At 38.9% G+C, this 57,671-nt stretch carries 52 protein-coding genes and 1 tRNA gene (2 of these 53 cut by a window edge); 23 read left to right on the forward strand and 30 right to left on the reverse strand.

All coding sequences use genetic code 11. The annotated features are described in order from the left end of the window. Together HQN86_RS23810 and HQN86_RS23815 are read right to left on the reverse strand one after the other, a co-directional pair. On the reverse strand, positions 1 to 523 hold the 5' portion of the coding sequence (locus tag HQN86_RS23810; protein WP_172663351.1) for a Crp/Fnr family transcriptional regulator. Its footprint begins 59 nt before the window's first position; only the first 523 of its 582 coding nucleotides appear in the window; it begins with the start codon at positions 521 to 523; the stop codon falls past the left edge of the window. A 27-nt stretch (positions 524 to 550) separates the two neighbouring features. Then, positions 551 to 1,537, reverse strand: a complete 987-nt coding sequence (locus tag HQN86_RS23815; protein ID WP_172663352.1) for a D-alanine--D-alanine ligase — start codon at positions 1,535 to 1,537, stop codon at positions 551 to 553. A gap of 234 nt (positions 1,538 to 1,771) precedes the next feature. On the opposite strand from HQN86_RS23815, the gene HQN86_RS23820 reads away from it, so the two are divergent. From HQN86_RS23820 to HQN86_RS23860, 9 genes are all read left to right on the forward strand, one after another. Next, positions 1,772 to 2,542: a PASTA domain-containing protein gene (locus tag HQN86_RS23820; RefSeq protein ID WP_172663353.1), complete on the forward strand. Its 771-nt coding sequence runs from the start codon at positions 1,772 to 1,774 to the stop codon at positions 2,540 to 2,542. Between the two features lie 18 nt (positions 2,543 to 2,560). Beyond that, complete coding sequence (mltG, locus tag HQN86_RS23825; RefSeq protein ID WP_172663354.1) at positions 2,561 to 3,619, forward strand: endolytic transglycosylase MltG; 1,059 nt, start codon at positions 2,561 to 2,563, stop codon at positions 3,617 to 3,619. Next, positions 3,619 to 4,026 (forward strand): acyl-CoA thioesterase, encoded by a 408-nt coding sequence (locus tag HQN86_RS23830; protein WP_172663355.1) that lies wholly within the window; start codon positions 3,619 to 3,621, stop codon positions 4,024 to 4,026. The genes mltG and HQN86_RS23830 overlap by 1 nt, the downstream gene beginning before the upstream one ends. A gap of 9 nt (positions 4,027 to 4,035) precedes the next feature. Then, positions 4,036 to 5,028, forward strand: a complete 993-nt coding sequence (locus HQN86_RS23835) for a YihY/virulence factor BrkB family protein (protein WP_172663356.1) — start codon at positions 4,036 to 4,038, stop codon at positions 5,026 to 5,028. A gap of 94 nt (positions 5,029 to 5,122) precedes the next feature. Beyond that, a tRNA-Ser gene (locus HQN86_RS23840) sits at positions 5,123 to 5,212 on the forward strand. Between the two features lie 182 nt (positions 5,213 to 5,394). Beyond that, positions 5,395 to 5,760, forward strand: coding sequence for an ISAon1 family transposase N-terminal region protein (locus HQN86_RS23845; protein ID WP_172663357.1), 366 nt, complete (start codon positions 5,395 to 5,397; stop codon positions 5,758 to 5,760). A 10-nt stretch (positions 5,761 to 5,770) separates the two neighbouring features. Further along, positions 5,771 to 6,511: an ISAon1 family transposase gene (locus tag HQN86_RS23850; RefSeq protein WP_449580849.1), complete on the forward strand. Its 741-nt coding sequence runs from the start codon at positions 5,771 to 5,773 to the stop codon at positions 6,509 to 6,511. A gap of 504 nt (positions 6,512 to 7,015) precedes the next feature. After that, entirely contained in the window at positions 7,016 to 7,840 is an 825-nt protein-coding gene (locus HQN86_RS23855) for a DNA adenine methylase (RefSeq protein WP_216854496.1), read from the forward strand. Next, the gene (locus tag HQN86_RS23860; protein ID WP_172663359.1) at positions 7,837 to 10,119 is read left to right on the forward strand and encodes a DGQHR domain-containing protein; all 2,283 of its coding nucleotides are present in this window, start codon (positions 7,837 to 7,839) and stop codon (positions 10,117 to 10,119) included. The genes HQN86_RS23855 and HQN86_RS23860 overlap by 4 nt, the downstream gene beginning before the upstream one ends. 225 nt (positions 10,120 to 10,344) lie before the next feature. On the opposite strand, the gene HQN86_RS23865 is transcribed toward HQN86_RS23860, so the two are convergent. From HQN86_RS23865 to HQN86_RS23895, 7 genes are all read right to left on the reverse strand, one after another. Next, a complete protein-coding gene (locus HQN86_RS23865; protein WP_317171751.1) occupies positions 10,345 to 11,322 on the reverse strand; it encodes an IS3 family transposase in 978 nt (325 codons plus the stop codon). Then, complete coding sequence (locus HQN86_RS23870) at positions 11,319 to 11,684, reverse strand: transposase (RefSeq protein WP_172663361.1); 366 nt, start codon at positions 11,682 to 11,684, stop codon at positions 11,319 to 11,321. The genes HQN86_RS23865 and HQN86_RS23870 overlap by 4 nt, the downstream gene beginning before the upstream one ends. Before the next feature lie 353 nt (positions 11,685 to 12,037). Further along, positions 12,038 to 13,234 (reverse strand): hypothetical protein, encoded by a 1,197-nt coding sequence (locus HQN86_RS23875; RefSeq protein ID WP_172663362.1) that lies wholly within the window; start codon positions 13,232 to 13,234, stop codon positions 12,038 to 12,040. A 441-nt stretch (positions 13,235 to 13,675) separates the two neighbouring features. Further along, on the reverse strand, positions 13,676 to 14,071 hold the full coding sequence (locus HQN86_RS23880; protein ID WP_172663363.1) for a hypothetical protein: 396 nt from the start codon (positions 14,069 to 14,071) through the stop codon (positions 13,676 to 13,678). After that, positions 14,062 to 14,553: a hypothetical protein gene (locus HQN86_RS23885; protein ID WP_172663364.1), complete on the reverse strand. Its 492-nt coding sequence runs from the start codon at positions 14,551 to 14,553 to the stop codon at positions 14,062 to 14,064. The genes HQN86_RS23880 and HQN86_RS23885 overlap by 10 nt, the downstream gene beginning before the upstream one ends. Beyond that, on the reverse strand, positions 14,540 to 15,406 hold the full coding sequence (locus HQN86_RS23890) for an HAD family hydrolase (protein WP_172663365.1): 867 nt from the start codon (positions 15,404 to 15,406) through the stop codon (positions 14,540 to 14,542). The genes HQN86_RS23885 and HQN86_RS23890 overlap by 14 nt, the downstream gene beginning before the upstream one ends. 195 nt (positions 15,407 to 15,601) lie before the next feature. After that, a complete protein-coding gene (locus tag HQN86_RS23895; protein ID WP_172663366.1) occupies positions 15,602 to 15,772 on the reverse strand; it encodes a hypothetical protein in 171 nt (56 codons plus the stop codon). 115 nt (positions 15,773 to 15,887) lie between these two features. Between HQN86_RS23895 and HQN86_RS23900 the strand changes: the two genes are divergently transcribed. Then, positions 15,888 to 16,670, forward strand: a complete 783-nt coding sequence (locus HQN86_RS23900) for a DUF2971 domain-containing protein (RefSeq protein ID WP_172663367.1) — start codon at positions 15,888 to 15,890, stop codon at positions 16,668 to 16,670. 67 nt (positions 16,671 to 16,737) lie between these two features. On the opposite strand, the gene HQN86_RS23905 is transcribed toward HQN86_RS23900, so the two are convergent. The 12 genes from HQN86_RS23905 to HQN86_RS23960 form a co-directional block, all read right to left on the reverse strand. Beyond that, positions 16,738 to 18,540: a DUF4365 domain-containing protein gene (locus HQN86_RS23905; RefSeq protein ID WP_172663368.1), complete on the reverse strand. Its 1,803-nt coding sequence runs from the start codon at positions 18,538 to 18,540 to the stop codon at positions 16,738 to 16,740. A gap of 1,318 nt (positions 18,541 to 19,858) precedes the next feature. Further along, positions 19,859 to 22,708: an outer membrane beta-barrel protein gene (locus HQN86_RS23910; protein WP_216854497.1), complete on the reverse strand. Its 2,850-nt coding sequence runs from the start codon at positions 22,706 to 22,708 to the stop codon at positions 19,859 to 19,861. Between the two features lie 4 nt (positions 22,709 to 22,712). Continuing rightward, a complete protein-coding gene (locus HQN86_RS23915) occupies positions 22,713 to 23,969 on the reverse strand; it encodes a 6-bladed beta-propeller (protein WP_172663370.1) in 1,257 nt (418 codons plus the stop codon). Positions 23,970 to 23,995: 26 nt separating this feature from the next. Continuing rightward, entirely contained in the window at positions 23,996 to 24,649 is a 654-nt protein-coding gene (locus HQN86_RS23920; protein WP_172663371.1) for a hypothetical protein, read from the reverse strand. A gap of 1,111 nt (positions 24,650 to 25,760) precedes the next feature. Beyond that, positions 25,761 to 26,264 (reverse strand): hypothetical protein, encoded by a 504-nt coding sequence (locus tag HQN86_RS26930; protein WP_246269727.1) that lies wholly within the window; start codon positions 26,262 to 26,264, stop codon positions 25,761 to 25,763. A gap of 143 nt (positions 26,265 to 26,407) precedes the next feature. Further along, positions 26,408 to 26,644: a nuclear transport factor 2 family protein gene (locus HQN86_RS23930; RefSeq protein ID WP_172663372.1), complete on the reverse strand. Its 237-nt coding sequence runs from the start codon at positions 26,642 to 26,644 to the stop codon at positions 26,408 to 26,410. 96 nt (positions 26,645 to 26,740) lie between these two features. Next, positions 26,741 to 27,286 (reverse strand): biliverdin-producing heme oxygenase, encoded by a 546-nt coding sequence (locus HQN86_RS23935; RefSeq protein ID WP_172663373.1) that lies wholly within the window; start codon positions 27,284 to 27,286, stop codon positions 26,741 to 26,743. A 51-nt stretch (positions 27,287 to 27,337) separates the two neighbouring features. Next, positions 27,338 to 28,759, reverse strand: coding sequence for a TolC family protein (locus tag HQN86_RS23940; protein WP_246269728.1), 1,422 nt, complete (start codon positions 28,757 to 28,759; stop codon positions 27,338 to 27,340). Between the two features lie 14 nt (positions 28,760 to 28,773). Then, positions 28,774 to 31,950, reverse strand: a complete 3,177-nt coding sequence (locus HQN86_RS23945) for an efflux RND transporter permease subunit (protein WP_172663374.1) — start codon at positions 31,948 to 31,950, stop codon at positions 28,774 to 28,776. A gap of 17 nt (positions 31,951 to 31,967) precedes the next feature. Beyond that, a complete protein-coding gene (locus HQN86_RS23950) occupies positions 31,968 to 33,200 on the reverse strand; it encodes an efflux RND transporter periplasmic adaptor subunit (protein ID WP_246269729.1) in 1,233 nt (410 codons plus the stop codon). A 2-nt stretch (positions 33,201 to 33,202) separates the two neighbouring features. Next, on the reverse strand, positions 33,203 to 33,730 hold the full coding sequence (locus HQN86_RS23955) for a DUF420 domain-containing protein (RefSeq protein WP_172663375.1): 528 nt from the start codon (positions 33,728 to 33,730) through the stop codon (positions 33,203 to 33,205). Between the two features lie 211 nt (positions 33,731 to 33,941). Beyond that, entirely contained in the window at positions 33,942 to 34,529 is a 588-nt protein-coding gene (locus tag HQN86_RS23960; protein WP_172663376.1) for a TetR/AcrR family transcriptional regulator, read from the reverse strand. A gap of 377 nt (positions 34,530 to 34,906) precedes the next feature. On the opposite strand from HQN86_RS23960, the gene HQN86_RS23965 reads away from it, so the two are divergent. The 4 genes from HQN86_RS23965 (at position 34,907) to HQN86_RS23980 (ending at position 37,328) form a co-directional block, all read left to right on the forward strand. Beyond that, positions 34,907 to 35,287: a rhodanese-like domain-containing protein gene (locus tag HQN86_RS23965; protein WP_172663377.1), complete on the forward strand. Its 381-nt coding sequence runs from the start codon at positions 34,907 to 34,909 to the stop codon at positions 35,285 to 35,287. A 55-nt stretch (positions 35,288 to 35,342) separates the two neighbouring features. Then, a complete protein-coding gene (locus HQN86_RS23970; RefSeq protein WP_172663378.1) occupies positions 35,343 to 35,804 on the forward strand; it encodes a hypothetical protein in 462 nt (153 codons plus the stop codon). 38 nt (positions 35,805 to 35,842) lie between these two features. Beyond that, a complete protein-coding gene (locus HQN86_RS23975) occupies positions 35,843 to 36,205 on the forward strand; it encodes a DUF3817 domain-containing protein (RefSeq protein ID WP_216854498.1) in 363 nt (120 codons plus the stop codon). A 61-nt stretch (positions 36,206 to 36,266) separates the two neighbouring features. Beyond that, positions 36,267 to 37,328: a cytochrome-c peroxidase gene (locus HQN86_RS23980; RefSeq protein ID WP_172663379.1), complete on the forward strand. Its 1,062-nt coding sequence runs from the start codon at positions 36,267 to 36,269 to the stop codon at positions 37,326 to 37,328. Between the two features lie 149 nt (positions 37,329 to 37,477). Here HQN86_RS23980 and HQN86_RS23985 read toward each other — a convergent pair whose 3' ends face one another. Further along, positions 37,478 to 37,639: a hypothetical protein gene (locus HQN86_RS23985; protein ID WP_172663380.1), complete on the reverse strand. Its 162-nt coding sequence runs from the start codon at positions 37,637 to 37,639 to the stop codon at positions 37,478 to 37,480. 53 nt (positions 37,640 to 37,692) lie between these two features. Next, positions 37,693 to 38,148: a hypothetical protein gene (locus HQN86_RS23990; protein WP_172663381.1), complete on the reverse strand. Its 456-nt coding sequence runs from the start codon at positions 38,146 to 38,148 to the stop codon at positions 37,693 to 37,695. 316 nt (positions 38,149 to 38,464) lie between these two features. On the opposite strand from HQN86_RS23990, the gene HQN86_RS23995 reads away from it, so the two are divergent. The 3 genes from HQN86_RS23995 to HQN86_RS24005 all read left to right on the forward strand — a co-directional run bounded on the left by HQN86_RS23995 (position 38,465) and on the right by HQN86_RS24005 (position 41,619). Further along, positions 38,465 to 39,367, forward strand: coding sequence for a DUF6263 family protein (locus HQN86_RS23995; RefSeq protein ID WP_172663382.1), 903 nt, complete (start codon positions 38,465 to 38,467; stop codon positions 39,365 to 39,367). Between the two features lie 427 nt (positions 39,368 to 39,794). Continuing rightward, complete coding sequence (locus HQN86_RS24000) at positions 39,795 to 40,574, forward strand: DUF2490 domain-containing protein (protein WP_172663383.1); 780 nt, start codon at positions 39,795 to 39,797, stop codon at positions 40,572 to 40,574. A 214-nt stretch (positions 40,575 to 40,788) separates the two neighbouring features. After that, complete coding sequence (locus HQN86_RS24005; protein ID WP_172663384.1) at positions 40,789 to 41,619, forward strand: hypothetical protein; 831 nt, start codon at positions 40,789 to 40,791, stop codon at positions 41,617 to 41,619. Positions 41,620 to 41,998: 379 nt separating this feature from the next. Here the strand turns inward: HQN86_RS24005 and HQN86_RS24010 are convergent, their stop codons facing one another. The 6 genes from HQN86_RS24010 to HQN86_RS24035 all read right to left on the reverse strand — a co-directional run bounded on the left by HQN86_RS24010 (position 41,999) and on the right by HQN86_RS24035 (position 50,804). Next, positions 41,999 to 43,129 carry a TlpA disulfide reductase family protein gene (locus HQN86_RS24010; RefSeq protein ID WP_172663385.1) on the reverse strand — a complete coding sequence of 377 codons (1,131 nt, stop codon included), beginning with the start codon at positions 43,127 to 43,129 and terminating at the stop codon, positions 41,999 to 42,001. 44 nt (positions 43,130 to 43,173) lie between these two features. Next, a complete protein-coding gene (locus HQN86_RS24015; RefSeq protein WP_172663386.1) occupies positions 43,174 to 44,769 on the reverse strand; it encodes a RagB/SusD family nutrient uptake outer membrane protein in 1,596 nt (531 codons plus the stop codon). Between the two features lie 11 nt (positions 44,770 to 44,780). After that, complete coding sequence (locus HQN86_RS24020) at positions 44,781 to 48,284, reverse strand: TonB-dependent receptor (protein WP_172663387.1); 3,504 nt, start codon at positions 48,282 to 48,284, stop codon at positions 44,781 to 44,783. 184 nt (positions 48,285 to 48,468) lie between these two features. Next, a complete protein-coding gene (locus HQN86_RS24025) occupies positions 48,469 to 49,506 on the reverse strand; it encodes a FecR family protein (protein ID WP_172663388.1) in 1,038 nt (345 codons plus the stop codon). 87 nt (positions 49,507 to 49,593) lie between these two features. Then, a complete protein-coding gene (locus HQN86_RS24030; RefSeq protein ID WP_172663389.1) occupies positions 49,594 to 50,196 on the reverse strand; it encodes an RNA polymerase sigma-70 factor in 603 nt (200 codons plus the stop codon). A 149-nt stretch (positions 50,197 to 50,345) separates the two neighbouring features. Then, positions 50,346 to 50,804, reverse strand: a complete 459-nt coding sequence (locus HQN86_RS24035) for an Lrp/AsnC family transcriptional regulator (protein WP_172663390.1) — start codon at positions 50,802 to 50,804, stop codon at positions 50,346 to 50,348. A 173-nt stretch (positions 50,805 to 50,977) separates the two neighbouring features. On the opposite strand from HQN86_RS24035, the gene HQN86_RS24040 reads away from it, so the two are divergent. From HQN86_RS24040 to HQN86_RS24060, 5 genes are all read left to right on the forward strand, one after another. Continuing rightward, a complete protein-coding gene (locus HQN86_RS24040) occupies positions 50,978 to 52,027 on the forward strand; it encodes a PLP-dependent cysteine synthase family protein (protein ID WP_172663391.1) in 1,050 nt (349 codons plus the stop codon). A gap of 36 nt (positions 52,028 to 52,063) precedes the next feature. Then, a complete protein-coding gene (locus HQN86_RS24045; RefSeq protein ID WP_172663392.1) occupies positions 52,064 to 52,510 on the forward strand; it encodes a protein-disulfide reductase DsbD domain-containing protein in 447 nt (148 codons plus the stop codon). A 5-nt stretch (positions 52,511 to 52,515) separates the two neighbouring features. Then, a complete protein-coding gene (locus HQN86_RS24050) occupies positions 52,516 to 54,210 on the forward strand; it encodes a protein-disulfide reductase DsbD family protein (protein WP_172663393.1) in 1,695 nt (564 codons plus the stop codon). 91 nt (positions 54,211 to 54,301) lie between these two features. Continuing rightward, positions 54,302 to 55,612 carry a M16 family metallopeptidase gene (locus tag HQN86_RS24055; RefSeq protein ID WP_172663394.1) on the forward strand — a complete coding sequence of 437 codons (1,311 nt, stop codon included), beginning with the start codon at positions 54,302 to 54,304 and terminating at the stop codon, positions 55,610 to 55,612. Between the two features lies 1 nt (position 55,613). Continuing rightward, a complete protein-coding gene (locus HQN86_RS24060) occupies positions 55,614 to 57,029 on the forward strand; it encodes a M16 family metallopeptidase (protein WP_172663395.1) in 1,416 nt (471 codons plus the stop codon). Positions 57,030 to 57,327: 298 nt separating this feature from the next. Here the strand turns inward: HQN86_RS24060 and HQN86_RS27190 are convergent, their stop codons facing one another. Then, on the reverse strand, positions 57,328 to 57,480 hold the full coding sequence (locus HQN86_RS27190; RefSeq protein ID WP_172663926.1) for a helix-turn-helix domain-containing protein: 153 nt from the start codon (positions 57,478 to 57,480) through the stop codon (positions 57,328 to 57,330). A gap of 167 nt (positions 57,481 to 57,647) precedes the next feature. Between HQN86_RS27190 and HQN86_RS24070 the strand changes: the two genes are divergently transcribed. Further along, on the forward strand, positions 57,648 to 57,671 hold the 5' portion of the coding sequence (locus tag HQN86_RS24070; RefSeq protein WP_172663396.1) for a TylF/MycF/NovP-related O-methyltransferase. It continues 702 nt past the right edge of the window; the window shows 24 of its 726 coding nt (coding positions 1–24); its start codon is at positions 57,648 to 57,650; its stop codon lies off the right edge, out of view.

Genomic DNA, 57,671 nt, shown 5'->3' on the forward strand with positions numbered 1-57,671 from the left:
TGATGATACGGATTACCGTTTCCACTCGTAGCCCGCTCATGTCTGCAAGTTGCTGCCGGGTTACCTTTAGCTCCTGACTATGTTCTACATCTTTAAACAGGTAAGCAATAAGCGTTCTTATTCTGTGTTCTGCATGTTCATTTGCCAGTTCTTCGAGCATCATTGACTTATAAAACAAACGATGGCTCAGGGTCTGAATAAGCTTCATACTAAAATCAGGATGTTCCTTTAGCATTTTAAGAAAGTCCTCTCCTTTTACGACTATAATTTCTGAATCCTGAGTGGCAATTGTGTAGGCCAGATAGGATTTATTAACTAATAATGCAGGTTCTCCGAAATATTCATTGGCTTTAAAGATGCCTTGTATAAATTCTTTGCCATCATCATTTACGGTTACCATTCTCACCTTGCCACTCTTTATAAAATATACTGCCCTGGGATAAGCTCCAGGCTCATAAATTACATCTCCCTTTTTATAAAGAGATGGTTTAAAATTATTATCCAGCAAATATTTAATTGTCATGATGAAAATGCATTTTCATTTTAAATGCTACCCTATCGTTTCCTTAATGAGCTTAGTATAAAAATCATTTAACTTCATTCCCATTGCTGCAACTTGTTGAGGAATAAAGCTGGTTGAAGTTTGTCCGGGAATGGTATTTATCTCAATGAAGTAAAAATCACCTTCATCTTCTGTAAGTATAAAATCTATACGTACTACCCCCCTGCAATTCAACTTCACATAAACAGCTTCTGCTATTTTTGCCACTCTGTCTCTTGTTGCCGGTTTAACCGCTGCAGGGGTTGTTTCTGTGGCTACTCCAGGAGTATATTTAGCTTCAAAATCAAAAAACTCTTTTGCCGTTTCTACCTCTGTAATAGGCAACACCTTTATTTTGCCATCAAGTTTTACTACACCAACGGTAAACTCTCTGCCTGATATAAACTCTTCTATCAAAATTTGGTTATCCTCATGAAAAGCTTTCTCAAGAGCTGCTTCCAAATCATTGCCATGGCTAACCTTACTCATGCCGATGCTACTGCCGCCGTTATTTGGTTTAACAAAGTATGGTAATTTAAGGTCTTTTTTTAGTTGAATTAAATCGTAAGGTACATTCTTAAAGATCTGAGCAGATTTAGCAACATTCAATTGATCTATATTTTGTACAACGGCCTTTGTATAACCTTTGTTCATGGTAATGGCCGATGTAAGCGCATCACATGTTGTATACGGAATATTAAGCATATCAAAATACCCTTGTAGCTTGCCATCTTCGCCCGGGGAGCCGTGTATAGCTATAAATACCCCTTCGAACATTATTTTTCTTCCTTTTATGGTAAGAGAAAAATCGTTACGGTCAACCTCTATTTTCACAGAATCTGCAGGCTCATAAAACCAGCCTTGCTGGGTAAGCATAATTTTATAAACATCGAATTTACTGGTATCTAAATTCTGTGCTATTGTTGCGGCACTTTTAACGGAGACTACCCATTCGCCAGTGGTACCTCCGGTTAGCAATGCTATTGTTTTCTTCATCTGTATAATTTTTTAAATTCTAATATATCTATTATATGTATACGCGTTATGAGTTATAATGTATACATAACTTACTATCGTTGGTCAACAACTGTCCGAGCGATCTAACTAAGCAAAGTGATCAGGTCAGCTAAGGCACAAATATAAATTAGTTGGTGCAGATGTCATTTTAATTCCAATAAAATATTATTTTAATCTAAATTTGGACGCTATACCTTCAGAAGAGAAAAACGCATGGGCAAATTCATATCTTATTTAAAAACAAATTCATTTAGGAACAATCTTATTGCTGCTATAATTACTGTTGCAGTAATCTTATTTACCGCATTCTTTAGTTTAAGGTATTACACCAAACATGGCCAGGGTTTAAATGTACCATCAGTTAAAGGACTATCATTTACACAAGCGGTTAGTAAGCTTGAACAGTTGGGTTTACGTTATGAGGTCGATTCTGTTTATATTATGGATACCCCTCCGGGAACAGTAATAGATCAGGATCCAAACCCTAATACTTTTGTAAAAGACAACAGAACAATTTACCTGACTGTGAGCATGAATAAGGCTCCAAATGTTAAATTTCCGGATGTCGTATATAAATCATTAAGACAAGCCCAGGCAATAATTGAAAGTTTTGGTCTGAAACTTGGGGACACTACTTATAAACCGGATGTGAGCAGAGATGTTGTTTTAGAAGTTTCTTTTGGAAATCAGCCCATTAAAGTTGGGGAAATGGTACCGAAAGGGTCAAGAATTGACTTTTTATTGGGCGACGGAAAAGGAAATGAAGAAGTAGACATTCCAACTCTTATCGGCTTAACTAAAGATGAGGCATTGTTTGCATTGAGAAATGGCGCGATGTTAAACCTTGGAACAGTTACATATGAGGGGGTTGTGACGGATTCTGCCAATGCTGTAATCATAAAACAGGACCCACTTGCAACAGATTCGGTAACTAAAGTAAAAATTGGAACACCGGTAAACATTACATTATCTAATAAAAATTAATCACACTATCATTTATATATGTCAAACGAAGAAAATAAAACAGGTCTTAAAAAGAATACCAAAATAATATTAGGCTTACTATTGCTTGTTTTAATTGCCGGGGGCTTTTATGGACTTAAATTATATAAAGTATACTTTGCACCAAATGTTACGGGCAACGAAAAATACCTGTATATAAGAACAGGTTACAATATCGACGACCTGTATAAAGAGATTAAACTAAAAGATATGCTAACCGATATAGGTTCTTTTAGTGAAGCTTCCGGAAAAATGCAGCTTGCACGTTCTTTAAAACCAGGGCGCTATAAACTGGCAAAAGGTATGAATAACCGCAGCATTATTAATATGCTGAAGTCGGGCAATCAGGATCCTGTAAAACTTAAGTTTCAAAACTTAAGGCAAAAAGAAAACTTTGCCGGCTATCTCTCAAGAAACCTTGAACCAGATTCTTTAACTTTTATAAATCTGCTCGACTCTGCGTCTTTGCTCGAAAAGTATGGTTTTAATAAAGATAACAGCTATGTGATGTTCATTCCTAACACTTACGAAATGTATTGGAATGTTACTGCTTCGGAGTTCTTTGACAGAATGCATGCTGAATATGATAAATTCTGGAATGCTGATCGCAAACAAAAAGCAGCATCGTTAAACCTAACTCCTATTCAGGTTTCTATATTAGCTTCCATCGTTGATGCCGAAGCTTTATACGACAAAGAAATGCCTATTATTGCAGGTCTGTATTTAAACCGCTTAAATAAAGGTATATTGCTTCAGGCAGATCCAACCGTTATTTTTGCCAATAACGACTTTACAGTTAAACGTGTTACCAATTCGCTTTTAAGTATACAATCAAAATACAATACTTATAAATATGCCGGTTTACCTCCAGGGCCCATCATGATGCCTAGTATTAATGCTATTGACGCTGTATTAAACCGTGATAATAACAATTATATTTACATGTGTGCCAAGGAAGATTTTTCCGGCTATCATAACTTTGCGGTAACAGTTCAGGAGCACGAAAGGAACGCTAAAAAATATAGAGATGCCTTAAACCAACGCAATATTTTTAAATAATGTATACTCATACTACCAAAATAAGGGTTAGATACGGCGAAACGGACCAAATGGGATATGTTTATTACGGAAATTATGCTGAGTACTACGAAGTTGCGCGTGTAGAGATGCTAAGAAGTTTGGGCATGGATTATGTCGGAATGGAAAGTGCGGGTGTAATGATGCCTGTTTTAGAGCTTAACTGTAAATATATAAAGCCAGCTTTATATGATCAGGAAATCACAATTAAAACTACGATCCACGACCTTCCGGGTGTGAGGATCCATTTTAAATATGAATTATCTAATCCGGCTGGTGAACTTATTAACATTGGAACAACTACGCTGGTGTTTGTGGATATGGCAAAAAACAAACCTTGCTCTCCTCCAGAAAATTTTATGGAGAAGTTAAGGGTATTTTTTAATTAAATTTGATAGATGGAGTGGGTTCATAAGCAACTTTTAAAAATCAGGCTTTATTCTATGTTTATTAGCTGGACAAAAGTTTGTGTTTTACCTGGTTTTAGTCCGCTACCAATTTATACTGTTGCCACATTCTTTTTTAAAGAGATTGGCAAAGACTCTCTAGTGAATAAGGCTTCTTCACTGGCATATAATTTTATGCTGGCCATTTTCCCTGCCATCATCTTCTTATTTACACTGATCCCCTTTATACCCAAGAAAATCGGTTTTCAAGATCAACTAATGAACCTGATTATTTTGGTTTTGCCAGAAGATGCTTATAAAGCTTTTAGCACTACGCTTGATGAAATTGTACATAAGCAGAACAGTGGTTTGCTGTCGTTCGGATTTATTTTATCGTTATTTTTTGCAACTAATGGGGTGCATAATCTAATGATGGCTTTTAATAAATCATCGTTGATCATTGAAACACGTAGCTGGGTAAAACAACGCTTAATTGCCGTTTTACTAACCCTTGTGATTGCTTTTTCTGTAATTACTTGTATTATAGCAATGGCAATTGGTGAAATTGCATTAAACCGTATTGAAACCACACTTAACATTAAGGCGAGTTTTACAACATTTGCTATCCAGCTTACCAGATGGGCACTGTTAGGAATATTGTATTTTGTAACAATTTCTATCCTTTACAGATACGGACCGGCTCATGCCAAGAAATGGAAATTTTTCAGTGCCGGTTCGTGGCTGGCTACTATACTCGCCTTTATCTCTGTTTGGGGCTTCTCTTTTTACATTAATAACTTCAGTTCATACAATAAAGTTTATGGTTCTATCGGTACACTTATCGTTATTATGATCTGGCTTTATTTAAATTCTCTGATACTTTTGGTAGGATTTGAGCTAAATGCAAGCGTAGATCTGTCGAAAAGGAGTGTAAAAATCATCAGACCTAACTTCAATTTATTCAAAAAAGCGGCTCCAATAGAGGATAAACTAGGGAAAAGATAAATTTTTCTCACTCATTTTTAGCACGTTATCACTTTTAACCAGAATTATCTAAATCTGAATTTGCAAAATCAAGTCGTATTTGTACTTTTGTCGCGGAGAGTTGGCAGAGTGGTCGATTGCGGCAGTCTTGAAAACTGTTGACTTGTCAAAGGGTCCGCGGGTTCGAATCCCCCACTCTCCGCCAAAAAGGTGTCAAAACCAACAAAAAGCCTGCAAATCGTATGATTAGCAGGCTTTTTGCTTTTTAGGACAAACCAAAATATGCATAAATTCTCAACTCATAAGTGAGTGATTCGGGATCAATTCCAAAACTTGTGGAGCAGAGGTTAAAAATATAGCTTTGCATTTTTATACCATTTTATATTTATGTCATCAGCTGCTGCATCGTTGCTCAGATTATTTCTGCCAGATTTTATACTAGAGAATTTTGAATTCAAAGGGGTTATTGAGGATAGTGAAACCTTCCATATTGAACTTGAAGAACTGAATACCCCGCCTTCGGAATGGGATGGTATTAAAGTTTTGTCCAAAGGCTTTTTCCCTCAGATTGTGATTCAGGATTTCCCTATCCGCGGGCATAAAGTATTTTACCATATCCGAAGACGCAGATGGCTTAATACAGAGACTTCGAAGGTGGTTTATCGAAATTGGACTTTAGTAGAAAAAGGAACGCGAATGACAGGAGATTTCGCGGCTTTTTTAAAAGAAATCAATCGATACAGCCCCCAGTAGCGTTGATACGATCAGTTCATTCTATGGTGTAAAGACTAAAAACCTACTTCGGCAATATCGTGACTACCTTAGTGATTTTAAGAGCTGGGACCAGAAATTACATGCAAAACAATGGCTGTTATATCCAGAAAACCTCGGTGAACGGCTTTCTATAGACGAAACCAGCCTGTCCCATGGCGAACTTTACACGATCCTTACCAACAAATCAGCAAAAGGTCGCAAAGGAGCCATTGTTGCCATTGTAGCAGGCACCAAAGCGGAAACCGTCATTTCAGTACTGAAAAAGATTTCAGAAAGAGCAAGAAAAAAAGTAACTGAAGTTACCCTGGATATGGCAGGTAATATGGAGTTGATCTGCAAACGTTGTTTTCCCCAGGCAACCAGAGTTACAGATCGTTTTCATGTACAGAAACTGGCTACTGAGGCCTTGCAGGAAATGCGGATCAAGCACAGGTGGGAAGCTATCGATGCAGAAAATGAAGCCATAGAGCGCTCAAAAAAGACCGGCACTCCATTTCAACCAGAAGTCCTGTACAACGGGGATACGATCAAACAATTGCTGGCCCGTAGCAGGTATGTGCTGTACAAAAAGCCGTCTGATTGGACAAATAGCCAAAAAGATCGTGCAGAACTTTTATTCGAGAGGTTCCCAAATCTTAAAACAGCTTATGGGCTCAGTTTTGGCCTGAGTCAGATCTTTGAAAACACAACCGACAAAATCTTCGCTCAGCGCATATGGGCCACAAAGTAGGGCTCTGCCCAACTTCCGCTTGCTCCTTTGACACGTCCTGAAATGCGTTTACGATTGTAAACTAAAAAGCGGACAAGACCAACTGTCAACCTATAGGCGGATGAGACCGTCAGCCAAATCTCTAATTTGCCATAATTCCAGATACTTCAGATTAGGAAGATTCTTTAAGGCATCAAAGTTTTTGATACCACCGAGTTTAATCTCGACCGACCAAAGTTTCTTAAGGTCACTTAAAACGTCCAGGTTTGGGATAGATCAAGCTTGTTTTTTTCAAACCAAGTCTCCTTGGGCTTTGTCAATTGCTATTATCGTCATATGAAAATCATTCATAGTCTGTCTACTATTTTTTTGTGTCGCACGGTCTCATGCGCCTATAGATTGACCGTTGTAAAAAAAAAATCTATTTCAAGCGCTGTTTGCAAAACATTTGTTTTCGTTGAAAGCACATGTTTACAAAAATTATCTTATTATTGTAATAAACCAACGCTCAGCATCTTAATGTCAATGACAGAACTTATTTCCCCTCCAAAGCCATTTTTAAGATGGGCCGGAGGTAAGACCTGGCTTCTAAAGGAGTTAGAAAACTACTTGCCAGAAAATGGATTCAACAAATATATTGAACCATTCCTAGGTGGTGGAGCCGTGTTCTTCCATCTTCAATCAGAAGTATCTTTCCTATCCGATTTAAATAAGCAACTTACTGATACATATATTTCTTTAAAAGATAATGTTGAAGAAATAATTAGTGAATTACAACATTACAACAATACTCAAGAATTTTATTACGGCATAAGGCAACAGAATCCTACCACTGAGATAGAAAAAGCAGCAAGATTCATTTACCTGAACCAAACCTCATTCAATGGAATTTATAGAGAAAATTTGAGAGGTCAATATAATGTTCCATTTGGTTATCGGAAAAAGGACTTTCTTAATCCAGAACAACTAAGAGCTGCAAGTGCCGCCCTTAAGAATGCAACTATTGTTCAAAGAGACTTTATGGATTCACTAGTGGATGTTGCTCCTAATGATTTAGTATTTATTGACCCCCCTTATACTGTCACACATAATAATAATGGATTCATTAAATATAATGCAAAATTATTTGATTTACAAGCTCAACATAGACTCTCTGAATTTATTGATGAAATAAAAGCAAGAAGAGCTTATTATATTCTTACAAATGCTGCTCATGCAGAAATAAAAACAATTTTTGAGAAAGATCATGACAGGATGATAAAAGTATCAAGAGCGAGCCTAATTGGTGGTAAAAATGCAAAAAGAGGTCAATATGAGGAATATATCTTTACTAATGTAGAACCACGATGAATGACGCACAAAAGGAGACTTTGTTGTCTAAATTAATTTCAGATTTGGAGTTAAAATCGGAACTAGCCATCCGAAAAAATGCTTATGAAATTTCTAGTGTAATCAAAACTCAGAAAGAGCAGTATTTAGAAAATGGTTGGATAATAGATAAAGAATTCAAGACAAAAGTAAGATTAAAAAGATTTAAACCTGTAGACGTTCGATTTGAAGATAAAGTTTGGACACTCTTAGCTAATTTGGGCTTTGGTCTACTAAATGATAATAGAAAATTTAACATTCCTTGCGACAATGAGGGAAACGTACAAGAATTAGATGTCATTGCAATAGATGAAGAAGCTATATTGCTTGTAAAATGTGAAGCTTCAGAGGCAAATAAAAAAGGTGACTTCAGAAAGGATCTCGAAGACATTAAACAAAAAATGGGGGGAATTCGAAAATCCATTCAAAAATTATTCCCTGAGTCCAAACGAAAGGTAAAATTACTATTTGTTACGCAAAATTACTATGTTGGTGAAGTTGATAAAGAACTCCTTTCTAATATTGGTGCCTTGCACCTAGATGAAGAAGCAATCAATTATTTTGGAGACCTGTTTACTGAATTAGGATTGGCTGCAAGATATCAACTGCTTGGTAATTTATTTGAAAATCAGGAGATCCCTGAGATTGACAACAAAATTCCTGCAATTCAAGGCAAAATGGGTGGGCATACTTATTATTCATTTTCTATTGAACCTGAAAAACTATTGAAGATTGCATATGTCCTTCATCGCAATAAGGCAAATAGGAAAATGATGCCTACCTATCAAAGGATCATTAAAAAAGCCAGATTACAGTCAGTTCATGAATTTATTGATAATGAAAAAGGATACTTCCCAAATTCAATAATAATTAGTTTGGATTCAGGTTCCAAGCCATTGCAATTTGATATGGCCAATACTCAGATAAAATCTGCAATCTCTAATATTGGAATTTTACATCTTCCAAAAAAATATAGATCTGCATACGTAATTGATGGTCAACATCGCTTATATGGATATGCCAACTCTGAATATAAGAATAAAAATGCCATACCTGTGGTTGCTTTTGTAGATTTACAAAGAGAGGAGCAGGTAAAGCTTTTTATGCAAATCAACGAAAATCAAAAGGCGGTCCCTAAAAACTTAAAAAACATTCTCAACATTGATCTTTTATGGACTTCCGATAACATTTCAGGTAGATTGAGTGCTCTTAAATCTAGGATGTCAGTTGAACTAGGTGAAAACAGGGAATCTGCATTATTTGACAGAATTATCATAGATGAGAATACAAAATCAAACTTGCGATGCATAACTACCGACACAATTATAAGAGCATTAGGAAGAACAAACTTCTTGGGTAAAGTAACGAAAACAAAAATTGAAACACCAGGGACGTTCTTCAATGGAGATTTGGATGATTGTTTCGATAGGCTTTCTGACTATATCGTAAAATGTTATAATCATGTAAATGATGCTTTAAATGAGGAACAGAGGATTGGTGAACAAGGATTCATATACATAAATAAAGGTGTATATGCATTCCTAATGTTGCTTGGAGATATTGTCGATTATCTAATAGATCGTGGTATATCAACCTCCAATACTAAAATCGAAATATTATTTAACGAATCAAAAAAATTTTTAGATCCAATAATTGATTTTTATAATAAGATCAAACCTGCAGAAGTAGAGGATTTAAAATCAAAGCATGGTTCAGGAGGCGATACTAAATACTGGAGAACACTTCAGATTGCTGTACGAGAAAGTCATTCGGACTTTATACCAACTGGTCTTGAAGAATATTTAAAAAAAGAGGCCAGAGAATATAACACTGAAGCTTTTGAATACATTCGGGATATTGAAACATTCTTCAAAAAAGATTTTAAAGAAAAGCTTGAAAGTCACTTTGGAGCCAGTTGGTTCAAAAAAGGTGTGCCGCCAGAAACTGCTAAGAAAGCAAATGAGCTTGCTTTCGATAAAAACATGAAAATTGAGAATGAAGAGCTCGAAGTTGATGAATGGGATTGCTTAACCATAATCGCCTACCGTGCAATCGCATTGAAAAATTGGAGAGATATTTTTGAAAAAGATTATACCAGGCCAGAAGAAATTAAATTGCAAGGAGGCAAAGAAGCAAAAACAGCATGGATGGTTCGACTGGAAAGACTTAGGAATGAAAACGTACATAATTATTCTGTAACACAAGAGGAGTTCGACTTTTTACAATCATTACATGAATGGCTTATTTCTAGAAGTCAATAATGGTTTACATTCAGTGAGAAGAATCTAAATATTTATACAAATGACCAATCTTAAAACTCTTTTTAAAAGATTTTTCACTTTAGTGGATTATGTGTGTATTACGCAGATAATAGACATTCCATTTCGGCCCAAACTGTGCACCCGAACTTCTGCCTTTAATTTCAGGAGGCATCTTAGTGTCCCGTCCTGCATTTACTTGTCGTTTGGTCTAATACGGGGAATGCTTTACAGTTGGTCTAATACGGGGAATGCTTTACAGTTTTGCGGAGGGTTATATTTATAAAATATATAGTTTTCTTGCATCTTTTTATATTTTTTTCTGCAGTTTTTCCAGCGTTTAATTAATGGCTTTTCTGAAGTATGTGCTACTACTGGAGTAAGGTAATCGCAACTCATGTGCGGTCTAAGATAATTGTAGGATTCTATACTCTTGGTGACCTCCAACAATGCCTCACTTCTTGAAGAAAAAACACGTTTTAGCTTGAACTCGGTTTTAAGAATGCCATTGACTCTTTCTGCAATTGGGTTCTCATAGGCTTCTCCATTCTCGGTCATACTGATTTTAATACCAGCTTTTTTTAATCGTAGAATATATTCAAAACAACAATACTGTACCCCACGGTCTGAATGGTGGATTAAGGAATCTTCAGCAGACCTTTCCTTAAGTGCCATTTTTAGTGCATTTACAACACCCTGTGCCGTTAAATAAGGATGAAGGCAATATCCCATAATTTTCCTTGAATAGGCATCTGTGATCAATGAAAGGTAATTAAAGTCATAACCCACTGAGATATAGGTGATGTCCGAAACCCACAATTGATTACTGCGCTCAGGCTTTAGTTCTTTTGTTAAATCTGGATATTTCAAGTAGGAATGATTGGACTGAGTGGTGCCTGGACTTCTTTTCTTTTTTCTATCAATCAGCAGCTTATGTCTGCGCAAAAGCGTATATAGTTTATCCCTGCCCATAGTAATGCCATTGCTGCGAAATGGGGCGTAAAGGCATCTATAAAGTTTATGTCCGCCCAACCCTGGGAGTTCCCTCCGGACCAGCCGTACCATCTCCAAGGCAAGATCATCCTGGGAGCTCTTATCGCAGAGATGCCAGATGTGATCATAATAAGCCTGCCGGGTCTTACCAAACAACTTACAAAGTGGTCCGACGCCCATCCTTGTAATGCGTTTCTCTTTGATCAGCTTTATTGTTTGGTACCACCCTTTTTTCGGATCGGGACTTTACTTTCCTTTTCAGCATGGTCAATCATCGCATTAAGGCCGTAAATCAGCACATTGGCTTTCTCCAATGCTTTTTCCAGATCCTTGATCCGCTTCTTCAATAAAACACTGTCTTTGGTCTTTGGCTTTTCCATAGGAACTAAAGTTACGGCTCCTTTTTCTAATTTGCTCTTGTAATTGTTGATCCAATTGATCAAAATATGAATGTTGGGCAAGTCGTATTTCTTAGCGACTTGTGCGGCTGATACGTTCTTGTAAACTACCAACTCTACCAGTTTTTCTTTAAATTCCTCGGGGAACTCAAATCTTGATAATGACTGTTCTTTCATCTTCCTTTAAGTTTTTCCAGAAAACTGTAAAGTTATAGGCGTATAAGACCTTTTGTCCGCTTAAATTTGGAAATGTATTTAGGTCTCAAAAGTATAAACAGCGATTGACTAAATGGACGAGGGCGCTTCGCTTATAGCTGGCCCTCTATGGTCTCAAAATTAACCTAATCTCTGCGATCTTATCTCTCAACGGCCACTAGTTTAATCCTCAAAGTGAAAGGAATACGATAGTTGTTAAAGCTATGTTCCTGACCTGTATGGGCGTCAACGCACTGACATGGTCCTCTTTCTTTTTTCGCATGGATGATCTTAGTTTGTTAGTTAAATGTAGCAGCAATTTAAGAAATGGATGATTAGCTTTTTTTCAGATTATAGATTATGGAATAATCACTTTGAGAAATTGCTTTTTTATTTTCTTGGGCTGTCGAAATTGATTTCGACAACACATTCGATAAAACTGCAAGTGAGGTCGCTGCGGTAATAAAGGGCTGATCACTATATGCCGATATGATAAAGCCACCAAGACTAATCCAGGATTTTTGATCTGCAAAAATCTTATCCCTGACACTTTGAAAGGTTTTTCCATCCAATTTTAAAAGTGCCTGTATGTCGCTTTCCACATATACCGAAATATATTTTGAAATATTGGCCACAAGGGCGTTCAGATTTTTCTCCCCTTTGAAATCTTCTGCAAGCTTCCAGCACTTGTTTTTGAGTTTTGTCACTTTATCTTTGTGGTTTACGATGAGATCTGCTGTCATCGAAACGCGTGTTTCTTTGTCAATGGTATCCAAATAAGGAGAAAGGATCTGACGGAATATCTCCCAGGCAACCATGTCAGTGCTATCATTATGCGAAATGCCAACTGCTTTAGTTTCGTCAGTATGGAGATCAGCCGTCGCGCTTAGTATCGGGATTAGGCCCTCATTAGATAATAAAACTGTGTCCAGTTTGCCCTGGGTATTATAAAACCGAAAAAAATAACAGTTCACCAATGCCTCCTCTATGGTATATTTATTAAAAAAAGTGCCACAGTAATCATAAAGTGCTTTGAAATCAACTTTACGCGCGGAACGGTCTTTAATATCTTCGCGGCTGCCATAGAGTTCTAGAAACATCTCATAAAATAAATGGGACATCAGTTCCTGGAATGCCTGATCCAGGTCAATCATTTTAAACAGGTTATCGTAACTGAGCCCTATACTTTTAATGAATTCTTTTGTATTTTCAAGGGTTGCTTCTGTTCTAGAATACGATAAATGGATAATCTTAAGCAACCCGATATCTTTAAACGGCATTAAAGACTGTGAGGTTTCGTGAAATCGGGACGAGCCATTAGACCAGCCATCAAAAAGTGCCATTAACAAAAGTTGCCATTTTGGATTTCTTTGCTGAACGTACTGATAAAAGGCAAAAGGATCACATCCGCCTAAAGGCATCGAAATACTGGGCTGAAGGGTAATTCCAACTGTTTCTTTCTGGAAATACAGAAAAGTTGAACAGGAAATATTGTCCAGGTCATACAGCGCATCAGGGAATAAAAGCAGCATAAATTTATGTTTTGTTTCTGGATGTAATCTACATATAAAGTTTCTAGTTATAAACGCTCTGTCAGCTGGCCTTTATTTACTAAAATCTAGCCTCCCCTCAAGTCCTTAAGTTTTCCTGCCTGAAATGATTATCCTATGGAATCTCTGCCGATGGCTAAATGAACTGATCTAGTCCCGGCGACACCTAATACCCTGTTTCCAAAGGTTTGACTCCTGTAAAATCACCGCCGTCCTAGAGCAGTTCATTGCATCAGGAAAAGTGGTCTGCTTTGAAGTGGCCGAAGGTAGCCTCCTGCTAGACAACAGGGAAACAAAATGGCTGAAGCGACCTTTTCACCACTCACATAGCTTCAATAATATTTCTCAAATTTGATGACCGATTTATGTATCTTTTGATAATAAAGACTGGAGTTAAACAGTCACTATAATGGCTACTGATTGCTACTGTTTTATTGGTGGGTTCATGTAAAGTATCTTGTCGTTTTTATTGAGTAGCAAAGTAACCAGATATACTGTGTCCCCATCAATGTACTTATTGTAGGCAATTTTCACCGTTTTAAAGGGCTCATTTATTAATTTCTTTGTCAATGTATGTTTGACAAATTCTGCTTGACTTGAATCCAGAACGTCAATAACAATTATTTGCTTTGATTTATATTGGTGATTTGCGGGAAGCCTCTTTTTAACATAATGCGCTATTTCATAGGTTACGCTATCTCTTTTTACAAAATAAATAATTATTGTCCCAAAGAATAAAACAAAAATCAATATGAAAAGCTTTAACGACTTAACATCGTTGCGTTCTCTAAAATCTTTGTAACGTTGATTCAACCCCATATCAAAAGAACAAAGTATATCACTATGAAAACAAGGATAAGTGGATAGTAAAAGAAATAATACTTCCAGACAGATTGAAATGTTTGCCCCATTATTTTTACTGGACTATAGTTTTTTATTTCATTGCTCAAGCCAATCTGTTTAAATGTTGTTTTAAACTGATCTTCTATATTTATCGCATGAACAACAGACCCAATTAACAACTTATGATACCAATATTTATCCATAAAATAGAAAGAACACATAATTACTATCCCGATCAATGCGCCTATCGCCGAAACTGGAAAATCAAAATGATATATCTCTAGAGAAATGTTTTCCTTATAAAGATAACCAATCCCCGCTAGTATCGCAGTAAATAAAGTCAACGCATAATTCCTAATCTGGATTTCAATATCATTAAAGTGCTGCTGCACTTCAATGGTTTTTTCCCATACTTTGAGAGTAGCATCGCTAGGTTCAATAGCTTCAGAACTTGACATAATTAAATATATTTAAAAGGTCGGAAAATTTATTTATTATATAATCAGGTTCTTCTATATCGAAGCTTTTGTCTCTAAAGGAACGTTCTCTTAATACATCTTCATCTGTCCAATGTGTCACCTTAACTAACAGGTCATATTGTGCAGTAGCGGAACGATGCCCATAGGCTGCATGAACACTGGTAACTTCCGCTTGCTGAGCCATGTAAACATCACGATCTAGCTTGTCTCCGATATAAATGGTTTTCTTTTTGTCAGCATCGAAATCGTCAATAATTTGATTCAGAATTTTTGGATTAGGTTTTCTGATATCATTCGAAAGAGGACGAATAGTAGTCAATTGGGGATCCCAAAAATCTTTTTCATAATGTCTATACACCGATAAGGGAGCATCGGACCCCATAGGAGAATAAATACAGTCAATCAGTCCATCAAGCTCAAGATGCTTTATACGATACTTAGTAAAAAAAACATATGATTCCGTAAAAGCTACTATCTTAACCCCTTTGTTTTTCATAATTTTAAGCGTTTCAAGAACACCATCATAAAGCTTTAAATTATTTTTTTTATTAGAATAGTATTCGTGGAGAATACTCTTTCTTTCATTCGTAGCTTCTTGGAATAGATGATAAACAGCCGGCTCGATAATGGGCATTTCCTGAAATGCAAACGACATCTCGGTAGTTCCATATGTTTGATGGAGATTTTTAAATGCTTCAGTGAGCTGCCGCTCATCTAAATTACATTCGGTCCGTATTCTAGTGAAATAAGGTTCAAAGGAATTGTACCACATTTCCAACCAGTCCCACAAAGTATCATCTAAATCAGTTATTATAAAATTAACATTCTGCATTTTGGCAATTAATCTCTTAAGACTTAAAGATATAAAAATAATCCTCAAAGATAATCAGGTTGAATGCATCTAATAGTTACCTGCGGGCATTCCAATCTAAAAATTACATACAAAGTTCAATTCACAGGGATATTCCCAATCAGACACCCTAAAAATAAACTCATCTAGGAATGCCCCTAATTCAGCAAAAGAATGTCAGAGCAGAGATTCAAAAACCTGAGCAGGCACAACATTCAGAATATATTTCCCCGAAAACTCGTTTAAATAGAAAGACGATAAGACATCCATAATGCCGTTCAACACCACACAATCAATGGATTTATTGGTATTTGGTATTTCTAAAGAACTAGGTTCGAAAGTAAACATAAGCACCATTTATTTTTCGCTAAAAAAGACAAATCAGGGTGAATAAACAAACGATTAACAACAAAGGGTTTTTGCTAACTACCCGGTTCTAATGAAATACTTTTAACTTTATTTCATGAACACTCCACCGTTAACACTCTATAAATATATCAGATGGTCAGACAAACCAAGAGATAAAATAAAAGACATCCTCTTCAAAAATAGGTTTTACTTTGCTGATCCCACTACTTTTAACGATCCCTTTGACAGTAAAATTCCTATTATTTTTGAGGATAAATACCGTGCGTCGGAACAATTTCACCTGGATTTCCTTAGAATAGACAACCTTCTTGGCAAAACAAACTACACAGAAGATGAAATGAAGCGGAAAGCGAAAGAGTACCATCTGAATCCAGGGAGAATCATTTATGATACAGATAAAATGACACAATCCATTCATGAAAGTATCTCAAACCAGATCAGAATTTCATGCTTCTCGACAAAAAGAGATCATATACTGATGTGGTCTCATTATGCAGACTGCCACCAGGGCATCTGTATAGGCTTTCGTACCCTTTATCTGTTACTCGACCCTAAGTTAGTGATGCTCAATAAAGTGAACTATGCAAGACAGTTTCCAAAATTTGATAAGGTAACCTCTTTACCGATTATTACCACCAAATCCGCTTTATGGAAGTACGAAAATGAATACAGGCTCATCAACATTGATTGCCATCCACTGATTGAATTTCCCAAAGCTACAATCCAAGAAGTAATCATCGGCTACAGAATGAAAGATGACATCAAAACTAAGTTATTAGATTATTTGAAAAAACACTACCCTGCCATTAAGGTATCTTTTTCCAGGCCCAATCCGTTAAAATTTAAGATGGATATTGTTCCCATCACAAAAATTTAACTAAGTCAGAAACACAAATTCTTCTAACCCATACTCTATTAAACATAACACCTCCATCAAATCACTTTTACTGCTTTATTTCAGGTAAATCAAATTCCATAAATTCAACAACCGACCATTTGAGCCGATGTTCAAAATCCGTTAAAGACTTACTTGTAAGCTCATTTAAAAAGCCCATATCAATTCCAGAATTGCTTACTACGGTATAAAAATGTCCCATTCTCATCTCACGATCCAAGTGGAAAGCCTGATGCTCTGTCTCGCCCTTAAAGAGTGCCTTATAATCCTCCAAACGCGAATGCCTCAGTTCCTTTTCTTCCACCAGTTCTTCTAATCTCTTTAAAGTCTTCTCAGCCAGCTCCTTTTGCCCGCAGAAATCCTCAATCTGATATTTAAGGATTAGGCACAAGACCTGCGCTTCAGAAAGTGAAATATTAGCGCAATCACTATAAAGCTCTTCCAAAGCCCCGGACTTTTCAATCAGATCAGCGATGACTTCTGGGCTAGTAATCTTTGGACTGCGACGTGTATTAGAATTCCAATTGTTAAAAAATTGTTTGATATAGGCTGTTTTATATAACCATTCCATATAATCCATAATCACATTGGCCATCGCCGGCACATTGGAAGACCTTGCGGCATAATTCAAAACCATTTTCGACCTAGCTGCATACTTTTCCTGTAACACCGCCCAATACAGGTATAATTCTGATTGAAGATGTCCACAGTTATACCAGTGCAGGGTACTAAGATTTTCTATAAAGTCCTTGGTCAAAAGCCCCATCTCAATGTGTAATATTTTTGAATATGTGGTTATCTTTCCTCCCAGGTTATCCGGCTCAGCAGACACGATATCATTGACGGTTTGATACAGAGTTTGAATTTTATCTGCATATGTGCCTTCGCCGTGATAGAACTCTTGAACTGCCCTTTCTATTTCAAGAAAAGAACCCAATTTTTCCCCAGCAAGCAGCTCTTTATTTTTTTGGTCGTAAGTCTCCCTATCCATCATTTCTAGCAGATAAGTCGCCTGAAGCAGGATATGGGTCAGGATCGCCTGCTGATCAGGCTGAAATGCAGCGGCTTTACGATCTGCCTTTTTCAAATAATCAAGGGCTTTAAGTAACTCTCCTTTTTGGAAATAAGCCATGCCGCAAACATAATTGAACATGGGCGGCGCTTCTTTTCCACCGAGGTAGGTGCGTTGCTCTATTTCAATGATCTGCTGAAAAGCATAATCGTTTAGTAGCCTAAAACCACATTGCTCAATAAAAGATAAGTTTTGCTCGACACCGTACACTTCATTGTCCTCATCAATCATAATGCCTGCACCTCCCGGAACTTTACCACCTTTAGCATTCCTATGGGCATTTAAACGGCGAATCAGCAATCCGCTATCCAGTGTATATTTATAAATATCATCTACTACCTGTCTGTCCAGCGATCTGCAAAAACTATAGCTGTATGTTGCCGGCAACGCTAATGTTTTGTATTTATTGATAAGTGATTGAAATACTTCATTAGCCTGTGCAACATAGAAATGACCGTTACGGTGATCATAGAGCACATAATAAGCCGGCATACCATAATTCAGTAAATAATTGATATTGCTGACTTCTATGCCATAGGATAATGAAGCATCTTTTTTGACCCTGCCAGTAGTAGTCGCCTTGAGCTGAACAATGAAACGGAAATTAGTATAATGACCTTTTTCCTTAATTTCAATAACCAGATCAACCCCTTTGTCTCGTTGTACTTCCTGCCTAACCTCGAATAACGTAGTATCCAGCAAAAGCACAAATTTATTCCTGGAAATGGTTTCCAGATCTTCATTGGGATTGGATTTGGGTAAAACTGAGCGGTAATCCATAAGTTGTTGATTTGGTATAATCCAAACTTAAAAAAATTAATGGAGAATCTATTCACAACTGGTTTTGCTGGGTAGAACTACCTCAGAGCATGATCAAGGGGCTTATAAAAATAAACCAGAACATGTCAGGCGACAAGCTCCGGTTTTAAATTAATATACAAGAGACTCAGATTCCATCTAAAGATTTTCAATTTTATTCCCATGTCTGACATACAATGTGTCATTTTTCTGGCTCAACGAGAATAGAACTTTTAAAAGGTAGCGTTTTCAAGTTGAGTGAGTCACAGCAGAATAAAAACCAACAAAAACCTCAAAACCAAATAGTTAAAGACAAAGATGCAATCCTTTTGGCTCCCGAACCTTAAAAGAGACTCCCGAACCTAAAAAAAATACGCTCAACTATTTGATATACTGATAATTATGGGTAATTTTGCAGAATAGCATTTGCAGTTATAAAAACAGAGATGGCGGTGAGTAATTCGGTGAGTCGAATTTTCAAAATCCGCTCAGACACGAAATAAGACGGTTTTTGGGCTAAGGTACAAATCCCCCACTCTCCGCCAATATGGTATCAAAACCAAGAAAAAGCCCGCTATCTTACGATGAGGGCACTGAAAAAGTGGATCGAAAATAACCGAGAGAAATAAAATTATGAAATAATTGAATTTGACCCTCTCAGGGTCGGCTACAGAAAATTTTAACTAGAAAAACTTCTTACAACTTAATGAAAATGGGGCAATTCATGATTTATGAACTGCCCCATTTTTGTAAAGGACTTTTTCAGTGCCCTCATCGTAAGATAGCGGGCTTTTTCATTTTATGTCTAGTCCTGAAAAAGGTTGACCAAAATCTTAAAAAGATGGTCAATGCTAATTTTAAAAGAAAGCAACGTCCACCCAGGAGTTACAGTGAGAACTTTAAACGACTAGTCGTTAGTGAATATGAATCCGGGGGACTAAACAAAGATCAGCTGCAACGTAAGTGACATCCCATTTCGCTTCAAAGTGGTTCTTCCCCAATTTTGGTGGTAAAAAATACACAGACAAGCAATTCATTTTTTGTAAACAACTGTATTTTAAATCGAAACAAGCTTATTATCTCGATAGTTCCTTTGTGTTTTTTGCGGGAACTAACATTGATCATGATTCTCGTCTATACGTTAGTGAATCCTACGGCTTTAATCATCAGCAAGCTTTAATGAACACTTAATTCATTGATTTTACATTACTCGCCTCATTTTAAAACCACCAAAATTGGGGAAGAACCACTTTCACTTAAATATACACTATCTGCGAAATATACAATTAGACTTCAAATACTATTCATTCGTTCTTTGTTTTTCTTTCGAGCCGAACACTCTAGGATAATATGAAAGAGAAATCATAAAATATTGTTGAAGAACGTTTGATGTTCCACGCGTGATTGTGTTATTAACCCCGGTGTTGATGATACCTGTATTTTGACGCAGCAAATCGAGGGCGGCCAGTTTTAATTCCAGATTGTTACCGTTTAGCATTCTGTACGCTGCATTGGCATTCCAGATTGTGTAGCGGGAAACCTTTGAGCCGGTACTTGCCGCACTATTGTAGGAAGCGTTACTACCTAAACTCATGCGCTTTGTGAAATTTACCGTGGTACCTAAAATTGTTGATATGGTACTGTTTCTAAATTCTACATCATTGGCACCTTTTTGTTTGGAACTATAAAAAAGAAATGATTCTGTGAGATTGACAGCCCACCAATCGCTAAGGCTATAAAAAAGAGAAAGCTTGTTGTTGCTTGAAATAGCATTAGAAATATTCAGCACGCTATTGATATAAATCGGGTTATGGTAAAAGCCAAGCGATGGTAAAAACTGTAACTGTACCTGATGCTGGTTAAACTTGAAAGCTTTATTTAAGGTCCCTGAAATATTTAAATACCTGCTTCCGGTTGCGTTTACAGTATAATATTTACTTCTACCAATACTATCTGTAATAGTACTATCAACTAAAGAATTACTTATTATTCCAGCTGTTATTTCAGCATTATATCCAAAGGTATTTTTCTTCTGACTAGTATGTTCCATTCTAAAACTTAATCTGTGTTCTTTTGATTCTCTCAAATGAGGGTTGCCTAAGACAACATAATACAGATTTGTGCTATCCACAAGTGGACGCAATTGGTTGACCGTTGGATAGTTTGCCACAGTTGAAAATGATAAAGTAAAGTCATCGGTTAAATCACCATATTGGTCATTACGATAGCTGATAGACCCACCGGGTACAAATTTCTGGTAGTTCCTTTGGAAGTTCTGAAAGGCATGGCCCGAGGAATTCTTTTGATAATAAAATTGTTCCTGTAGGGCAAGGTCAATAGAAATCACTTTTTTATAACGGTTGGCTAATTCTTTTGAAAATGTTTTTGTTAAAACCAAAGCAGGCTGCTCACTGAATGTGGTTAATTTACTTGCATTTGTGAGATATGGATTTACCGTAGATATGCCGGCAGAATCTATATTCTTAACAAGGTTATCTTCTTTATGAATAGTAAAATCAGAATTACTCTTCAGCGAAACACCGATCCCAAACAATCCTCTGCTACCGAAAAGGATTCCCGAGAAATTACCTAGCCCTAAACTTAAATGTTGACCGAGATCACTATTATTTCTATCGTATTGCCGATTTAACCTTTGGTTCTCGGAAGGACTGCTTACTGACGTAAAAAGGACTACATCTGTCCCATTGGTATAAGTGTTTCCTAAATTTAAACCATAACCAACACTTAAATTACCAGGCAACCGGTTCATCTTCGTAAAATTCTTTTCCCGATCAAGATCTATATTAACTGACAAATCCTTGCCCCCTTTAGTAGCTGTTCTGTTTAGATTATTTGTACTCTTTAAATCGCCTGATGTCCCAAATAAGTTTATCTGACTGGAGGATTCTGAATTATTATGTGCGGCATGAAAATCCGTTGCTACATTTAACCTAAGAAATCTTTTGCGCCTAACGTAATCAACTTTCAATTTCTGGTCCAAAATTTCATTGTTGTTTTGGCTGTTGACCTGTTGAGTTTGTGTACTATCGGTCCTAATGGTACTTACTATTTTCGAATCAGAGATAATAGTATTCGTATTGTTTTTAATAAAATAATCCGCTGTTATCAAACTTGTATTATTATAGTTGGCATTTGAAATAAAATCATGCCGCAGCACCGCTCCTCCAGAATTAGATTGATTTGTTCCTGAAAGCCTGAAATCAGGTTGATATTCAATATTAACACCAGTGCTTTTATAAGTGCTGTTACTGAGCAAGGTATTGGCATTATCAGCCAGTTTGTTTATGTTATTGGCTGCCCCGACAATGCTAAATTGAGTCTGCTTATTGAAAAAATTTAAATCAGCATCACCATCATATCGCTTGTGTGATCCAAACCCTGATGATAACTTACCAAAGAACCCAATGGCTTTATCTTTTTTTAGCTTAATATTAATGGAAGTTGTTGAATCCAAGGGATTCTTATTGTCTTGTTGCTCTTTATAGACCTGAATTTTATCAACAGCGTCTTTAGGGATATTTTGTATGGCAACACGAAAGTCACCTCCAAAAAAGAGCTTGCCATTAACCAATACCTGTTTAACGGGCTTCCCATTGACAGTAATCGTACCGTCACTCCATATAGTTAAACGGGGTAATTTACGAAGCAAGTCTTCCACAACTGCGTTTTTGTCCAAATTAAAAGCATCTGCATTAAATTCAAGCGTGTCTTGATTCATACGGATTGGCGGAACATATCTTATAACAACTTCCTTTAATTCAGTTGCTTTTTTATTCATAATCAATTCTTTCAAGTCGATAAATTTGCTCTTTTCGGAAATAGTAAATTGGTGCTTGAAATTTTCGTAGCCAACATAACTCACCATGATTCTCAATGGTATGCCAAGAGGTATTTTTTTAAACTGGAACTCACCAAAGGCATTGGTAAGCTGATAGCTTATCAATGCGGAATCCTTTTCTTTGTAAATAGCGACTGAAGCTAAGTCCAAAACGTAGTTATGGACAGAGTCCCGAACTATCCCATGCACTTCGCCAACCTGAACAGAATCACTATTCAACTGCGCGTAACTAATGCTACTAAGTAAACATGAAAGCGTGATTAAAAATATTTCCCTGCAAATACGCCTCATCTCCCTATAAGTTCGACTGCAGTTTTAATCTAACAATTACAGGGTTGCTTTTAGCTGTCTGCGTAGAGAAATAACGCTTCAATTGTGCAGAATAAGTGGGATGCTTATCCTTAATGGCTTGATGTCCGTTAAATAGCTCCAAGGAAGAAAAAGTAGAATAGATATAGTTCCCATCATTTGCCTTTATTGAACTATTGCTGGTAATTGTAGGTAAAAAGAACGTAGATTCATCAGGGGATACCTTAGGTAAATTTAACAGAGATCCTGTCTTTAAATTATAAAGGAATATGTTTTTCTCACCGTAACTGTTATTATTCAGTTTAAAAAAAAGATAATCCTCAAAGTTGTAAACATCACTTATAGAATACACTTTCTGGCGATTAACGTCTAAATATTCTGCCCTTTTTGCCTTATATTTTTCCTCGTTTGTTAAAAAATCGTTAGGCACGCTATAATCTATCGGTAACAACATCTTAAAAACCTGACTTATGCCCTTTTCATCAATCAAATATAAATTATAGTCGTACGAACGAGTAAAAAAACACTTATTGCTACTTCCCGATTGATAAAATGGGCCGTCAAAAGTTACCTGAACATCTCCCCCTTTTGCTATTGTTTTAGGGTCGTAGGCTAACTCTTTTTTCAGGTCAACCAGGAAGTTATTTGAATAATATATCATATAATTTATAGCTTCGCTAGTACGCTGCTGTAAGGAAGAAGAGTTAAGATTATACACACAGCGGGTACTATCTAAGAAAGCGAAACCCGAAAAGCGTTTTATAGGACTACTTGCTTCTAAAGGAACTTTTCGCTTGAAAGAGCCTTCATAGTTGAATACATATAAATTTTCACGATCGAGATTTGTTTTTACAAAAATTTCCTGCTTTAACCTGTTGATGGCAAGATCTCCGAATATATTGAAGTTGAAGTTATTTGCCATACCTGAATTTTTATGAAGACCTGGGATATTTACACACTTTGCATGGTAGGAGCCATCTTGGTTGAAAATTACGATTTGATCCAATCCCCTATCAAACACGATATAAAACTTATCAACCACTTCAAGTTTTGATATTTCGCCGATTACGCATTCTTTACTATTCTGTAAGGGTATATAGGTTACCTCATTATAGATCTTGCCAGAAGTACCGCCTACTGCAATTTCGGGGTCAATTCTTAAAACAACCGTGTCCAATGTCGCTACCTGACCAAAAGCTAGATTTTGAAGTAGAAGAAAAAAAAATAATATTACCTTTTTCATAAAATAGAATTATTACGTGGCAACTGCTATATGCCTTTTTTGTATATATTATCAAAAAAATAATCCAGCATATCAGGATGTCCGCTGTTCGGAACAAAAAAATCTGAGGCAACGCCATCTTTGTTAACCAGAAACACATAAGAATATTCATTGCAATCCTTATCAAAAGGAAAATTCTGCTTTTTTACATAAAATACAGGAAAATCTATTTCTCCTACTTTTCGCCATTGCAGATACGAATCATAATTAGTAAAATCAACAAAAGCATATATTGCCAAATCAGGATGCAACTTTCTTAGTGTCTTTAATTTTTTCACAGTTAAACTGGAGCATTCATCACAGCCAATCTGAATATATCTCAGGATAAGACTATGATTGTTTTTTCCCAGAATGGAGCTGATTTTTACTGGGTTAGACTTATTGGTGTCAGCTGTTATGTCATATACTTTAATTGAATTATCATCTAAAGTAATATTAGACAGCTTCATTTTAATTTTGAGCAATCCTGAGTAATACCCGTTTACACCATTAATATAGCTTATGCTATCTGTTAATAAATTTATCCTTTCATTTTTTATTTTGACTTTTCTAGAATAATTAAAATAAAAAATGAGTGAAATTATTGTCTGTGGAACGATGGCAAGATATAATACTATCTTTTCAACCTTTATATTTTTCATAATGACTGATAATGTACAGAGGGTGGGTCTATTAGTTACGCTTGAACCTAACTTTAATTAAACAGAAGCTATCATCAACGATATCTGCTGGTTTAATGAGCGGACTATTCTGGTCTAAGTATTTTTTAAGCTTATTACCTGTGTAGTAGCCTATGAATTCATTTTTCTCTTTATCATCCTTGAAAATCAATGTCAATAGCCTTGTTAATAGCAGGTACACTAAACAACTATTAATAAGGTGAAGGAGCAGGCTCGCCGAGTGAAACACTAAAGGATTGTAACCATCCAAACTGTGTAAGAAGGTATAATAAAGTTGATTTGCAGGCGCATATTGACCATGGTAATATTCTGTTAAAATAGACCAGATATTATCGACATTAAATCCACGAGATGTATAGTCATTGATAACTACCCATTGATGGTCCCATTTATTTTGGAACTTATTGTAAAAGACCGGAAAACAGGAAAGTAAGCAGCATAAAACAATCAATAAGTGTATTACAACTTGATTTTTTAGTAGACTACTGTTTACATTATCGTATGAATGTGAATTTCCACCAGGAAGCATCTTTGCGACGCTAGATATAGTCTTTTTCATTGAGAGAATTAATAAAGATGATGTTATTGTTTACGAAAATTAGATCATAGTAAATTTCAAAATAAGCTAAGTGTAAAAACGATTTATTATCTTTTAAAAGGGAAGCTCAATCCAATCGTTACAACTAAATCGTTTTAGTAATTTCGATATAAAATAAGCCGATACTTTTACCTTAAAAAGGTAATGCAATATATTTTTTAATTTTTACAAAATCAAAAAAAAAGATATTTATTTTGATCTAATTAACTCCCTTATGTTTATCCTTTACTACTCAATATGTGCGTATCGAACATATGTTCTATTTTGCATTATTAATCTCTGCAATTTTTACTATAGGATACTATTTCGTCGAAAATGGCCGCTTGTTCCGCATTTAAACTGTGTCTTGTCCTACTTTTGCTTGTTATCAAGAAATTTACAACAATCTTCAATTGAGAATACTAAATTTAATACAGTACCATTTTTTTGGATGTCCCATAGGTTTTATGTCCGTTTCAGGGTTAACTTCGCCCCTTAATAAATCCAGTCCTTCGTCGTAACCTGATTAGCTGGAAAAAGATTGTTCACTTCTTTCATTGATCTCTGCCGAAACTTTTTATACCACAGTATTCCCAGCCCAATCATCAGGAAATAAACTGTTCCCAGCAAAATTAAAACTCCCGTGTTTATACCCTGCGTGATTGTGTTGCCATTTTTTGCACCTTGTTCCGCATTAATGGAACACATAGCACATTGTGCAAAGGATGGTGAGGAATTCACAAATGTCAGAAACAAAAGAAGTACAAAAACAAGAGCTGCATTTGACTTACGTAGCATTTTAAACTTTATCGTTCTGAAGGTTATACTAGAAGGAATAGTTATCCTCATATCTAGAAATGAGCGGCGAACCTCGATTTTCCGCATACTAATAGTAGCTTTCAAATCTTTATTAATATCAGTATTAATCAACCGATGGTGATTAGATAAGTGTCTTTGACAGTCAATGCTGCTTTTCTCATAAAAATTGTTAATCATCATATTTTAGCTTAATTAGGCGTATTTTTATATCTATGTTAGTGTATTGCCATCCGGTTGAAATAAATATTCATCAAGACGATAATCACCATTATGGTGGGGCTGTCAACCAAATCAGAAATTTCGGAATCCGGTCATCTTATTAGTTAAGGCCAGTAAAGGTTAAACACTTTGGAAATTATCTTCCATTCTCCCTCAACCTTTAATAATGACAAATATATAACCTTGTCACTTACGATTTCCTTACTTTCTAGCCGCAATACCTTTTCGCTGTCCTCAAGATCAATATTGATACACAGATCCTGAAACAGATTACTAAGCAGGCGGGTTACAGCCAGAAACTGACTTCTACTATTAATATTTGTACGGTATATAATTACCATTTTAGTTTTTTTAACGATCAGTAAGACCTTTCCATTATGTTATCAATTTAAGGGTGATGAAAGTTAGGACTAACCTAATTGTCAGTCCCTGTTTTCCTATTGCAGGAAAACATTTGTAAAATGTGAGAAAGTTTGGTTTGCCGCCTCTATGGCTTCTTGCTCGGAATCTTCATTAATATATCGGTCGAGCACTGAAACAAAGGATGCCCATTTAGCGCCGGTTTCTGAACCATATCCCCTAAAGAACGAAATACCATCTGTCACCCCACACCGAGCCAGCATCTGGATGATAATTGTACCACCCATTATAGAACCTTCCATTACATACAGCGCGCCGAGCGCTTTAACTGTATTGTCAATGGGGGGAACGGTCACTTCCGGTAGCCCCGTTAGTATTTCTCCCAGGCCTTTGATGTCGTTCGCAAGGCTGATCGCGTGTCTGCGCTCAGCATAGTCCGGTAGCACTTCATCCGAGATATAAGGCCTTATGGCCTGCTCCAGGCAGTTGAAATAAGCATAAAAGATTTTCAGAAGACTCGCGTAGTCTTCTTTATTGCGGATAGTCTTTAGTTGAGATATTACCAGTTTTTCCAATTGCTGATGAGCTACCGTAGTATGTTTTCTTAATTCTTCGTGTATCATAATACTTTAATTTTATAGTTGAATAATAAATGTCGACCAACTCCATCCCGATCAATCTGTACCGCCGCCCAAGCTGCGATACAGATCAGCTATAGCAGATAATTCCTGCCTCTTGACAGAAGCCAAATCAAGCTCACTTTGGAGTGCGTTTCCCTGTGCTGTAATTACCTCCAGGTAGTTTGCCATACCATTTTGAAAAAGCGAATTGGCATTTGCAGTCGCTTGCTTAAGCGTTGCAACACGTTTAGCCGCAATAAGGTGCTGGTGTTTTAATTTTTCGATCCTTACCATCGCATCGGATACCTCACCAATTGCTTTTACTACGGTTTGCCGGAAAAGGATAACTGTTTTCTCCCGCTCCATATCGGCTAATTTATACTGTGTACTTAATTCCTTATGCTGAAGCAATGGCTGTAGGACACTTGCCCCTACAATGCCGAAGAGTGAGCCGGGAATATTGAACCAATCACTTGCTTTCAGTGCATTAACACCGCCACTGGCAGTAATCCGAAGTGCAGGATACATTTGAGCCTTATTGATTCCTACTTTCGCATTCGCGATGACTAAGTCTAACTCACGGCTCCTGACGTCTGGCCTCCGGCGGACCATGGCTGACTGAACACCCACTGAAAGCTCGTCAGAAAACTTGATTTCATCGAGGATGGCGTGACGGTGGATGCTCCCTGGCAGTTGGCCAGCAAGGATATGCAGCGCATTTTCCTGCAATGCAATCTCTTGTTCAAGTTGCGGAATAAGCTCTGCCGCCGTAAGTTGCTGCGCTTGCGCCTGCTGAACAGCCAGGGAGGTAACCTGCCCGGCATTATATTGCACGCTTACTATGCGCAATGTACTGTCATTTAACGCCATGTTACGCTTTGCGACCCGCAGCTGTTCGTCCAGCATGAGCAGGTTGAAATAACCTTTGGACACGCTGGTAACAAGATCAGTCTGCAAGATTTTTCTTGCTTCATCACTTTGCAGATAGGCAGCAAGAGCCGATTTATTAGTATTGCGTATCCTTCCCCAGATATCAGCTTCCCAAGAGAGAGTTGCGCCGGCAGAATAATCCTCGATATGATTGGAGCCTAAAAACTGGCTGGCGGTCATACCGTTGAGGCTGTATTTCGACGGATTAATGGTGTTGGCCGTGGCATTGAAGTCAAGAACAGGCACATTGTTCCACTTTGATTGTCTTACAACTTGGTGCGCTTCTTCTATGTTTTTAAGCGCGATACTCATGTCAAAGTTTTTTTTCAGGGTGCTGTCGATCAGTACCTGTAATACTTTGTCTGGGAAAAAGTTTTTCCATGGCAGAGTACCTATACCCCCAGTGTCTTTTGCCGCCTCCTCATTGAAGGCAATCGGCAATTCCGGTTTGGGGACCTGTACATCTTTAGAGATTTTACAACTAGCAACCGTAAAAAGCAACCCGATAACTAGGATGATCCGATTATTTTTCATTGAATTTTTCATGACTTAAATGCTTTTTAGTTGATTGCTTCAGCTTCGAATACCTGTTCAGGCTTGGGTTCCGAATGAACCTTCTTACTAGTGACTTTTTCATGCAAGGCTTGGAATACTACAAACAGAACCGGTATAATAAATAGTCCCAGGACGACCCCACTTACCATACCTCCGGCCGCACCGATACTGATGGAGTGGTTGCCCATGGCGGATGGACCGGTAGCCCTCATCATAGGGGTAATACCTGCCACAAATGCAATTGATGTCATAATAATCGGACGAATGCGAAGTTTAGCAGCCCCCAGTGCAGATTCCACCAGTGTGTAACCAGCATGTCTGCGCTGCGCTGCAAATTCCACGATTAGAATAGCATTTTTTGACAACAGTCCGATTAACATAATAAGAGCTACCTGGACGTAGATATTATTATCAATGCCCGTTATACCAATTGCGATGAAAACTCCGATAATACCAGTAGGCACGGAAAATACTACTGCCAAAGGAAGAATATAACTGTTATATTGGGCACACAATAAGAAGTACACGAATAGTAATGAGAGGATAAAAATGATCACCGATTGGCCGCCAGAAGAGATTTCTTCTCTCGTCATTCCGGAAAACTCATAGGAATAACCTGAGGACAGCACGTTTGCGGCTACTTCTCGAACTGCTTGAATTGCATTTCCAGTACTATAACCAGGTTTTGGCACGGCATTCACGCCTATTGAATTGAAAAGGTTATAACGGGTAATCGCTTCGGGTCCGTATACCCTCTTCAACCTTACGATTGTATTAACAGGTACCATGTCACCTGTTTTATTCTTTACATAAATTTCATTCATGGAGGCTGGATCTGCACGTTCTTCCTTATCTGCCTGTACCATGACCCGGTAATATTTACCGAATCGATTAAAGTCTGAAACCTGGGCACTACCGAAATAGGACTGCATCGTGCTTAACACATCTTTTTCATCAACCCCGAGTTGCTCGATCTTTTCATGGTCAAGGACCATCTCATATTGGGGATAGTCTGCACGAAATGTGGTGAACGCAACAGCGATTTCTTTGCGTTTCATTAATTCGGTAATAAAGCGGTTCGCAACTCCACCAAATTTATCCAACTTACCGCCTGCCTTATCCTCCAGAACTAAATCAAGTGCATCAACATTGCTGAACCCCGGCACCGTCGGAAAAGAAAACACGAAAATTTGTGCACCTTTAATAGTGGCAAGGCGCTTTTGCAATTCAGCAATATTTGCACCGACATCGTTAATTTCACCACGTTCGCCATCTTTTTTCATTCTGAAAAAGGCAACGCCAGAGGATGGACTTGTTGAATTTGTTAGTACATTAAAACCTGCGACTTCGTTGAAGGCAAATTTTGCTTTCATATCTCTCACTTTATTAGCCGCTTCATCAAGAATTGCCTGTGTTCTGTTCATAGAAGAACCTGGCGGAAGATTCACCGATATAGCGATAAATCCTAAATCTTCCGACGGAATAAAACCTGTAGGTGTTCTGCGAATAAGCCATCCAGTAATTAGAACTATAAGTACGAGTCCTCCAAGACTAACCCACCTAAACTTGATCATTTTTTTTACCGCTCCCACATATTTACCAGTTACATTTTCAAATCCTTTATTGAAAGCAAAGAAGAATCTCTGTTTGAAGCTTGTTGGTTTTTCGTGGTGATCATGATTCACATCTTTCAATAATAAGGCACATAATGCTGGGCTCAGGGTTAGTGCATTCAATGCAGATATGACAATAGCAATTCCAAGAGTAAACGCGAACTGCCGGTAAAATACACCTGCTGAGCCTTTCATAAAGCCAACCGGGAGAAATACAGCCGCCATTACCAAGGTAATTGAAATGATCGCACCTGTGATTTCATGCATGGCGGCCATGGTGGCTTTCTTTGGAGTAATGTTCCGATGCTCTAACTTGGAGTGCACTGCTTCGACAACCACGATGGCATCATCCACGACAATGCCGATGGCTAATACAAGGGCAAATAAGGTCAGAAGATTGATGGAGAATCCAAAGACAGACATAAAGAAGAAGGTACCAATAAGGGCCACAGGGACAGCTATTGCGGGAATTAGTGTTGACCGGAAGTCCTGCAGGAATATATATACTACGATAAAAACGAGGATGAAAGCCTCAATCAGAGTATGCTTGACCTGATCGATGGATTGATCCAGCATATCCTTTGTATTGTAAAGTATTTGCTGTTTAATTCCCGGTGGGAAATCCTTCTCCGTTTTTTTTAGAAATTCAGCAACCTTGGTCTGTATTTCCCTTGAATTGGAGCCAGGCAATTGTATAACCTGGAACAGAATACTTTGTTTGTCGTTTACTGTGTTTAGCGAATTGTAAGTATAGCTACCCAATTCAACCTTAGCGACGTCCTTGAGTTTTAACATACTCCCATCAGGATTTGATCTTATGATCATATTCCCATATTCCTCTGGTTTGGTATACTTTCCTGAATATTTAAGGACGTATTCAAAAGAGCGGTCGCTTGACTCTCCGAATCTTCCAGGAGCGGCTTCCTGGTTTTTGCTTTTGACAGCTGCCATCACCTCGGTTGGGGTGATATTGTAAGTGGCCATTTGTGCTGGCTTAAGCCAAATTCGCATGGAGTAATCCCTGTTGCCGCCGTACAGTGTTACCTGCCCAACTCCTTGTATACGTTTAAGCTCAGGAATAACGTTGATTTGCGCATAGTTAGTAAGATAAGTTGCATCATACAACTTAGGCTTTTCACTCATTAGGTTAATTGCCATAATTAGTGAATTCTGTACTTTTTGAGTAGTGATACCAGCCTGAACCACTTCCAGTGGTAAAAGTCCGGTTGCTGATGACACGCGGTTTTGTACATTTACAGCCGCCTGGTCAGGATCAGTACCTAACTTAAAATAAACTGAAATGGTTAAGGTTCCATCGTTACTCGAAGTGGAACTCATATAGGTCATGTTTTCGACCCCATTAATTGCTTCCTCCAATGGTGGCGCTACAGCGCGTACCATTGTTTCCGCATTTGCGCCGGGATAATTGGCTGATACCTGTACGACAGGTGGGGCTATATCAGGGAATTGTTGTATGGGTAGATCCATAAGGCCTACCGCACCGAGAATTACCAGCATAATGGAAACCACCGTGGCGATAACCGGCTTATCGATAAAAACTTTTAACATGATTTAATAATTAGGGCTTAATTGCTAGCCAGGTTTTCGTTAGATTTTTCAGGTTTAACAGACATGCCATCTTTGAGGGATTCCAGTCCTTTTAATATTAGACGGTCACCTGTCTTTAGACCATCGGAGATATAATAGGTATTTCCAATTGAACCGGAAATGGTTAAAGCTACTTGTCGGACCTTATTGCTTTGATCAACTATATATGCAAAAATTTTGTCCTGCATTTCGAATGTTGTTGCCTGAGGTATTGCAACTACGCCAGCTTGTTTAAGCCCTAGTTTAATCCGGCCTGAATTCCCAGATCGAAGCAAACCTTGTTTGTTGGGAAAGGTTGCCCGCAGAGTGATTGCTCCAGTAGATTTATCGAATGCGGCATCCACCATATCTAATTTGCCGGGTTGTGGATAAGTAATACCACCGGAAAGCACCATGGTTACTGCTGAAGTATTTTTTAACTTTTCTCCGATAGAGGTACCCTTCAAACCATCTTTAAAGGCAACAAAGTCAGCTTCACCAACAGAGAAATAAGCATGTACTTCCGTGTTATCAGATAGATAAGATAATGGTTGCGTATCTGATGGGGCAACCAGGCTGCCGGTTTTCTTACCAAAGCGACCAATATAACCGCTTACCGGAGCTTTGATTGTTGCAAAACCCAGAGTGATTTTCGCATTTCCAGCTTTTGCCAGCGCTTGGATTTCACGAGCGGCCGCCGCATCGTAAGCCGCCTGTGAACTTTGTAGTTGATATGGAGAAACCACTTTATTTTGCACGAGCGCCGTAAGTTTTTTTACTTCAATTTTTGCCGTTGCCACGTCTGCCTTGGCAGCCAATAATTCGCCCTGGGCATTGTTATATTCTTCCTGGTATGGGCGGGTGTCAATCTGGAAAAGCGGTGTTCCTTTTTCGACATAAGCACCTTCTTCTACAAATATTTTTTCCAAGATTCCATTGACTTGCGAGCGAATCTCCACATCGGTCTGCCCTTCAAGTTTTGCCGGGTATTCTGTATAAACCACCGCATCGGTCTGGTTTACTATTGTCACAGGAACTTCAGGTACAGTCGTGTTCTGTGCCTGTTGGTTCCCCAGTGTACAGGAAGAAAATATGATAGCTGGAATTATCATTCCATGTAACAGATTTTTTTTCATAAAGAATTGATTTGATAAATTAGAAATGTGTGATAAAATGAGTGGTGAGCCAAATTTCACCGATATTTTTTGCGGGATCATGGGTATTGCTATCATGTTTAATGGTGGTAATAAGGCGAAATAAGTAAGTAGACAAGAACACCCGTAAAACTGACATACAACCAGATTGGCATCGTCCATTTGGCAATTTTACGATGCCGGTTAATCTGATTGTTTAATCCGAATGCCATTGTAAATAGCGCAAGAGATACGATCAGCGCAGCCAGAAAAACGTGGGTAAGCAAAACAAAAAAATAAATTCCCCTCAGTATCCCGTCGCCGCCATATTTAGTAGAAGGCGTGGAAAAATGATAAAGCAGATACGAAAACAGAAACAAGGATGTAAATGAAAACGCAAGGAATACAAATGTTCGGTGCAGGGGTATCTTTTTATGACGTATCGCAAATAGCGCAATCATCAAAGAAAAAAAGGTCAGGCCATTTAATATAGCGTTGAGCAGTGGAAGCTTTGAAAAATCGTATCCCTTCAATGAAGAAATCTTGGGTAAGAAAAAGGCCAGCGCGATTAGACCATTGATAGCAAGGGTTAGCACCCATATAAGAGATTTATAATTTCTTTGTTGCATTAGTTTAAGAATAGGGTTGTGATGGTTGGTCGTGTTAGCATCAGAGAATGGCAAATCATCCAGAACATGAATGCATCGAAGAAAAGCTGTAAAAAAAATTGATTTGGGCAGGCAAAACATACCATTTGGTATGTTTTTGGGTATGCAAATTGTTTGATCATAATTGGTATCATTTACAACATACTATTTGGTATGTTTTTACTCAAAAAAATTATTCCAAAGTATCTAGGTATCTTCGAAACTCATTCAGAAATGAAGTATAGTAGGTTTTACCCAATAATTTACCCATATTTCTCACGCCATGGTAAAGGGTTATTACATTCAATGCAATCTGCTTGGCATCATGTGCCATGCCCAGCTGACCTGCCTGTTGACCTCTTATGATCTCCGCTTCGATAGCTCGTTTCCATTTGTTTAACGACTTTATCAAAGCCGTCCGAAATGCTTCAGACAAAGGCGCCATCTCCTGAATAAGGTTCACCGCGGGACAACCATGCTCGACCGTCATAAAGGGATGTTCAAAAAGCAATCCATTGATCATTTCGTAAATATTGTCCCTGAAATCAGAGCCAGCTGAAAGAGACTTTTCTATATGTGGCCAAATCTCATCTTGCATCGCTTCACTGATCAGCGCTACGCCCATTTCCTCTTTGTTTCGGAAATGGTAATAAAAAGCGCCCTTGGTAACCTTTGTTGTAGCTAGGATATCGTCGATACTTGTCGACTGATAACCCTGCTTGTAAATTAACTCAAGCCCTCTTCTGAGAATATCTGATCTTGTCACTTCTGCTTTTGACATAAACATACTGATTAGTATGTCGCAAAGATAGATACCTTTTATTGAGATTCTCTGTTTTTTTCTGTCATCAATAAGTAAAAGTAGGGAGCGACAAAATTGCCTCCAATTGTGTTAAAACAAAAGAATCAAAAACAAATAGGCATATGACTCACCTCTGTCTAGGGATAAATGTTTTGACGGTGAAATGACTTAGTGATATATTATAAGTGGGATATGTTTTAATATGTTTGTAAAACATACTAAATGGTATCTTTTTTTTTTAACTCAACGCGAATAAGGTTTTTTTGACGGTAATAGAGAACTATGGAAAAGAATAAATTTGGCTTAGAACATACCATCCAGTATGTCTTATTTAGTGACTTTAAAAATAATGTAATATGAAATATTTTGTATTCCTCATCATGCTTTTAACCGTATTTGGCATCTATAAAATTTTCAGTTCATCAAAAACTGATAACAGGATGGATAATCTGTTTTCCCAAAATCCAGTAATCCCGGATGTCCGAAGTGTTTCGGAATTTGAAACAGGGCATCTCAATGGCTCTACAAATATACCATTGGATAGCATCGAAACTATTTCATTAGCTGGATTCGATCAGCGCAGGCCGGTTATTACCTGTTGTTCTCATGGGGTAAGAAGCATTCTGACGGTACAGGTGTTGAAATCAAGGGGTTTAAAAATGTATACGATGGCGGAGCATTGCAGGATTTGGCCGGCCGTATGGATGCCCAAAATCGCCAAACATCAAAATAGCTGATGCATTAATTGCCTTTCATTTAGTTAATAATTTCAAATAATAACCTAACCATTATATGTATTATACCCTCCTTGTTTTTCATTCAGTTAGTCGATGGTTTGTATTAGGCAGTTTGATATACGCCATAATCACTGCATATCGCGGATTATCCCGGAAGCAAGCTTTCACCCCAAAAGCCAATGCTATCCGGCATTGGACAGCGACTATCGCGCACATACAGTTATTAATCGGAATGGCGATTTATGTGCAAAGTCCTGCCGTGCTTTACCAAACATTTGGTAGTCCTGATAAGGTAGTGAATGAACAGATCTTCTTCAAGTACTTTCATATTTCCACGATGATATTAGCTATCCTCATCATTACCATTGGATCTGCAAAAACCAAACGTTTGAAAGAAGACAGCGCAAAATATCAAACTATGCTGCGCTGGTTCACGGCTGCGCTGGTGATTATATTCATTGCCATTCCATGGCCATTCTCACCGTTGGCGGGGAGACCTTATCTGCGCACATTCTGAACGATAATTATATTTTTTCAAATCTTAAAATTTTCACTATGCACTTCATCGATCAAATTTTCAAAACACAGGTGGGCCGCTTACGACTAATCAGTTATCTTGAAGGTATTTCTTTACTACTACTGGTTGGTGTGGCGATGCCGCTCAAATACTGGGCGGATGAACCGCTCATGGTTAAAACTATGGGACCCGTACACGGCGTCCTTTTTCTTTGGTTCATTTTTACCACCATTAGTGTGGGCGTCGAACAGCACTGGAAGTTCAAACATACCACTTGGAAAGTCCTGATTGCATGCATTATTCCATTCGGTACATTTTATATCGACCGGTACATTCTCAAGTCTGCTGCCGAGACCGAACTGAAACGTCAGCAATCACCTGAATCAGAAACAACAGTATGAAAATAATTACAAGCCACAATGAAATGCTATTTACATACTCTTATAATGGATTCTCCGCTGAATGAAAGCAAAAACAAAGATTTTCGGTATTATAGCCTTTATTAATCTCGTTCTTTTTCTGGTAGCGTATAATATCCGTCCAATCAAAGTTAATTACGATGCAAAAGAAGTTCAGCTTAAATTTACTGTTCCCCCAAATTTCCCGCAACCTGAGAGCCAGTATGATCAGCACTTTGTAACTCCGGCAGGATTTAAACTTGGCAGGATTCTTTTTTATGACCGTGCGTTGTCGATAGACAATTCCATTTCTTGCGCGAGCTGTCATCAGTCATTTTCCGCTTTTTCAGATCAAAATAAACCTGTAAGCCAAGGCTTTAAGCAATGCTCTGGAACAAGAAATACGCCTGCACTTTTCAATCTGGCCTGGCAAAAGGAGTTTATGTGGGATGGCCGCGTCAAACTGTTCCAATTGTCATCGCATAACGCAATTATAAATCCTTGCGAAATCGCAAACAGCATGGCAGGCGCCGTAGAAAAACTGAGGGCGAATGGTCATTACACTGATCTTTTCCGGAATGCGTATGGTTCTGTAGATATCGATTCGGCAAGACTGCTGAATGCACTTACTCAATTCATGTCTATGCTCGTTTCGGCTAATTCACGTTATGATAAGTATAGGAGATACGAACAAGGAGGTGTTTTCACAACTGATGAGAAAAATGGTTATATTCTGTTTAGGCAAAAATGCAGTGCCTGTCATAAAGAGCCCTTATTTACAGATCTGAGTTATCGTAACACTGGGTTGGACCTGGTATCAATTGACCGTGGAAGAGACAGTTCGACACACCTGGCAACCGATGTTGGGAAATTCCGTGTACCCTCCTTAAGAAATATAGAAGTTACTGCACCTTACATGCACGATGGTAGGTTTGCTACACTGGAAGATGTTCTAACACATTATGCAAATGGCGTAAAGCGCAATACTCACTTAGATGAACAGTTACGACATAACGGCACTTTAGGTCTTGCATTATCCAGTAGTGATCAACATAAAATTATCGCTTTTTTAAAAACGCTAACCGATAAGGAGTTTCTAACAGATGTAAGATTTCAAATACCATGATTAATTAAAGTTGCTTAATATATATTTCCGGATAAACAAATAACAATTCTTCGCACAGGAACGCACGAACGGATTAAAGAACCGGTAAGATGGAGATTAGACAGACTGCTGGAGATTATTGATGAAAGCAAACAGCCTTAAATCACCTTTCATTCCATCCATCCTGCATCACGCAATCTGTCCAATACTGCCTCAGTATCGTCGAGACCGTAACGATCCCTGGTCACACTTTTCTCAGTTGGCTGTCTCCAATGCACTCCCCATTTACCCATAATACAGGTAATAGCCATTAACATTAATGTGAATACCATTCAAGCTGCCCTGACTAATCATAGCCACCCTACCCTCATCACCATAAGCAGCTTTAAACTTTATCCCCTTCATCCCTCAAGACCGAATATTGAGTAACAGGATGCGTCGTTTTAATCCTCTGGAATAACCTGCCAGAATCGTCATGATGATAATTAGCCATTCCCCAGGCTAAATATTGCGTTATCATTTCCTGAAACACACCCGTTTGCCGGTAGCAGTGCCATTCCTCAACATAAAACACATAGGTGAACAGTTGATGCCCTTTATAGCCCCTGATAGATAAGTAAGTATTGATATCTCCTGCATCACAGTAATCCACTCGGTCATAAAAAGTCAAAAGATGCTTTATTATCGCATTCCGCAGCGAACGATATTCAGCAACATTAATCACATACTTTTCTTCCGGATTTACACTGGTATTAATTACAAGACTGCCATCCCCAGGCAATTCATTAACAGGTACTGAGGGCTTGAAATAGTACTTTTCATCTAATATCGGTGTTTCCATACGTAAAAATCGAACCACAAAATTACTAATATTTTTAGCAAAAACATAAAATAAACAGAAGAAATATATCCGGCTCTTCCCCAATTTTGGTGGTTAAATCGATTTTTCTATTTCCTTCCTCCGAGATAGATCTTTATTAAGTTCGAAAAGCATCTTTTAATGCCTGATGCGAGTTGACGTTTTATTCCACCACCAAAATTGGGGAAGAACCACTTTTAGCGAAATGTACACTTAGCTCTTCCGCTAATAAAAGAAAATCAATTTTTGGGGCTGTGATAGTTGGAATTTTCTTATTTTATCATCCAATTAACTCCTCATGAAAAATTTAACACTACTGGTCCTGACCTCAACCATTCTTTTCGCTTGTAAAACTCCTCCTGAAAGAATTCTGATTAAACTCAATAAAGGTCAGAAGTATGAACAGCGCATTGTTTTAAAATCTACCATCACTCAAACAGTTTCAGGAAGGAAAATGAGTACTTCCACAACTTCACAAGGTCTAAATCGTTATGAAGTACTGGCAGTAGATGATAGCGTTTATACATTTCAAGTCACATATCAATCCATGAAAGTCCATATTGAGGTGGACGGTGGTCCAACAACTCAATTGAAAACCCCTACAACAGCAGTATTAGAAAAGCTTAAAGGGCAGTCCTATCAGGTGAAGGTAACCAATACTGGTCGGATTGTGGCAGTCATCGGGGCTGATTCACTGTTTTCAAAAGTGACAGCCAGTATCGCTGGTCTTACCGAAGAAATGAGAGCCAAGTTATCACAAAACTTCATTAAAGCTTACGGAGACAGTGCGATTAAAAGTGGTAACCTTCAATATGCGAATATTTACCCTCAAAAGATAGTTAAAGGAGGCGATACATGGAGGATCCAAAGAGCAGGGGGCGGAGATATCTTATCACCGGCAATAGACGCAATTTATAAGATGGATAAAATTACCAGTCACGAATATCTTGTCAGTATGAAATCTAACTTAAGGTTGGGGAGCGATGTAAGTTCCAGCCCCTTATTTGGGCTTAACATGTCCGGCATTATGGATTCAAAGAATAAAATTGATAAGGAAACCGGTCTAATTACAGAATCAAAAATAAAACAAGATATGATCGGTAGCGCAACGATACTAGCGGGAACACCCGCTATGATAGGAGATTCTATCTTGATGCAAATCAAAGGCGAAACTACGTTAATAAACACCCTGATCAAATAAATGAGTCCGCCTGCGTTAACTATCAACAAAGATATGAGATCTCCAAAAACTTCAAGTCCAAGCTGAGTGGCGATTGAATTTACTCAAAATATTCTTAAGGTGGGGATTATTCCGCATGCGGCCACCTCTTTCGCGGAACGTGGGTCTTCGTCACTTTTGGTGAAATATACAATTTACAAGCCCGAGCTGATGCGACCTCAAATCTTACCCCTATACTTTTTTAAAAATTCATTACAATGCATGAGAATTTCATCGGGAGTTCTGTCTAAATTATGGACAGAAAAAATGACTTCCCAGTCTTTGCAGTTGCGCTTTTTCCCATTGTAGACCAATTGCTCGGAGTAATAATTGAATAACAATTATTTGATCATGCTCTTTTGGAGAAGTGCGAATAATTCAGCTCTTTTGTCGACTAAATTGATAGACTTTGAAAAGACTCTTACTGCTGATATGCATAACCACCATATCTACCAGCATTTACGCACAAAAACAACATAGCCATGGGGTGTTCTGGGGACGCCTCATTTTAGCAGACACGATCAACAGCAAATTTAAGTGGGAAATTTACCTGCAGAAAAGAACCCAGTCGGTAGGTACAGGCAATATTTTTGAAGCTCCGCATTTCATAAGCGTATGGCCCTGGCTGAACTATAAACTCACACCCAATACGAAGGTTTCATTATCACCAATTGCCTATTTCGACTCTCATGTATTTTATGATGGTCCTGAAGATGTCAAACCAGAGGGTGTTAAGGAATACCGGGTTTCTGCGCGTTTGGAGAATGAACAAAAGCTTAGGTTTTTCAATTATTCAAACAGGTACAGCTTAGAATACCGGATGCGTGACCTGGCTTATAACGGGGACTATCAGCCCAACTGGCGTGCCAGGTATCAAATCAGACTGGAGAAGCCATTGCTCAGCGTCCTTTCAAAAGACAAACCATTGTCGGTCTTTGTGTCCGAAGAGGTTTTTATCCAGTTTGGAAAAGCGGTTAAGAACAACCCCAATATATTTGATCAGAACAGGATCAGCGTAGGTGCCGGGTATGAAGTGTTCAAGAACGTAAAGCTAAGTGCCAGTTACCTGAATATTATTCAGCAGAGGATCTCAGGCAAAGATATAGACAATGCACACGCCCTATGGGTAGTCCTTGCATTTGAGAACCTGTTTTCCCAGTTCAAGAAAAAGCCTGGCACCAGAAAATAACCTTACCCATTGCCGCCGTTAAACGATGTAAAACGGCGGAGCCCTCATGAGAACCAGAAGTAAATAGAAAACACGAATAAACCTGCCATGAAAAAGTGTAAATCACATTTTTTTTCTTATATTTTTAGTGGTGGAACCTTCAGGTCAGGATTATGTCTCATCCACTGTATATTACAAGCGAAACGAATATTAGTTAGCAGCAGACGTTTCCTGTATGAAAATGACAGCAAACGCTCTTTGCTTCAACCATGAGCTTAAAATAATGGCTATGAAAAAGATGTTTTTTTTATTTATTCTTATATACGCCTTCGGCTTTCACCTGCAGGCACAAACTACATCAAGAGCGGGCTTTGATGTGAATGTTTACAATCCGTCAGCTAAACAATTCTTTGACCGGTATAAGAACATTGATAATATTGTCATTTTCTATGACAAAAGAGATATAGCAACAATAGAAATATTTTTCCGGGGTAAACCACAGCCTACTTTTGGAGAGCGTTACACGCTTACCTTTGATGGTGATCTCTATTTGTTTCGTAAAAAATATGGAAAATTTCCGTTCCCAAATCCTACAACAGCTAAGCTGACAAATTTTCAAGGAATCGGAAAAATAACTGATGTCAATGTTATTTACAACTTGACAACAACAATGCAGCGCGATTCTCTCGTGCATCATTTTAATTTTTACACATTCGAAGGAAATACCGAGCCTCTTCTTGGTCCTGCTGATTATCGTCCTACTTTTAAGGGTGATATTCTAAAATTGACAAAAAAACTCGAACAGGATTTTAAGAACTGGAAGCCCATTGCGATAACAGATTCTATGATCATCATTACGGGCTTAGTTGAGAAAAACGGCACAATTGGAAAATTAAAACTAGTTGAGGGCAAACCTTCTGTTTATTCAAACAAAGTTTTGGAATTTATGAGTCGGGAAGCTACATCGTGGTTGCCAAGAGTAGATGGCGGTGGAAAAAGGCCTTGGAACGTCAGAATATCCGTACGGGTTAATAAAGATAATTCTATGAAGGTTTCTATATTGTGATGATTTGCGTTCATGTTGTACAATCCGGGAGGTGAAAAATTTAATAGTCGGACTAAAAGAAAAATCCTGCAAATCAAGGATTTGCAGGATTTATAAAGCTTTGATGATGTTTTTAGCAGAGACGGGCGGATTTGAACTTAATTCGTATCTGCGCTCCTGGTGACACTTTCAGTGTCTTTTTAAGTGAGTCGCGAATGATGCAAGCTTTTAAATTTCTTACCAATCAGTTTTTCAGCCGGAAGACCGGCAATCCTCTAGAACATTTAGAAGTGATTCTCCCTATTATTAGAGGTGTTTACAGAACTAAGCGATGATTCAACAAAACACATAAAAACAAGTCTAGCCATAAGAAAATGACACCTATATACCTAACCAAGAACTACTTACCGGATAAAATCGATTCCAGCTTTTTATGCAATTCCTCACCTCTCAGATCCTTGGCCACTACTTTTCCATCAGGACCAATCAGAAAACTAGCTGGAACAGATTTTACTCCATAAACTGCAGCTGCTGCATTTGCCCAGCCTTTTAAATCTGAAACATGATTCCAGGTTAAATCATCAGCTTTAATAGCACTCAGCCAGGCATCCTTTTTAGTATCCAGGGAAATGCCAAGAATTTCGAACCCTTTATCATGGTACTTGCGATAAGCGCTTACCACATTAGGATTCTCTTTACGACATGGGCCGCACCAACTTGCCCAGAAATCGATTAACACATATTTCCCCTTGAAATCAGTCAGATTTATCATTTTCCCATCACTATCAGCCATTGAAAACAAAGGTGCAGGCTGACCTACTGCTGTTTTAGCATTAAGAATCAGCGCGTTATTGATTTGCTTTACAAATGAAGATCGTTTCACTTTTTCGCTAAGTAATGGCATCAGTGCCCTTGCATTATCAAAATAAGGATAGTTAATGTACCTCTCCAGAATAACAATCGCAGCTCCAACAGAACCTGAGTTGCGTTTTACATAAGCGTTAATGATGCTGTCGTTCATCGCGTTAAGCGCTTTAAATTCATTATCAAAAGCTGTTCTGGTGGCAGAATCCAGCTGAACCTTTCCACCCTGATTGGCTTTATCTAATCTCTTGTAAATCTCCCCTGCCTTAGCTGTAACCGGTTTCCAGTCTACTTTGTAAAAGCTCATATAAGTAGTGTTTTCGGGACCTCCGTTTATCTTCGCCAAGTACAATGAGTCTTTCTTTCCACTGAAGGTAATTTCTGCATTCTCAAGTAAAAACTGCGCTCCTTTTCCTTCATCTTTAATGTAAATTTTGCAGAAAATCGGTTCAGCAACCTTGCCTTTAAACTCGAATTTATGATCTATAACGGTTGATGAATCTATCGTGGAAACATCGTTATTGGAATGCTGCAAATAGACTTTACCGGAAGGATAGTCTGTCAAAGTCCCCTTAATAAGATACCCTGGTTTCTTCTGAGCAAAGGAGAAACTGATGGTCAGACATAAGATAGTAGAAAACAATACTTTTAATGTGATATATTTCATGATTACTTTTTTTAAAATCGTTTATAATAAAATGAATTTTTAGTTTACCACCCGGTATTATTGGGTAGTAAGGCAGGATTTTTCTCCACTTCGGCCTGGTAAATCGGAAACAGATATAGCCGATCTGTAAAATTCCGTTGTACAACCGTTGTTTCGGTATAATGACGAGGTTCTGATCCGGTTTGGATAATACTAATCCCTTTTAATACTGAACCCAGATATTGAGGTCCCATTTTCCAGCGGCGGATGTCCCAAAGACGCGTGCCTTCAAATGCAAGTTCAATATTCCTTTCATGCATAATTTTTTCCATCGTCAACCCGCCAGCAGGAATTTCCGGCATATTTACGCTGGGTCTTCGGCGCACCTGATTGATATAGCGCCTTGCTTCCTCCGTTTTACCCAGCTTAAACGCTGCCTCTGCAAAATTCAATAGAATCTCTGCATATCGAAACAGGATGTAATTCTGCCCTCCGCCATAGCTTTTGGAGGTATTCAGAGGATCAAATGTAGGCTCCTCCATTTTTCGAAGGGCATATCCTGTCGCCAATGTGGCAAAAGTCGGATTGTATTCGGATCCCAGTTTCAGATCCAGTTTCTTGCCCAGCCAGGTAGATCCATCGTAAAGTATACTGGCATAAAATCTTGGGTCCCGGTTATCGTATGGCTTATCCGGATCAAAGCCCGATCCCGCTTCACTGATTAACTTACCATTTTTCATCTCATACTCATTCACTATATTTTGAGTAGGCTGATTTAATCCGCTTGGCCCCGGAGGAACAAGCCCCCATGGCAAGTTATAATGATGAACATGATAAGCCTGGAAATCTGCTTTATACTGATGATCAAAAATCACTTCCAAATTATTGTCATTGGCCTCATGAAAAAGTGTTTCATAATTGGCGAACAATCCGTACCCCGCCTTTCCAGCAATATCAACTACTTCTTTACTGGCATCATACGCAGCCTGCCAGTTGTTATCGTAACTTGCGGCATAAAGCAATACACGGCTTTTTAGCGCCAGAGCTGCTCCTATAGTGACCCTCCCCACATTTGCACCGGTATACTTATAAGCAAGAAACTGCCCTTTATTAATATCATCTGTTTCACTCACAATGAATTTGACAACATCCTGATAAGAAGTACGCGGCACATTCAGGTTCTCGTTGAGGTCTTGCGCCTTTGTAATCAGCGGCACAGCACCAAAATAATTGATCAGGTATGCATAGTTCAAAGCCCTCAAAAACCTGGCTTCATCTCTTGTTCTGCTTTTATAAGCAACACTTGCCGGCAAGCGATCTATATTACCGATTAAAATATTGCAGCGTCTGATGGTAATATAGGCACTGTTATAGGCATTCTGAATGCCGAACGGCACACTTGAAGCAATAAATGTATTCTGATAGATACTTAGGTTACTGCTCGAATACAACTGGTCAGTAAAAGCATCACGCATTGTACCGGCAAATTCTGTAGGAATACCTGCATAGAGGTTATTCAAAAACAGACCCGTCAGGGTAGAGTCCTTAAATACATCTTCGTCGCTGTACCTGTCAAGTGGCTGGCTGTTTAAAAAATCCTTTTTACACCCAAAAGCAAAGATGATTAAGGAAAGGCATATAATTATTGAATATCTTTTCATTTTAAAGAAGATTAAAATTTAACACTTAAACCAAGGTTGAATAACTTCTGAATCAGATAGCTTTCTGCACCGAATGAAGACACAAAGGATTCAGGATCTACATCTTTGAGGCTGGTAATGGTAAAAAGATTGGTCCCGCTAACGTAAAAGCGCGCGTTTGAAATCTTTAATCCACGCAATGCGCTTGCCGGAACGTTATAACCCAATTCCAGGTTTTTAAGACGCAGGTAAGAACCATCTCTTAGCCAGTAACTGGATATTTCTTTGTTGTTGGAGTTGTTTGAAAACAAGCGTGGATAGGAGGCGTAGGTATTGTCAGGTGTCCAACGATCCAGATGCTTTTCTGATGGCACACTATTTCCTGCAAATGCCCATTCTCCCTGACCCGTCATATACTTCTGCACTTTAGCTGCACCCTGCAAAAGTATGCTCAAATCAAAACCTTTATAGCTCCCACCCAGGGAAATACCATAAACCATCCTTGGATAATCCCCCTTTCCAATTACTGTCCTGTCGGCACTTGTAATCTTACCATCGTTATTGATGTCTTTATACCTGATGTCACCGGGTGCAACGTTGGCATATAGAGGTGTTGGTCCGCTGGCTATTTCTGCTGCAGACTGGTATAAACCTTCGGCAACATAGCCCAGATTGGAAGTTAAGTTACCTGAGGCAACGTAAATGGATTGCCCAATTGAACTCTGATAAGGCAATAAACCACTTGCCTCTGGCATATAAATTACTTTATTGCGGTTAAAAGTAACATTAGGTTTAATAAAATAAGTTATTGCGCCCAATGTATTTTGGTGTTCCAGCTGGAATTCAAATCCACTGTTGTCAATGGTAGATAAATTCTCCCTTGGCAAGGTACCGCCAATGGTTGCCGGGATACTGAAACTCCTATCTCCAAGAATATTTTTTGTTCTCTTATAAAAATAATCAGCAGTTAACCCCAGCTGGTTATTAAACAACCTGGTTTCGAATCCAACATTCGTAATATTTGCTTTTTCCCAGGTAAAAGACACATTAGGAATAACACCCGGAACCAGGGCCTGAAGATTTGTATTGCCAAAGATATAGTACCCGTCAAGACCAGTTCCCAGTGTATAAGTGTTCAAATATAAAAACTGCCCAATCCTGTCGTTCCCCAACTGACCATAAGATCCTCTGATTTTCAGGAAATTAATTGCAGAGATATCCTTCAGAAAGGATTCTTCACTTAGCACCCAACCTGCGGATATTGAAGGAAAGAAACCAAATCTTTTATCTTTTGGAAACACATCAGAGCCATCATAACGGAAACTAAATTCGAGGAAATATTTCTCGGCAAAGTTGTATGCCGCACGGCCAACCACACTTTGTCTGGCATTTCTAAAGGCAGAACCGTCATTGTCATCATTTGCAGGATCTCCTGCAAATATCTGATCAACCTGAGCTGAAGGATAATTGCCCCTGGAAGCCTGAAGCCAGTTTCCCTGATTTTCTGTTTGTGTATACAAAGCCAGCAGATCTAAACTATGCCTACCAAATGTTCTTTTATAGTTTAAAGAAGCTTCAGCCAATACAGTCTGTCTTTGTTCCATCCGCTCTGTCAAAGAGGCTTTTGTAATGGATCCATTTATTCTGGTCACATAAGTACCATCGTCATTTCTAATTGAAGTTAAATATGGCTTCGCGAAATTTTTGAAATAGGTTTGATACCTGTTATAGGAAAGTGTGCCTTTAGCACTAAGCCCCTCTATAAACGGAAAATTATAGGTTAACGAACCTACACCTTCCAATACATTAAGCTCTGTGTTCCTATAACCTGCCTCTCCTTTTGACATTAAATATGGACTTCCGTTAACCAAAGAAGAGAAACCACTCGGAATACTGATGTAGTTATAAGCCCCATTACTAAACTTGCTGGGGATTAAAGGAGAAATCATACGGTAAAAACTGGTAATGGCAGATCCCGCTGTTTGATCCTTTGTTTTTTCAAGACGGGCGTTGATGTTCAAACTTACCTTAAGGCTTTTTGAGATATCGGCATCTAAGTTAGACCTCAATGAATACTGCTTATAGCCTGAAGTTTCAAAGAGCCCCCTTTGGTCCAGATAACCGCCAGAAACAAAATACCTGGATTTGTCTCCCCCTCCATTTACGGAAAGATTGTGACGCTGCTGAAAGCTACTGGCTCCCATTATTGCACTATACCAATCCGTATTTGCATACCTGTCAGGATCTGAGCCTGTTCGGATCACTTCCAGTTGTTCAGGTGTATATCCCCTGTTTTGAGCAGGATTAAAGTTATTTTCATTGGTGTACATTTCATTTAACAGTGTTGCATACTGATAGCCGTCAACCAAATCTGCTAACTTTGTTGGTTTTTGCCAGCTGCCGTTGAAGGTATAATTCAATGATGTTTTACCTTTCTCACCACGTCTTGTCGTAATTAGAATAACCCCGTTTGCCGCCCTGGCACCGTACACGGCGGCTGTACCCGCATCCTTTAAAATAGAAATACTCTCGATATCGGAAGGATCTATATGCGGCAACGTTGCATTAATCTGACCTCCTGCTGCATTAACAGCCTCCTGAGGTACGCCATCAATAACAATTAAAGGCGATGAGTTGGTTGGCGAACTTATTCCCCTGATCAGTAACCTGGAATCATCTCTTCCAGGTTGTCCCGATCCTTGAAAAGCAATTAATCCCGGCAGGCGTCCAACCAGGGAATTGCTAATGTTGGCCGCGGGACTTTGCCTCAACTCCGCTCCGCTAACGGTTGCCACCGAACCAGTAATACTGCTTTTCTTCTGTGCAGAATACCCCAGAACAACTACCTCCTGCAAACTTCCCGGAGCAGCAACCATCGTTACCTTTAGCGAGGTTGAGGTTCCTACAGGCACTTCCTGTGTTTTGAAACCTATGTAGCTAAATACCAGTGTCTGGTTTCCGTCGGACGGGATCGTAATGTTAAAATGGCCATTTAAATCAGTTGCAGAACTGGAACTATTGTCACCTTTAACCATAATGGTCACCCCAGACAAGGGATTACCTTCATCATCCAGTACAATTCCGGTAACCTTAGCATCGGCCTGTTCGCCCGCAATCCCATGACTTTCTGCTCTGGCAATCAGAATTTTATTGTTTACTTCGCTAAAGGTCAACCCATTTCCCCTTAAAATCAGGTTTAAAGTGGCTTTAACAGACCGTGTATCTAAAGGAACGCTTAAGTTCTTTGCGTCTTTGATATCGCTGTTCCTAAAGATGAACCTAAAATTGGTTTGTTGCTCAATCTTCTTTATGGCCGATAAAACCGACTCATTTTTAAGTTCCATGGTCACCTGCACCTGAGCCGAGCCCTGCGCTTTTATATTGGAAGCAAACAGGATTTGGAAGGTTGTGGTTATTAAAATAGTTATAATTAGGCTTAAACGCATAATCTGACGAATTATATATCGCGACTTATTGGGGGCAGAAAAGCATAAATAGCTTTCAGCACCCTCTGCTGGTTTTGCAGAAAATTTCATAATTTTAAATGTTTAAATGATCCTCGAAAAATTGTTTATAACAATTTGCTCCAGTTAGCGCTAGAGCAAAAACAATCAACAGCTCCCTGTTTAGCGACAGGGAGTTTTTCGTCAAATGCGCAGGTAGTAAATTTCTCTCATAAATGTTTAGTTAATGGTTTAGGTATATTAAATTGATTAATTATTATTTGCATCCATTACCGGAGATAATGATTTCCCCTGCCTCTTTTTGATATTCTATATGATTGAATGAAGCAATAACCTGCAATATTTCATCCAGACTTTCTCCCTTTAAGAAGGTAGCCGTAAAACGACAACCCTTACTATAATCGTTGGCAAACCTTATTTTTATGTTGAAACGCCGGGCCAGTTGCGCCATCGCATCATCCATGGTTACATCGTCAAAAAACAGGTCATTTTCCTGCCATTCTACAATCCTGCGTGCTTCTACTCCAAGAACTTCGGATTTATTTTGTTTTTGGTTAAAAACAATCTGCTGATCGGGCAGAATAACTCCCAGCGTTTTGTTTTCTTTCTGCACCATCACTTTACCGCGGGTTACAGTTACAATGACATTATTTTCACGGTCAACGTACTTAATGTTAAATGCCGTACCCAGCACTATTGTTTTAATCTTCCCGGTATGCACCACAAACGGTCGGCTGGCATCATGCTTAATATCGAAGTACCCTTCCCCAATCAAAGAGACCTCTCTTGTTTTTTTATTGAAATGAGGCAAAAATATCAGGGTACTTTGCTTGTTAAGCACAACCCTACTTCCGTCAGGAAGCGTAATACCCCTGTGTTCAGCAGTTGCACGCTCCGTGATTAAAGAACTTTGGCCATTAGCTGTAAAATGACCTTCATTAACTCGTTTATTTCCAGCAGGTGTGAGGTATAGGAAAACAAAGAAACCAATGACCAGCAGGGCGGCAGCCCATATGACTCTTCGCAGTATAGGCCTTATCTTAATCACCTTCAAAGAGGGGGCAATTTCTTTATCCTTATCGGAGGCCACCACGCGGTCAAAAATCTGTATGGCACTGTTTTTATCCAACACTTCTTCTGTAAAATGTTTCTCCCATTCACTATCCATCAATTCATCGAGTTCGCTAACCGCATTTCCACTGTTAACCAGTGTCATAAATTCGGCATGTTCTTCCTTGGTACAGGTTTGATCGGCATATTTCCGAAACAAATACATTAATCGTTCCTTATTCATGGGGATATATATTTTTCGCAGGGCACATCATCAGGCCTTTAATTAGATGACAACTGGAATTCAAAAAGGGAGTAGTCGAAATAAAAATTATTTTGCCAGGTGAAATAAAATAACCAGCAACAGGGGTAGGTCTGCATGATTGTCCATAAGCCCCCGAATGGTTTTGGTCGCCTCGCGAAGATGCACTTTTACCGTCAGCGGTGAAATGTGGAGGCGTTCAGCAACATCTTTCTGTTTCAACCCTTCCATATGGCACATCCGGTAAATATTCTGTTGCTGAGGAGGTAACTTTTGAATGGCCTCGTTTAACAAAGCCAATGTTTCCTTAACCATAATACCGCTTTCAGTTGTGTTATCAATATCGTTCCACTCCTTCTGACTTATCTCATTGGTCTTAAAGTCAAGTGCCAATTTTTTCAACGCATTAAGGGTAAGATTTTTGGAAACAACCCGTAGGTAAGCTCCGAAATTATTGATTTCCGGAAGTTTGTCTCTTTTTAACCAGATATTGGTAAAAACATCCTGCACAATATCCTCAGAAAGCTGTTGCGATCTTAAAAACCGAAAAGCATAGGCATAAACCTTAGCGCTGTAATGATCGAAAATCCGCCCGAACGCTTGCTGATCACCATCAGCAACTTTAGTCATCAATGGTTTGTCATCACCCGGTTCCAAGACTTTAGCTCCCATGTAACTAAGTTATTATTTTAGCCATAAAGTTACATAAAGTTGGTCACAAGTTTTAATTCTTATCAGCTAAAGCGTCTTTAGCATCACAAATCAGAAAGCATTTTAGTAAAAAAAGGTTTTTTTTTGCCGCTTAACTATGGATATTTTTATTAAATCGGATATGCGGTAACATTTTTAACCACTCTTAGCACAAAAGAACTGTTAACTCTGGATACATTAGCCAATTTTGCCAGTTTATCCCGGAGAAAATCCGAATACTCATCCAAATCACGGGTGGCTACCTTCAGAATAAAATCACTATCACCAGACATTTGAAAGCATTCCATCACTTCATCAAATTTAGAAACTTCCTGTTCAAATTGAATCAGAATCTCTGCAGTATGGCTACTCATATGGACATGGGGAAAAGTAATCAACCCCCTGTCTATTTTGTTTCGGTCCAGAATTGCAACGGTACTTTTTATATACCCCTGGTCAATCAGTTTCCTTCTTCGTTCCTGAATAGCCGCCACAGACCTGTGCAGCCGAACCGCCAGTTCCTTGTTGGTAAGGGTGGCATCATGCTGAAGGATTTTTAACAGTTCAAGGTCAATTGTGTCTAATTGCATATCAATAAATCAGTTCAGGTGTAAAAAAAACGCCAAAAGAATATTTACGGTAACCAAAACTAGCAAAAAAACATAAATATATTGATTTTACAAGTAAAAAAACTGAAAATGATCGTATCTATTGTGCATTAAAAGGAATATATAGAGTTTTGGCAATCACTTCAATAAAAGTTATGCTGGCTGAAACCAAAGAACAAACCTGTTTAAGCACCACCCTGGTAAATAAATTCGACCACCTCTGGCATTTGGTGGGCAACACCCCCATGTTGGAAATCCATTATACTTATAAGGGAATTCCCAGCAAGATCTATGTGAAATGCGAACATTACAATCTTACCGGAAGTATCAAAGACAGAATGGCGCTGAACATCATTTATGAGGCGTATAATCATTGTGCAATAAAACCCGGAGACACCATTATTGAAGCTACCAGTGGAAATACAGGGATTGCCTTTGCCGCTATCGGTAAGGCCCTTGGCCACCCGGTGAAGATCATTATGCCCAACTGGCTAAGTAAGGAAAGAACAGACATCATCAAAAGCCTTGGGGCAGAGGTAGTCCTGATCAGTAAGGAAGAAGGCGGATTTGTAGGCAGTATTAAACTTTGTGAACAGCTGGCTGCCGAGGGTAACGTTTTCCTCCCTCAGCAATTTGAGAACAAGTACAATGAGCAGGCCCATGAAAAAACCACGGGACAGGAAATATGGGAACAACTGCAAACCAGAGATCTGGTGCCGGATGCATTCGTAGCAGGTGTGGGTACAGGTGGAACTGTGATGGGTGTAGGTAAAAGGCTAAAAAACTACCATCCCAGCATCAAAATCCATCCACTGGAACCCGCCGAAAGTCCAACACTGACCACAGGCTATAAAGTAGGAAGCCACAGAATCCAGGGGATTTCTGATGAATTCATTCCGCAGATCGTTAAACTGGACAAACTGGACAAAGTCATCCAGGCTAATGACGGTGATGCCATCATCATGGCTCAGAAACTCGCGAAAGAACTGGGACTCGCGGTAGGCATTTCCTCGGGGGCGAATGTAATCGGGGCAATTAAACTAAAACAGGAACTGGGAGCAGCAGCAGTAGTGGTCACCCTACTTTGCGACAGCAACAAAAAGTACCTGAGTACTGACCTGGTTAAAGAAGAACCTATCAGGGACTTCTATATCTCAACAGATACCATCTTTACAGGTTACGACCCCATCTGCCGACTCAGCTAACACTAAAACAATCAACCAACCAAAAAACACATAAACATGAAAAATCTATTTGTATTTGCCCTGGCGCTTTTTTTAAGCTTTTCGGCCAGCAGCCAAATTCTCAAGCCCGTGAAATGGAGCTATGCAGCCAAGAAAACTTCTAAAACAGAAGCCATCCTCTACCTCAAAGCCACTATAGAAGACCGCTGGCATATCTACTCCCAAAATATGGCAGATGGCGGACCTGTGAAAACAAGCTTTAGCTTTGTGCCTTCAAAAACTTACAAACTAAGTGGAAAAACCGTTGAGCCCAAAGCAATTACCAAATTTGAAAAGTCTTTTGAAATGAATGTCAGTTATTTTGAAAAATCTGTCATTTTTCAACAAAAGATAAAATTGACAGGAGCTAAAGCGCTCGTTAAAGGCACCCTCGAATTTATGGTTTGTGATGACCAGCAGTGTTTGCCACCCGAAACTGTTGAATTTTCGATTCCTGTAAGCTAGTCGAAATGAAACCGATGTACTACCCAACCGTCATCAAAACGCTTATGATGACGGTGCTATTTATTATGGCGTCCCTTAATCCTATTTTTTCACAAGAATCGGATACTTCAATGGCTAATGTTGAATTTACCGAGATTGTACCCGACACTACACTTAAGACCGATACATTGACTACTGTTCAGGCAGGGACGGCTGATACTGTAAAAAAAATAACAGCAACCAGCACCCAGGTCAAAACCAGTAAGGCAGAAAAAGAGAAAACATTGTGGGAAACGTTCATTGCAGGATTGGCAGGAGGTTTTCTAGCCTTCCTGATGCCATGCATTTTTCCAATGGTACCACTTACCATCAGCTATTTCACCAAAAGAGCAGGAAGCAAAAGTAAAGGTATCGGTCAGGCCCTGATCTACGGACTGTCCATCATTGTCATTTATGTAGGACTGGGCTTACTGATCACTGTTATATTTGGTTCTGCGGGACTAAATGCATTAAGTGCCAGCGGGTTGTTCAACTTTTTATTCTTCCTTCTGCTAGTGGTGTTTGCGATCTCTTTTTTTGGGGCATTTGAAATTACCCTACCCAGTTCATTTGTAAACAAAATAGACAACAAGGCCGACAACAGTAAAGGACTTGGCGGTATTTTCTTCATGGCAGCCTCCTTAGCATTGGTTTCCTTCTCCTGTACAGGACCTATTATTGGCACCTTGCTGGTACAGGCCAGTTCCAAAGGCGAACTACTGGCTCCAGCTATAGGGATGTTTGGGTTCGCCCTGGCTTTAGCCTTACCATTTACCTTATCGGCTATATTTCCCGGTGTTTTGAATAGTATGCCCAAATCAGGCGGATGGCTAAACAGTATAAAAGTATGTCTGGGTTTCCTGGAACTGGCCCTGGCCTTAAAGTTCCTCTCCTCAGCCGACCTCGCCTGGCACTGGGAGTGGTTTGATCGGGAAGTTTTCCTGGTACTGTGGATCGTCATCTTTATGCTCATGGGGATTTATCTGCTGGGCAAGATCAAGTTTTCACATGACAGCGATGTGCCCTATGTATCTGTACCACGTTTATTTTTCGCCATCCTGTCCTTTTCATTTGCCTTATATATGGTGCCCGGCTTATGGGGGGCACCTGTCAGCGTATTAAGCGGCCTTGCACCACCAATGAACACCCAGGATTTTATCCTGAGCAGCAATGGAATTGTTCCGGTTACAACATCAGTCAATTTTCCAGCAAAGGTGAAGCATAGTGAATCATTAAAGGCCCCATTGGGTTTTCATCCTTTCTTTGACCTGGAGGAAGGTCTGGCGTATGCAAAGAAGGTGGGTAAACCTGTGCTGCTTGACTTTACCGGGCATACCTGCGTGAACTGCCGGAGAATGGAGGACCTGGTGTGGGTGGACAAGGAGGTCAGTAGGCTGATCAATGAGGAATATGTACTGATCCAACTCTATGCCGACGACCGTAACATTAAGATGCCTGCAAACGAAATCCACTACTCTAAAATTTTAAAACGCAAAACTGAGGACCTTGGTTATTGGAACCTGGATTTCCAGGCCACTAAATATGGTTCAAACGCCCAGCCTTTATATGTTCTGGCAGGCCATGACCTGGTTCCTTTGGTGGAAACACAGGGGGCCAATTTTGATACCAAGGCCTATGCAACCTATCTTAAAAGCGGATTGACAGCATTTAAGAATAAATAAACAAGTCTACTTATAAAAAACAAAATAGGAGTTAATAATTAACCAGGATCGGTGGATGCCGACCTGGTTTACTTACAAAAAAGATAAAAATATGAGATATAAGTTTCTAATAACGTTGTCGCTTTCAGGACTTTTCCTTTGCGCCAGTGCACAACAGGTAAAATTTACCGAATACGACCTGGCAAATGGCCTGCATGTAATCCTTCATCAGGATAAGACTGCCCCGGTAGTGGCTGTATCGGTCATGTATCATGTAGGTTCTAAAGACGAGGATCCTCAAAGAACAGGTTTTGCACATTTTTTCGAGCACTTACTATTTGAAGGCAGTGAAAACATGAAACGTGGAGATTTTATGAAGATCGTTAGCAGCAACGGTGGCCAGAACAATGCAAACACCAGTCAGGACAGAACATTTTATTACGAAGTATTTCCTTCTAATCAGCTGGAACTGGGTTTATGGCTAGAAAGCGAGCGTATGCTCCATCCTAAAATTGACGATGCAGGTGTTAAAACCCAGCGCGAAGTAGTTAAAGAAGAAAAGCGTATGCGTATGGACAACAAACCTTATGGGAAATTTGCGGAAAACATCTTCAGTCATTTGTTTGATGGCCATCCTTATAGCTGGCAACCAATAGGATCAATGGCGCATCTGGATGCAGCAAAACTAGATGAGTTTATTGCCTTTTTCAAAAAATATTATGCCCCTAACAATGCGGTGTTGACCATCGCTGGAGACCTGGACATTGAAAACACCAAAATACTGATTGCCAAATATTTTAACGAAGTGCCTATAGGAGTTCCGGTGATCAAAGGCACTTTCGAACTCAAACCAATCGCTAAACAAATCGTAGATACGGTTTATGATGCCAATATTCAAATTCCCGCAATATTTGCGGCCTACCGTATTCCCGGAATGAAGAGCCGCGAGAACAAAGTCCTCGAAATGGTCAGCACAATTTTATCTGGTGGAGGAAGTTCAAGGTTAAGCACAAAAATGGTCGATCAGAAAAAAACGGCCCTGGAGGTGGCAGCCTTCAACTACACACTGGAAGATTATGGTGCCTACATTACGCTTGCCCTACCCAACAACAATACTCCTTTAAATGGCCTTTTAACGGATATTGACGCAGAGGTTACCCGATTACAGTCAGATCTGATCACAGAATCAGAATATACAAAACTCCAAAATCAATTTGAGAATGGGTATGTCAGTGCCAATAGTAAAATGATCGGGGTTGCAGAAAGCCTTGCCAACGGATATACCCTTCATAAAAATACGAATGACCTGAATGAGCAGCTGGCTCAGGTGAAATCAATCACCAAAGAAGAGATCAGGGATGTTGCCCGGAAATATTTAACTAAAGATCAGCGTGTAGTACTTTACTATTTACCAAAGAAATAACATGAAGAAGATATTCATATTCGCCGTTTCAGTCCTGTTTACTCAAGCAGCTATGGCACAAAAATTAGATAGAAGTCAAAAGCCGAAACCAGGGCCTGCACCAGCTATCACTTTCGCCGATCCTGTAATTTATGACCTGTCAAACGGCATCACCGTTCTGGTCGTAGAAAATCATAAATTGCCAAAGGTTTCAGCAAGTTACAGTATTGATGCCGGCCCCATTACTGAAGGTTCAAAAGCCGGAGTTATCGGATTACTGGGCGGCATGTTGAATGAAGGAACAGTTACAAAAACGAAGGCACAGTTTGATGAAGCTGTAGACCAAATGGGCGCAGAAGTAGCGCTTACCTCAGGTGGCGGTCAAGTCTCTGCCCTAACCCGCTATTTCAGTAGTGCCTTTCTATTAATGGCAGATGCCCTGAGGAATCCTGCTTTTCCTGAAGGTTCATTTGACAAGCTAAAATCACAAAGCCTTACCAATTTAAAATCCACCGAACGAAGCACTACTGCAATTTCAGGCCGAGTAGTTAATGCACTATCATTTGGTTTGAAGCACCCCTTTGGAGAGTTTGAAACAGCGCAAAGCATTCAAACCATCACGCTGGAGGATATTAAAGTTGCTTATAAAAAATATGTAACTCCTTCAAGAGGTTACCTGACTTTTGTCGGCGACATTAAACCGGAAGCTGCAAAAGCATTGGCCTTAAAAGCATTTGGAGACTGGAGAGGATCTGTTCTGACCTTCCCTGTTTTGGATAAAGTTAGTAACCCTGCTAAAACAGAAGTAGATGTTGTGGATGTACCTAACGCAGTTCAGTCTGAGCTCACGGTAACCAATCTTATTGAGCTTCCAATGAGCAGTCCGGATTATCACGCAGTATTGCTTGCCAATCAGATTCTAGGGGGTGGAGCTGATGCAAAGCTTTTTAGAAATCTGAGAGAAAAACACGGCTTTACATACGGAGCCTATTCGAGAACCGGCTCAGGGAGAGGACAATCAACTTTCAGTGCTACAGCTTCAGTAAGAAACGAAAAAGTGGACAGTGCTGTAGTCGAATTTTTAAAAGAGATCACAATCATGCGTAACGAAAGAGTCAGCCCGGAAATCCTTCAGAATGCGAAAAACTTATACAACGGTTCTTTTGCCCTGGGGCTTGAAAATCCAGCACGCAGTGCAGGTTTTGCCAGCAACATTCTGATCAACAAACTTCCAAAAGATTTCTACCGTACATACCTGCAAAAACTCAATGCAGTTACTGCAGCGGATATTTTGCGTGTAAGTAAAAAGTACTTCAACCATGATAATTCCAGAGTAGTTATTGTAGGACAGGCAAATCAATTTCTGCCAGGCCTGAAAAAAACAGGTTTTACCATAAAAGAATATGACAGCTATGCCACACCAATAGTGAGTAAATAGTCACCTATTGAGAAAAGAGAAAGCGGTTGAAACTTCAACCGCTTTCTTGGTTACAGGTTATCGTGTTGCCCTCTACAACATGTGTGCGGGTCAAAGGCAATACCAGGGGCTTTCCCTCAATAAATATAGAGGCAACGTGATAGACGGATAGACCACAACCCATGTCTTTAACGCTGCAATTAGTTTCATTTTTGTTTTCATACAAATTACTTTTTTGAATACTTATCAAAGGTAATTTCGATTGTAGCCTGCGGGATAGGACAAAAATGAAGTTGAATAGGACTTATTTGATTTTTTTTCAGAATGCCTCGGGCGAAGTGCCTGTATGCTTTTTGAAAAATCTGATAAAATAGGAAATATCTTCATAACCCAGGTAACAGGCTATCTGGCTGACCTGACTAGATGTGGCAAGCAACTGTCTTTTAGCTTCCAGGATAATGTATTCGTTAATGTATCAATTTGAATGTACATCGAAATAGTATCGATCTTCACATAGGTAACTTTTTCAGAGAAAAGAATGAACTTATAGGGAGTTAGAGTTTAAAATTATGCTTATTGGTCCCATAAAATAAAAATATTCTGTAATTTAAAATCCGGACTGATCAAACAACTGAATTTATGGACAACTATTTTATTATCCAA

Origin of the sequence: Pedobacter panaciterrae, from assembly GCF_013204795.1 — a bacterium.
Taxonomy (GTDB): Bacteria; Bacteroidota; Bacteroidia; order Sphingobacteriales; family Sphingobacteriaceae; genus Pedobacter; species Pedobacter panaciterrae.

Bases quoted from the DNA above. Each gene is read 5' to 3' on its own strand.
- HQN86_RS23815 (WP_172663352.1), bottom strand. From the start codon at position 1,537: ATGAAGAAAACAATAGCATTGCTAACCGGAGGTACCACTGGCGAATGG.
- HQN86_RS23820 (WP_172663353.1), top strand. From the start codon at position 1,772: ATGGGCAAATTCATATCTTATTTAAAAACAAATTCATTTAGGAACAAT.
- mltG (WP_172663354.1), top strand. From the start codon at position 2,561: ATGTCAAACGAAGAAAATAAAACAGGTCTTAAAAAGAATACCAAAATA.
- HQN86_RS23830 (WP_172663355.1), top strand. From the start codon at position 3,619: ATGTATACTCATACTACCAAAATAAGGGTTAGATACGGCGAAACGGAC.
- HQN86_RS23835 (WP_172663356.1), top strand. From the start codon at position 4,036: ATGGAGTGGGTTCATAAGCAACTTTTAAAAATCAGGCTTTATTCTATG.
- HQN86_RS23845 (WP_172663357.1), top strand. From the start codon at position 5,395: ATGTCATCAGCTGCTGCATCGTTGCTCAGATTATTTCTGCCAGATTTT.
- HQN86_RS23855 (WP_216854496.1), top strand. From the start codon at position 7,016: ATGACAGAACTTATTTCCCCTCCAAAGCCATTTTTAAGATGGGCCGGA.
- HQN86_RS23860 (WP_172663359.1), top strand. From the start codon at position 7,837: ATGAATGACGCACAAAAGGAGACTTTGTTGTCTAAATTAATTTCAGAT.
- HQN86_RS23870 (WP_172663361.1), bottom strand. From the start codon at position 11,684: ATGAAAGAACAGTCATTATCAAGATTTGAGTTCCCCGAGGAATTTAAA.
- HQN86_RS23875 (WP_172663362.1), bottom strand. From the start codon at position 13,234: ATGCTGCTTTTATTCCCTGATGCGCTGTATGACCTGGACAATATTTCC.
- HQN86_RS23880 (WP_172663363.1), bottom strand. From the start codon at position 14,071: ATGGGGTTGAATCAACGTTACAAAGATTTTAGAGAACGCAACGATGTT.
- HQN86_RS23885 (WP_172663364.1), bottom strand. From the start codon at position 14,553: ATGTCAAGTTCTGAAGCTATTGAACCTAGCGATGCTACTCTCAAAGTA.
- HQN86_RS23890 (WP_172663365.1), bottom strand. From the start codon at position 15,406: ATGCAGAATGTTAATTTTATAATAACTGATTTAGATGATACTTTGTGG.
- HQN86_RS23895 (WP_172663366.1), bottom strand. From the start codon at position 15,772: ATGTTTACTTTCGAACCTAGTTCTTTAGAAATACCAAATACCAATAAA.
- HQN86_RS23900 (WP_172663367.1), top strand. From the start codon at position 15,888: ATGAACACTCCACCGTTAACACTCTATAAATATATCAGATGGTCAGAC.
- HQN86_RS23905 (WP_172663368.1), bottom strand. From the start codon at position 18,540: ATGGATTACCGCTCAGTTTTACCCAAATCCAATCCCAATGAAGATCTG.
- HQN86_RS23910 (WP_216854497.1), bottom strand. From the start codon at position 22,708: ATGAGGCGTATTTGCAGGGAAATATTTTTAATCACGCTTTCATGTTTA.
- HQN86_RS23915 (WP_172663370.1), bottom strand. From the start codon at position 23,969: ATGAAAAAGGTAATATTATTTTTTTTTCTTCTACTTCAAAATCTAGCT.
- HQN86_RS23920 (WP_172663371.1), bottom strand. From the start codon at position 24,649: ATGAAAAATATAAAGGTTGAAAAGATAGTATTATATCTTGCCATCGTT.
- HQN86_RS26930 (WP_246269727.1), bottom strand. From the start codon at position 26,264: ATGATGATTAACAATTTTTATGAGAAAAGCAGCATTGACTGTCAAAGA.
- HQN86_RS23930 (WP_172663372.1), bottom strand. From the start codon at position 26,644: ATGGTAATTATATACCGTACAAATATTAATAGTAGAAGTCAGTTTCTG.
- HQN86_RS23935 (WP_172663373.1), bottom strand. From the start codon at position 27,286: ATGATACACGAAGAATTAAGAAAACATACTACGGTAGCTCATCAGCAA.
- HQN86_RS23940 (WP_246269728.1), bottom strand. From the start codon at position 28,759: ATGAAAAATTCAATGAAAAATAATCGGATCATCCTAGTTATCGGGTTG.
- HQN86_RS23945 (WP_172663374.1), bottom strand. From the start codon at position 31,950: ATGTTAAAAGTTTTTATCGATAAGCCGGTTATCGCCACGGTGGTTTCC.
- HQN86_RS23950 (WP_246269729.1), bottom strand. From the start codon at position 33,200: ATGATAGCAATACCCATGATCCCGCAAAAAATATCGGTGAAATTTGGC.
- HQN86_RS23955 (WP_172663375.1), bottom strand. From the start codon at position 33,730: ATGCAACAAAGAAATTATAAATCTCTTATATGGGTGCTAACCCTTGCT.
- HQN86_RS23960 (WP_172663376.1), bottom strand. From the start codon at position 34,529: ATGTCAAAAGCAGAAGTGACAAGATCAGATATTCTCAGAAGAGGGCTT.
- HQN86_RS23965 (WP_172663377.1), top strand. From the start codon at position 34,907: ATGAAATATTTTGTATTCCTCATCATGCTTTTAACCGTATTTGGCATC.
- HQN86_RS23970 (WP_172663378.1), top strand. From the start codon at position 35,343: ATGTATTATACCCTCCTTGTTTTTCATTCAGTTAGTCGATGGTTTGTA.
- HQN86_RS23975 (WP_216854498.1), top strand. From the start codon at position 35,843: ATGCACTTCATCGATCAAATTTTCAAAACACAGGTGGGCCGCTTACGA.
- HQN86_RS23980 (WP_172663379.1), top strand. From the start codon at position 36,267: ATGAAAGCAAAAACAAAGATTTTCGGTATTATAGCCTTTATTAATCTC.
- HQN86_RS23985 (WP_172663380.1), bottom strand. From the start codon at position 37,639: ATGGTATTCACATTAATGTTAATGGCTATTACCTGTATTATGGGTAAA.
- HQN86_RS23990 (WP_172663381.1), bottom strand. From the start codon at position 38,148: ATGGAAACACCGATATTAGATGAAAAGTACTATTTCAAGCCCTCAGTA.
- HQN86_RS23995 (WP_172663382.1), top strand. From the start codon at position 38,465: ATGAAAAATTTAACACTACTGGTCCTGACCTCAACCATTCTTTTCGCT.
- HQN86_RS24005 (WP_172663384.1), top strand. From the start codon at position 40,789: ATGAAAATGACAGCAAACGCTCTTTGCTTCAACCATGAGCTTAAAATA.
- HQN86_RS24010 (WP_172663385.1), bottom strand. From the start codon at position 43,129: ATGAAATATATCACATTAAAAGTATTGTTTTCTACTATCTTATGTCTG.
- HQN86_RS24015 (WP_172663386.1), bottom strand. From the start codon at position 44,769: ATGAAAAGATATTCAATAATTATATGCCTTTCCTTAATCATCTTTGCT.
- HQN86_RS24020 (WP_172663387.1), bottom strand. From the start codon at position 48,284: ATGAAATTTTCTGCAAAACCAGCAGAGGGTGCTGAAAGCTATTTATGC.
- HQN86_RS24025 (WP_172663388.1), bottom strand. From the start codon at position 49,506: ATGAATAAGGAACGATTAATGTATTTGTTTCGGAAATATGCCGATCAA.
- HQN86_RS24030 (WP_172663389.1), bottom strand. From the start codon at position 50,196: ATGGGAGCTAAAGTCTTGGAACCGGGTGATGACAAACCATTGATGACT.
- HQN86_RS24035 (WP_172663390.1), bottom strand. From the start codon at position 50,804: ATGCAATTAGACACAATTGACCTTGAACTGTTAAAAATCCTTCAGCAT.
- HQN86_RS24040 (WP_172663391.1), top strand. From the start codon at position 50,978: ATGCTGGCTGAAACCAAAGAACAAACCTGTTTAAGCACCACCCTGGTA.
- HQN86_RS24045 (WP_172663392.1), top strand. From the start codon at position 52,064: ATGAAAAATCTATTTGTATTTGCCCTGGCGCTTTTTTTAAGCTTTTCG.
- HQN86_RS24050 (WP_172663393.1), top strand. From the start codon at position 52,516: ATGAAACCGATGTACTACCCAACCGTCATCAAAACGCTTATGATGACG.
- HQN86_RS24055 (WP_172663394.1), top strand. From the start codon at position 54,302: ATGAGATATAAGTTTCTAATAACGTTGTCGCTTTCAGGACTTTTCCTT.
- HQN86_RS24060 (WP_172663395.1), top strand. From the start codon at position 55,614: ATGAAGAAGATATTCATATTCGCCGTTTCAGTCCTGTTTACTCAAGCA.